At 65.3% G+C, this 57061-nt stretch carries 50 protein-coding genes (1 of these 50 cut by a window edge); 15 read left to right on the plus strand and 35 right to left on the minus strand.

The features are described 5' to 3' along the window. Positions 1-170 precede the first annotated feature (170 nt). Complete coding sequence (locus PKKP23_RS13435) at positions 171-476, plus strand: hypothetical protein (protein ID WP_176048984.1); 306 nt, start codon at positions 171-173, stop codon at positions 474-476. A gap of 399 nt (positions 477-875) precedes the next feature. Further along, complete coding sequence (locus tag PKKP23_RS13440) at positions 876-1523, plus strand: HD-GYP domain-containing protein (protein ID WP_240658990.1); 648 nt, start codon at positions 876-878, stop codon at positions 1521-1523. Between the two features lie 141 nt (positions 1524-1664). Here PKKP23_RS13440 and PKKP23_RS13445 read toward each other — a convergent pair whose 3' ends face one another. The 6 genes from PKKP23_RS13445 to PKKP23_RS13470 all read right to left on the minus strand — a co-directional run bounded on the left by PKKP23_RS13445 (position 1665) and on the right by PKKP23_RS13470 (position 7463). Next, a complete protein-coding gene (locus PKKP23_RS13445) occupies positions 1665-3230 on the minus strand; it encodes a methyl-accepting chemotaxis protein (RefSeq protein WP_126877269.1) in 1566 nt (521 codons plus the stop codon). A gap of 227 nt (positions 3231-3457) precedes the next feature. Continuing rightward, entirely contained in the window at positions 3458-3997 is a 540-nt protein-coding gene (locus PKKP23_RS13450) for an outer membrane protein assembly factor BamE (RefSeq protein WP_126877270.1), read from the minus strand. A 92-nt stretch (positions 3998-4089) separates the two neighbouring features. Next, positions 4090-4230: a hypothetical protein gene (locus PKKP23_RS34110; protein WP_017773949.1), complete on the minus strand. Its 141-nt coding sequence runs from the start codon at positions 4228-4230 to the stop codon at positions 4090-4092. A gap of 4 nt (positions 4231-4234) precedes the next feature. Next, positions 4235-4507: a hypothetical protein gene (locus PKKP23_RS13460; protein WP_042298775.1), complete on the minus strand. Its 273-nt coding sequence runs from the start codon at positions 4505-4507 to the stop codon at positions 4235-4237. A gap of 172 nt (positions 4508-4679) precedes the next feature. Beyond that, positions 4680-5777 (minus strand): NAD(P)H-dependent flavin oxidoreductase, encoded by a 1098-nt coding sequence (locus PKKP23_RS13465; RefSeq protein ID WP_126877272.1) that lies wholly within the window; start codon positions 5775-5777, stop codon positions 4680-4682. 174 nt (positions 5778-5951) lie between these two features. Continuing rightward, positions 5952-7463 (minus strand): CoA-acylating methylmalonate-semialdehyde dehydrogenase, encoded by a 1512-nt coding sequence (locus PKKP23_RS13470; RefSeq protein WP_017773946.1) that lies wholly within the window; start codon positions 7461-7463, stop codon positions 5952-5954. A 111-nt stretch (positions 7464-7574) separates the two neighbouring features. On the opposite strand from PKKP23_RS13470, the gene PKKP23_RS13475 reads away from it, so the two are divergent. The 4 genes from PKKP23_RS13475 to PKKP23_RS13490 all read left to right on the plus strand — a co-directional run bounded on the left by PKKP23_RS13475 (position 7575) and on the right by PKKP23_RS13490 (position 11727). Then, positions 7575-8567: a LysR family transcriptional regulator gene (locus PKKP23_RS13475; protein WP_126877273.1), complete on the plus strand. Its 993-nt coding sequence runs from the start codon at positions 7575-7577 to the stop codon at positions 8565-8567. A gap of 328 nt (positions 8568-8895) precedes the next feature. Then, entirely contained in the window at positions 8896-9510 is a 615-nt protein-coding gene (locus tag PKKP23_RS13480) for a TadE/TadG family type IV pilus assembly protein (RefSeq protein WP_126877274.1), read from the plus strand. Beyond that, on the plus strand, positions 9510-10130 hold the full coding sequence (locus PKKP23_RS13485) for a TadE/TadG family type IV pilus assembly protein (RefSeq protein WP_126877275.1): 621 nt from the start codon (positions 9510-9512) through the stop codon (positions 10128-10130). Before PKKP23_RS13480 ends, PKKP23_RS13485 begins: the two co-directional genes overlap by 1 nt. 91 nt (positions 10131-10221) lie before the next feature. After that, complete coding sequence (locus PKKP23_RS13490) at positions 10222-11727, plus strand: TadE/TadG family type IV pilus assembly protein (protein WP_161978106.1); 1506 nt, start codon at positions 10222-10224, stop codon at positions 11725-11727. A gap of 23 nt (positions 11728-11750) precedes the next feature. Here PKKP23_RS13490 and PKKP23_RS13495 read toward each other — a convergent pair whose 3' ends face one another. From PKKP23_RS13495 to galU, 12 genes are all read right to left on the minus strand, one after another. Next, on the minus strand, positions 11751-12518 hold the full coding sequence (locus PKKP23_RS13495; RefSeq protein ID WP_240658992.1) for a methyltransferase family protein: 768 nt from the start codon (positions 12516-12518) through the stop codon (positions 11751-11753). A 39-nt stretch (positions 12519-12557) separates the two neighbouring features. Next, positions 12558-13475, minus strand: coding sequence for a tetratricopeptide repeat protein (locus PKKP23_RS13500; RefSeq protein WP_126877277.1), 918 nt, complete (start codon positions 13473-13475; stop codon positions 12558-12560). Next, positions 13472-14434: a type II secretion system F family protein gene (locus PKKP23_RS13505; RefSeq protein ID WP_017773940.1), complete on the minus strand. Its 963-nt coding sequence runs from the start codon at positions 14432-14434 to the stop codon at positions 13472-13474. Before PKKP23_RS13505 ends, PKKP23_RS13500 begins: the two co-directional genes overlap by 4 nt. After that, entirely contained in the window at positions 14431-15414 is a 984-nt protein-coding gene (locus PKKP23_RS13510; protein WP_126877278.1) for a type II secretion system F family protein, read from the minus strand. The genes PKKP23_RS13505 and PKKP23_RS13510 overlap by 4 nt, the downstream gene beginning before the upstream one ends. Continuing rightward, a complete protein-coding gene (locus PKKP23_RS13515; protein WP_017773938.1) occupies positions 15411-16817 on the minus strand; it encodes a TadA family conjugal transfer-associated ATPase in 1407 nt (468 codons plus the stop codon). Before PKKP23_RS13515 ends, PKKP23_RS13510 begins: the two co-directional genes overlap by 4 nt. After that, positions 16817-18040: a CpaE/TadZ family protein gene (locus PKKP23_RS13520; protein WP_126877279.1), complete on the minus strand. Its 1224-nt coding sequence runs from the start codon at positions 18038-18040 to the stop codon at positions 16817-16819. The genes PKKP23_RS13515 and PKKP23_RS13520 overlap by 1 nt, the downstream gene beginning before the upstream one ends. A 23-nt stretch (positions 18041-18063) precedes the next feature. Then, a complete protein-coding gene (locus PKKP23_RS13525) occupies positions 18064-18450 on the minus strand; it encodes a CpaD family pilus assembly lipoprotein (protein WP_017773936.1) in 387 nt (128 codons plus the stop codon). A gap of 10 nt (positions 18451-18460) precedes the next feature. Further along, complete coding sequence (locus PKKP23_RS13530; RefSeq protein ID WP_420873226.1) at positions 18461-20029, minus strand: type II and III secretion system protein family protein; 1569 nt, start codon at positions 20027-20029, stop codon at positions 18461-18463. Positions 20030-20082: 53 nt separating this feature from the next. Then, positions 20083-21111 carry a Flp pilus assembly protein CpaB gene (gene cpaB / locus PKKP23_RS13535; RefSeq protein ID WP_126877281.1) on the minus strand — a complete coding sequence of 343 codons (1029 nt, stop codon included), beginning with the start codon at positions 21109-21111 and terminating at the stop codon, positions 20083-20085. Between the two features lie 12 nt (positions 21112-21123). After that, positions 21124-21633, minus strand: coding sequence for an A24 family peptidase (locus PKKP23_RS13540; protein WP_168724568.1), 510 nt, complete (start codon positions 21631-21633; stop codon positions 21124-21126). A 49-nt stretch (positions 21634-21682) separates the two neighbouring features. After that, the gene (locus PKKP23_RS13545; RefSeq protein WP_017773933.1) at positions 21683-21862 is read right to left on the minus strand and encodes a Flp family type IVb pilin; all 180 of its coding nucleotides are present in this window, start codon (positions 21860-21862) and stop codon (positions 21683-21685) included. A 631-nt stretch (positions 21863-22493) separates the two neighbouring features. Then, positions 22494-23387: a UTP--glucose-1-phosphate uridylyltransferase GalU gene (galU, locus tag PKKP23_RS13550; protein ID WP_026121272.1), complete on the minus strand. Its 894-nt coding sequence runs from the start codon at positions 23385-23387 to the stop codon at positions 22494-22496. A gap of 75 nt (positions 23388-23462) precedes the next feature. Here galU and PKKP23_RS33755 point away from each other — a divergent pair, with 75 nt between their 5' ends. Further along, entirely contained in the window at positions 23463-23621 is a 159-nt protein-coding gene (locus PKKP23_RS33755) for a hypothetical protein (RefSeq protein ID WP_161978107.1), read from the plus strand. Positions 23622-23679: 58 nt separating this feature from the next. Here the strand turns inward: PKKP23_RS33755 and PKKP23_RS34115 are convergent, their stop codons facing one another. Next, entirely contained in the window at positions 23680-23823 is a 144-nt protein-coding gene (locus PKKP23_RS34115; RefSeq protein WP_017773931.1) for a hypothetical protein, read from the minus strand. A gap of 262 nt (positions 23824-24085) precedes the next feature. Here PKKP23_RS34115 and PKKP23_RS13555 point away from each other — a divergent pair, with 262 nt between their 5' ends. Beyond that, positions 24086-25393, plus strand: coding sequence for an acyltransferase family protein (locus tag PKKP23_RS13555; protein WP_126877282.1), 1308 nt, complete (start codon positions 24086-24088; stop codon positions 25391-25393). Here the strand turns inward: PKKP23_RS13555 and PKKP23_RS13560 are convergent. The 4 genes from PKKP23_RS13560 to PKKP23_RS13575 form a co-directional block, all read right to left on the minus strand. Further along, positions 25375-27249: an SMP-30/gluconolactonase/LRE family protein gene (locus PKKP23_RS13560; RefSeq protein WP_240658994.1), complete on the minus strand. Its 1875-nt coding sequence runs from the start codon at positions 27247-27249 to the stop codon at positions 25375-25377. The two genes, PKKP23_RS13555 and PKKP23_RS13560, sit on opposite strands and share 19 nt — an antisense overlap. 190 nt (positions 27250-27439) lie before the next feature. After that, positions 27440-29929, minus strand: a complete 2490-nt coding sequence (locus tag PKKP23_RS13565) for a glycosyltransferase family 4 protein (RefSeq protein ID WP_126877284.1) — start codon at positions 29927-29929, stop codon at positions 27440-27442. Next, positions 29926-31392 (minus strand): flippase, encoded by a 1467-nt coding sequence (locus tag PKKP23_RS13570; protein WP_126877285.1) that lies wholly within the window; start codon positions 31390-31392, stop codon positions 29926-29928. Before PKKP23_RS13570 ends, PKKP23_RS13565 begins: the two co-directional genes overlap by 4 nt. 216 nt (positions 31393-31608) lie before the next feature. Further along, positions 31609-33882 carry an NHL repeat-containing protein gene (locus PKKP23_RS13575; protein ID WP_126877402.1) on the minus strand — a complete coding sequence of 758 codons (2274 nt, stop codon included), beginning with the start codon at positions 33880-33882 and terminating at the stop codon, positions 31609-31611. A gap of 570 nt (positions 33883-34452) precedes the next feature. On the opposite strand from PKKP23_RS13575, the gene PKKP23_RS13580 reads away from it, so the two are divergent. From PKKP23_RS13580 to gmd, 3 genes are all read left to right on the plus strand, one after another. After that, positions 34453-35565, plus strand: coding sequence for an acyltransferase family protein (locus tag PKKP23_RS13580; RefSeq protein WP_126877286.1), 1113 nt, complete (start codon positions 34453-34455; stop codon positions 35563-35565). 101 nt (positions 35566-35666) lie between these two features. After that, positions 35667-36476, plus strand: coding sequence for an SGNH/GDSL hydrolase family protein (locus tag PKKP23_RS13585; protein ID WP_126877403.1), 810 nt, complete (start codon positions 35667-35669; stop codon positions 36474-36476). A gap of 67 nt (positions 36477-36543) precedes the next feature. Beyond that, the gene (gene gmd / locus PKKP23_RS13590) at positions 36544-37587 is read left to right on the plus strand and encodes a GDP-mannose 4,6-dehydratase (protein WP_017773923.1); all 1044 of its coding nucleotides are present in this window, start codon (positions 36544-36546) and stop codon (positions 37585-37587) included. A 178-nt stretch (positions 37588-37765) separates the two neighbouring features. On the opposite strand, the gene PKKP23_RS13595 is transcribed toward gmd, so the two are convergent. The 10 genes from PKKP23_RS13595 to PKKP23_RS13640 all read right to left on the minus strand — a co-directional run bounded on the left by PKKP23_RS13595 (position 37766) and on the right by PKKP23_RS13640 (position 50887). Continuing rightward, positions 37766-38929: a glycosyltransferase family 4 protein gene (locus PKKP23_RS13595; protein WP_126877287.1), complete on the minus strand. Its 1164-nt coding sequence runs from the start codon at positions 38927-38929 to the stop codon at positions 37766-37768. An 87-nt stretch (positions 38930-39016) separates the two neighbouring features. Continuing rightward, positions 39017-40195, minus strand: coding sequence for a glycosyltransferase family 4 protein (locus PKKP23_RS13600; RefSeq protein ID WP_176048979.1), 1179 nt, complete (start codon positions 40193-40195; stop codon positions 39017-39019). Next, on the minus strand, positions 40196-41662 hold the full coding sequence (locus PKKP23_RS13605) for an O-antigen ligase family protein (protein ID WP_240659007.1): 1467 nt from the start codon (positions 41660-41662) through the stop codon (positions 40196-40198). It abuts the gene before it with no gap. Positions 41663-41722: 60 nt separating this feature from the next. Then, positions 41723-42919, minus strand: a complete 1197-nt coding sequence (locus tag PKKP23_RS13610) for a glycosyltransferase (RefSeq protein ID WP_126877289.1) — start codon at positions 42917-42919, stop codon at positions 41723-41725. 62 nt (positions 42920-42981) lie between these two features. Beyond that, positions 42982-43905: a glycosyltransferase family 2 protein gene (locus PKKP23_RS13615; protein ID WP_017773918.1), complete on the minus strand. Its 924-nt coding sequence runs from the start codon at positions 43903-43905 to the stop codon at positions 42982-42984. Between the two features lie 55 nt (positions 43906-43960). Continuing rightward, a complete protein-coding gene (locus tag PKKP23_RS13620) occupies positions 43961-46183 on the minus strand; it encodes a polysaccharide biosynthesis tyrosine autokinase (protein ID WP_240658998.1) in 2223 nt (740 codons plus the stop codon). Positions 46184-46232: 49 nt separating this feature from the next. After that, a complete protein-coding gene (locus PKKP23_RS13625; RefSeq protein WP_126877290.1) occupies positions 46233-47417 on the minus strand; it encodes a polysaccharide biosynthesis/export family protein in 1185 nt (394 codons plus the stop codon). Beyond that, on the minus strand, positions 47396-47854 hold the full coding sequence (locus tag PKKP23_RS13630; protein WP_017773915.1) for an arsenate reductase/protein-tyrosine-phosphatase family protein: 459 nt from the start codon (positions 47852-47854) through the stop codon (positions 47396-47398). The genes PKKP23_RS13625 and PKKP23_RS13630 overlap by 22 nt, the downstream gene beginning before the upstream one ends. A gap of 61 nt (positions 47855-47915) precedes the next feature. Next, a complete protein-coding gene (locus PKKP23_RS13635; protein ID WP_126877291.1) occupies positions 47916-49352 on the minus strand; it encodes a UDP-glucose dehydrogenase family protein in 1437 nt (478 codons plus the stop codon). Positions 49353-49486: 134 nt separating this feature from the next. After that, on the minus strand, positions 49487-50887 hold the full coding sequence (locus PKKP23_RS13640; RefSeq protein WP_126877292.1) for an undecaprenyl-phosphate glucose phosphotransferase: 1401 nt from the start codon (positions 50885-50887) through the stop codon (positions 49487-49489). A gap of 556 nt (positions 50888-51443) precedes the next feature. Between PKKP23_RS13640 and PKKP23_RS13645 the strand changes: the two genes are divergently transcribed. Then, the gene (locus PKKP23_RS13645) at positions 51444-52973 is read left to right on the plus strand and encodes a mannose-1-phosphate guanylyltransferase/mannose-6-phosphate isomerase (RefSeq protein WP_126877406.1); all 1530 of its coding nucleotides are present in this window, start codon (positions 51444-51446) and stop codon (positions 52971-52973) included. A gap of 213 nt (positions 52974-53186) precedes the next feature. Here the strand turns inward: PKKP23_RS13645 and PKKP23_RS13650 are convergent, their stop codons facing one another. Together PKKP23_RS13650 and PKKP23_RS13655 are read right to left on the minus strand one after the other, a co-directional pair. Beyond that, on the minus strand, positions 53187-54464 hold the full coding sequence (locus tag PKKP23_RS13650) for a transposase (RefSeq protein WP_126877293.1): 1278 nt from the start codon (positions 54462-54464) through the stop codon (positions 53187-53189). Positions 54465-55022: 558 nt separating this feature from the next. After that, entirely contained in the window at positions 55023-55325 is a 303-nt protein-coding gene (locus PKKP23_RS13655) for a YciI-like protein (RefSeq protein ID WP_126877294.1), read from the minus strand. 292 nt (positions 55326-55617) lie between these two features. Between PKKP23_RS13655 and PKKP23_RS13660 the strand changes: the two genes are divergently transcribed. The 3 genes from PKKP23_RS13660 to PKKP23_RS13670 all read left to right on the plus strand — a co-directional run. After that, positions 55618-55944 carry a PsiF family protein gene (locus PKKP23_RS13660; protein WP_126877295.1) on the plus strand — a complete coding sequence of 109 codons (327 nt, stop codon included), beginning with the start codon at positions 55618-55620 and terminating at the stop codon, positions 55942-55944. A gap of 223 nt (positions 55945-56167) precedes the next feature. After that, positions 56168-56623 (plus strand): membrane protein, encoded by a 456-nt coding sequence (locus PKKP23_RS13665; RefSeq protein ID WP_017773908.1) that lies wholly within the window; start codon positions 56168-56170, stop codon positions 56621-56623. A 413-nt stretch (positions 56624-57036) separates the two neighbouring features. Then, positions 57037-57061 carry the beginning of a BPSL1445 family SYLF domain-containing lipoprotein gene (locus tag PKKP23_RS13670; RefSeq protein WP_042298810.1) on the plus strand. It continues 563 nt past the right edge of the window, so only the first 25 of its 588 coding nucleotides appear in the window; it begins with the start codon at positions 57037-57039; its stop codon lies beyond the right edge, outside the window.

The following is a 57061-nucleotide window of genomic DNA, read 5'->3' on the forward strand; positions in this document are numbered from 1 at the left end:
ATGTTTCGCCATGGTGGTGGAGTTCGATTGTGGAAGTGTTACCGTGAGAAGCAACATTCTCCTTCAATCGCCACCGCCTTCTCCTGCCTCTTCCCTACGCCGCGTACACCACTTTCAACGATAGCTCCGAGTATCCAGACGGAAGGATCGAGATTCAGGCTGACGGCATCGTGTTGCCGTACACGGAATACGACCGCATTGCGCGGATCGACCAGGGCGCCGAGATCGACAACAAGCGCCTCTCGCATGCGCTTGCCGTGGCCCGCTCGATACAGGAGATACGTGACGATCGACGCGCGGCGGGCTCGCCGTCACGAACGCATATTGGCGAAGCAGTCCGGGCGAAGAAAGCACTGCTTGGGCTGAAGAAACAGCGTGCAATCGAGGTTGCTGACCTGAACCAGGCCATTCTCGGAGTCAGCGTGAAAGAAAAGGGGGACGGGGGGCGGCTGCGCCGCCCCAACCCCGAAACATAAAAAGAAACAGGACCAACACCACGCTCAAACCGGACATTTCTATCTAGCCAGAGTCCCGACATTTGAATCTGGCCTCGACATCAATGTTAGTCCAAAGTTCAGATGTCGTGTTTTGACCTCGGTATGCTTACCGATTCCCCATGGAGCCTCGAAGCCGGCAATGCATCCAGCGACACTGGCGACAGTTTGGGCGTCCGCTATTCGGCCCATCGTACGCGGCCCGTCCGCCGGCTAACGGCCACCGAAATCTGCTTTCGTGCCGCGCCGATGTTTCCGTCGCGCAACCTGTGATATATGACCTATCCGTCTTCCCGTACGCAGCCGCAACCGGCTGCAAAGCCCACCGGCCCAGGGGCAGTTGTTCAGTGACGGCCGTCCGGGCCGCGGCGACGCGACAGCTTGAACCGCGACAGGTCGAACAATCATGATGAACTGAAGTGTAGGACTGCAATGTCGAATACCATGCCTCTTGCCGCTAATCTGGAATGTTCCCATGTGAACCGGGCACTGCTCGTCGCGCTAGACGAACGGGACGGCGACACATCCGGGCATTGCCTGCGGGTGGGTTTGCTCGCCGAATCGCTGGGGCACGCATTGGGCGTGCGCGATGCCGATCTCGTCATGCTGCGCGAAGCGGGATTCGCACACGACATCGGGAAAATCGCCATTCCGGACAAGGTGCTGTTCAAGCCCGGCGCGCTCGACGACACGGAATTCCAGGTGATTCAGGCCCATAGCGCCATCGGCGAGCGGATTCTGTGCTCGCAGAATCCGCAAGGCGCCGCCAACGCGCTGATTGCCGACGCAGTGCTTCATCATCATGAGCGGTACGACGGAACCGGCTATCCGTCCGGATTGAAGGCAGCCGATATTCCGTTCTGGTCGAGAATCATTGCCGTCGCCGATTGCTTCGATGCGTTGACCATGACGCGCCCATACCACGACGCCATGTCGGCCGGCAGCGCGGTCGACCTGATTGTGGCCAGTTCCGGAACGCATTTCGATCCCGACGTCGTAAGTGCATTCGTCGCGCTGCAGCCCGGCTAAAAGCTGCGTTTCGCCTTTGAAGACCCGCCGCGCGTCTTGCCGCGGCCGATCAGGCACTCGCGCGCCCTTCCCCCGCACCCCGTTTGACTGAATCAGCCACTCCGGCACGGGGAAGCAGCAAGCCGACGCGGGCAACTACCCTCACTGCCCGTCCCCTACATTGAACGCCGCCACCGCATCCTTCAGCGACGTCGCCTGTTCTTCGAGCGACTGCGCGGCAGCCGCGGCCTCTTCCACGAGCGCGGCATTGCGTTGCGTGACCTCGTCCATCTGCGTGACGGCGAGGCTCACCTGCTCGATGCCGCGGCTCTGTTCTTCGGATGCCGAAGCAATCTCGCCCACGATGTCCGACACCTGCTTGATGGCAAGCTTGATCTGATCCATGGTCGTGCCCACTTCAGTGGCCTGGGTCGCACCGTCGCGAATCATGGCTACGGAGGAACCGATCAGTTCCTTGATCTCCTTGGCCGCCGATGCCGAGCGCTGCGCGAGGTTGCGCACCTCGCCCGCCACCACGGCGAAGCCGCGCCCGTCTTCGCCGGCGCGCGCCGCTTCCACGGCTGCGTTGAGCGCAAGAATGTTGGTCTGAAACGCGATGCCTTCGATCACACCCGTGATCTCGGAAATCTTCGCGGAGCTGCTGTTGATCCGCTCGATCGTGTCCACCATGTGGTGCACCGCGGTGTTGCCGGCGCCCGTGATGTCCGTGGCGCGCGCGGCCAACGCGTTCGCCTCGCGCGCGTTGTCGGCGTTGTGCTTCACGGTCTGCGTCAGTTGCGTGAGGCTCGCGGCGGTCTCCTGGAGCGATGCCGCCTGTTCTTCGGTGCGCGCCGAGAGGTCCAGGTTGCCGCTCGCAATTTCGCCGGTGGCCACGGTGATCGTTTCCGCCGCGCGCCGGATGTGCTTTACGGTGCCGCCCAGCGCCTCGCGCATGGCGCGAATGCCCTGCATGAGGCTCGACGTATCGCCGCTGCGTGTTTCGACGGCCACCGTCAGGTTGCCGGACGCAATCTCGTGCGTGACCTGCATCGCGTGAACCGGGTCACCGCCTATCGTGCGTTCGATGCTGCGATTGATGAGCGCAACCAGCAGTCCGAGCACTGCGGATACGGCGAGGAACAGGCCGACCGTCACATAGAGCGAGGTGTAGAAACTGTCCTTGATGTCGTCCAGGTACGCGCCCGTGGAGAGAATCCAGTTCCAGGGTTCGTAGCGCAGCACGTAGCCGAGCTTCGGCACGGCCTTCGCCGGCTTCACGCCCGGGCGGGGAAACACGTAATCGGCGAAGCCCGCGCCTTGCGGCCCCGTTGCGACCTGCACGAACGTGACGTAGTGATGCCGGCCGTCGGCGTCTGTCACTTTGGAAAGATCGGAGCCTTCGGTTTTCGGCTTCATGGGGTGCATGACCATCCGCGCGTTCCCATCGAGCACGAGGAAGTAGCCGTCGCTGCCGTAGCGGACGCCGCGCAGTCGCTCGAGCGCCTGTTTGCGCGCATCGTCTTCGCTCAACTTGCCGTCGTGCGCGAGCGCGGCGTACTCCTTCACGATGGAGAGGCCGATTTGCGCACTGTTGACGAGATCGACCTTGCGCTCTCCAAGGCGCGTCTCGTACGAGAGATAGGCCGCGGACACTGAAATGACGAGCAGTGCCGCGAGACTTGCGATGAGGGGCAGCCAGAGTTTCTGCTTGAAGCCGAGTGTGCGCATGGTGGTTTCACGTGAGGTTGCATCACCGACGGATGGACCGTCACTTGCGCCTGCTTCTGCGTCAGAAAACGACCATCGACAGACGCTGCACTGTATTACGGTCTTTCGCTGCGCGGACTGAAGAGAAATCCTGGCTGGATCGTGCCCTTTACGACTGGGGTTTTCCCTGCAATTGAGGGTTTATATGGGGATAACTTCGACTTTGCCTTACTGGCTATCTCGATGCCTTACGGTTTTTCATGCCCCGGCGCCTCGGAGCGCGAGGTCTTCACGACTACGCCGTCGGGCGAGAAATGCGCGTTGAACATGGCATCCGGCGACACGCCGCCCTCGTCCCAATGCCAGCTCCACACCTCTTCCTGGCTCAGCGCGTACTGCGCCACCTGGGCGGGCTTGCCGAGCAGGCGCCGCACGTCGTCCTTCGTCATGCCCGGCACCACGCGCGCGATGTTGGCGGCGCTCAGCGCCTGGGTGATCGCGACGAGCCGGCCGTTGGCATCGAAGTCGAGCATGTACGTGTGCGTGCCGTTGGGTCCGCGCGGATATTCGAGCCGCATCGAGCCGTCGTCGTTTTGCCAGACGATTTCGGGTTTGCCGGCGTCGCGGCGCACGTCGTCGACGGTGGACACGCCGGGCTGGAGATGGCCGAATGCCATCGGGTCGGGCTTGATGGCGTTGACCACGTCGGCCACCTTCCGCTCGTCGCAGCCGGCGACGAGACTCATGGCGGCACAGGCCGAGAACAGGCAAATGAAGCGTTTGGGCATGGAGGTCCTGTCAGGCGCGCCCGAATCGGCGCGAAATGGATGCCAATCGATGCAAATCGATGCGCCGCTCCAGACATGAAGGAGACCGGCCGCTAGAAGCGCGTGCCGGCGTGGCAGCCGCCAAACGCGGCGCCGTTGGTCGCTGCGCCGCCGCAGCCGAAAATGCCGCAGCCGCCCTGCGCAAGCAAGGCGGCTGCTAGCAGCACCGCGGCGATGGCCTTGCGCACCGGCATGGGCTCAGCACTCGCCCTTCTTCGCGTGGCCGGGCGGGCAATGGCGATGGTCCTTGCCATGGCGCTGATGCGCATTCCAGTCGTCGCGGCTCCAGTAGCGGCTGCCGTCGTAATAGCGATCGCCGTACCAGCCCGGCGAGACGACCGCGACTGGCGCGGGCGCCGTCACCACCGCGCCGGGCAAGCCGACGTTGACGCCGATTTCCACGGCATGAGCCGCGAGCGAAAAACCGGCTGCGGCGGCGCTGGCGAGCATCAGCAGGTGCGATTTCTTCATGACGTTTCCCTGAGACGAGATGTTTTCACGGAGGCGAATCCCCTCGCCGCCTGCCGACTGAAAACGTTCTGCAATCCTTCGGGTTGACGCTGCCCGCCCGTGACTCGCCTGACTTGACCATCTTTGACGATTGCGTGCGCTGCCACGCGGCGGACCGCCCTTGCCACTCGTCCTACGCAAGCCCCTGCAAGCGCCCGATCGTCTCCTTGAGTTCCACTTCGAGCTGCGCCATGAGTTCGGCGGCCGGCATCTCGCGCGCGAGCGCCGCGGCCTGGCCCGCCCATTGCGCGCCATAACCGAATTCGCCCTTTGTTTTCGCCGCCGCGTGCAGCGCTTTGCCGGCGTCGTAGGCGATCGGGTAATCGGGCGTGGCGGGTGCCGCAGGAGCACTGCCGAGTTCCGTGAAGCGGTTCAGCATGGCGCGCGCCGCGCGGCCCGAGATAGCCTGCGTGAGCGTGGTGTGCCGCGCGGCGTCGCCCAGAATCGCGCGACGGTAGCCTTCGTCGATCGACGTTTCGGGACACGCAACGAACGCCGTGCCCAGTTGTGCCGCCTGCGCGCCGAGCGCCAAGGCCGCGGCGATGCCGGCGCCATCCATGATGCCGCCCGCCGCGATCACAGGCAGATCGAATTCGCGCGTAAGCAACCGGGTCAGCGCGAACGTGCCCAACTGGTCGTCGCGTGCGGCCGGATCGAACACACCGCGATGGCCGCCGGCCTCGATGCCCTGTGCCACGATTGCGTCCACGCCGGCATTCGCGACCTGGGCGGCTTCATCGAGATTGGTCGCGCTCGCGAGCAGCCGGATGCCGGCCGCGCGCAGCTTCGCGATGACGTCGGCGGGCGGCAGGCCAAAGTGGAAGCTCACCACCGCGGGCTTTTCGTCGAGGAACACGGCAAGCATCGCGGGGTCCGCGACGAAGCTCGTATAGATCTCACTGAGGTTCGCTGGCGGCTCTGCGCCGTAGCGCTGGAACACGGGCGCGAGCCACTCGAGCCATTGCCGCTCCACAGCGGCGTTGGCAATGGCCGGCCGATGGCAGAACACGTTGACGTTGAACGGCCTCGCGGTGAGTTCGCGTGTGTCGCGAATCGCCTTGCGTGCGGCCTGCGCGTTCATCGCGCCTACGCCGATGGAGCCGAGGCCGCCCGCGTTCGATACCGCCGCCGCAAGCGCCGGCGTACCGACGCCGGCCATGGGCGCGAGCACGATGGGTTTGTCGATGCCGAGCCGACGCAGCAATGCGCGCGCCTCTCCTTGCTGGGTCATGTCGCCCTCCTTTTGACCAAACGTGATGGGTACAGCGGGCAAGCATACTGCGGCAAGCGCATGCATGCCTTGCCCGTCGCCATCGGGGCGGGCAAGGCATCGACGGCGACGGCACCCCCCGGCAAGACAGGGGTTCCTGTCGGCAATGTCGGAAAGGACCCCGCGAGAGCGGCCTTACTTCGCCGTGGGCATGGCGAATTCCGCGCCCTTTGCGATGCTCTCGGGCCAGCGCTGCATGATCGACTTCTGCTTCGTGTAGAAGCGCACCCCCTCTTCGCCGTATGCGTGCATGTCGCCGAACAGGCTGCGCTTCCAGCCGCCGAAGCCGTGCCATGCCATGGGCACCGGAATCGGCACGTTGATGCCCACCATGCCCACTTCGATACGGCGGCCGAACTCGCGGGCCACGTTGCCGTCGCGCGTGAAGCACGCCACGCCGTTGCCGAACTCGTGCGCATTGATGAGATCGACCGCTTCACCGAAGTCCTTCACGCGCACGCATGCGAGCACCGGCCCGAAGATTTCTTCCTTGTAGATGCGCATCTGCGGCGTGACGTGGTCGAACAGCGTGCCGCCCGTGAAGAAGCCATCTTCGTGACCCGGCACCTTGAGGCCGCGGCCGTCCACCACGAGTTTTGCCCCCTCTTCCACGCCGAGCCCGATGTAGCCTTCAATGCGCTGCAGCGCCTCACGCGTGACGACAGGCCCCATCTCCGCATCGGCCTCCATGCCGTTGCCGATGCGCAGCGTGCGCGCGCGTTCGGCGAGTGCCGGCACGATCTTGTCAGCCACGTCGCCCACCAGCACCGCCACCGAGATCGCCATGCAGCGTTCGCCCGCAGAACCGTAGGCGGCGCCGATCAGCGCATCCACCGCCTGGTCGATGTCGGCGTCCGGCATCACCACGAGATGGTTCTTCGCCCCGCCGAGCGCCTGCACACGCTTGCCGAGCCGCGCGCCGGTCTCGTAGATGTAGCTCGCAATCGGCGTCGAACCGACAAAGCTCACCGCCTTCACGTCGCGGTGCGTGAGCAGCGCGTCGACCACCACCTTGTCGCCCTGCACGACGTTGAACACGCCGTCGGGCAGGCCGGCCTCCTTCAGCAGGCCGGCCATGAAGAGCGACGCCGAAGGGTCGCGCTCGCTCGGCTTCAGCACGAACGTGTTGCCCGACGCGATCGCGACCGGGAACATCCAGCACGGCACCATGCACGGGAAGTTGAACGGCGTGATGCCGGCCACCACGCCGAGCGGCTGGCGCACGGTCCAGTTGTCGATGCCGGTGGAAACCTGCTCCGTGTAGTCGCCCTTGAGCAGTTGCGGAATGCCGCATGCGAATTCGATGACGTCGATGCCGCGCGACACTTCGCCCTGCGCATCCGAGAACACCTTGCCGTGCTCGGCCGTGATGATGGCGGCAAGCTCGTCGCGATGCTGGTTCATGAGTTCGAGAAAGCGCAGCATGACGCGCGCGCGGCGAATGGGCGGCGTATCGCTCCACTTCGGAAAGGCCGCCCTGGCGCTCGCGACGGCGGCTTCCACGTCCGCGGCTTCACCCAGCAGCAGCTTGCGGGCCCGCGCGCCCGTGGCCGGGTTGAAGACGGGCTGCGTGCGGCTGCCGGTGCCGGCAACACGCTCGCCATGAATGAAGTGACCGACGTCTGCGCTGTCGTTGTAGGCCTGCATGAGGAGCTCCTGTGCATACGGAATGGGATGCCTGTCAGTTTAGGAAGAGCCGGGCCGTCTGCAAAGGTGCTATCGTTGAACGCGTTGTTTGCCATTGTGAACAATGAGCGTATGGATATCGAAAAAATCGAAGGTCTGTGGACCCATCTGCACTGGCTCGCCATGCTGGCCGAACAGGGCAGCTATACGGCGGCCGCGGCGCGCCTCGGCGTCAGCAAGGCGGCCATGAGCCAGCGCATTTCCGAACTGGAGCGGGCCGCGGGCATTTCGCTCGTGCAGCGCACCACGCGCAGCGTGCGGCTCACTGAGGCCGGGCAGCGACTCGTCGAGAACACGCGGCATCACTACGAGCAGATCGCGGCCAGCTTTGCGAGCGTGCGCGAACTGGCTGGCGTCGCGCGCGGATTGTTGCGCGTGACGGCACCCGTGGCGTTTGCGCGGCAGCAACTCGTGCCGCGTTTGCCCACATTTCTAAGGGCAAACCCTGAGGTGCGGGTTCAACTCGAAGTGTCGGACCGGCTCGTTTCGCTCGCCGCCGAAGGGTTCGATCTCGCCATCCGTCACAGCACCGACGCGCCCGACACATGCGTCGCGTGGAAGCTGTGCGAAACGCGTTCGGTGATCGTGGCGACCCGCGCGTATCTGCGCCGCCGCGGCACGCCGACGGTGCCGGCCGACCTCGCCGGCCACGATTGCCTGTTCTACCCTCGCTCCACCGGTCCGGCGATGTGGTCGTTCGAGCACAAGGCAACGCGTCGGGCCGCCGCGAAGACGCCGGCGAAAGGGACGTCCAGACCCGCTGCGCCGCAGGTTGCCGAAACGATCGCGTTGCCCGTGAGCGGGCCGTTTTGCGCGAACAACAGCGAGACGCTGCGCGATGCCGCGCTGGACAACCTGGGTATCGCGCTTTTGCCCGACTTCACCGCCCAGGCGGCCGTGCGAGCGGGCAAGCTCGTGGAAGTGCTGCCCGAGTGGCGTATTACGGGCACGTTCGCCGACCAGCTTTATGTGCTGCGCCCCTACACCTCACACGTGCCGCGCGCGGTGAGCCTTTTCGTGAACTATCTGCGCGAGAGTTTTGCCGAAGGCTTCCCGCTCGCGTAGCCGGCCTTGCGCCTGTTCACATTGGAAACAGGCCGTAGTGCAATTCGACGCCGATCAAATTCACGGTGTGGCCAGGCTCAAGTCACTCTCAAGTCTCTGCTCTTGCGTGCCGATATTCGTAACGTAGCCGCCGTATTCGCCGAAGCGGCAAACCGTCAAAGCAGCGAAGTGGCAAATACGGCGTGCGGCATTCGTCCGACTTTTAGCTTTTCTAAATAAAACCCGGAAAAGCCCGCATCGCCTCCGCGCGAAGCATCCGCGGCGCCCGCGGTGCTTCCCGGTAGAGACTTACCGATTCACCGACTCACCGACACGAGGCTTGTCGCTCATGAGGAGACCCGATCCCCAACCGCTCGCGCGCAGACGTGCTGCCGCGCCGGCTGTTGGCTCGCCGCGCATCGATGCCCGGCCGGTGCGGCTGCTCGCAAGCGTCGCGCGTGCCGCCGCGCCTTCGGAGGACCGCGGCGACTTCGCCATCGAGTACGCCATCGTGCTCCCGCTCTTTCTCGCAGTCGTGATCGGCATGTTCCAGTTCGGCGTGATCTTCACGACGCAGTCGCTAATGGACAACGCCGCGCGCGACGCCGCCCGGCTGATCCGCATCGGCACGTTCACCGGCAGTTCCGGCGGTTATTCGAGCGCGCTGACCACCGCCGTCTGCAACGACCTCACCGTGAGCGGCTTCAATCTTGTACCGTCGTGCTCGTCGAATATCCAGATCTATGTGGCCTCCGCCGCCTCGAGCACACCGGCGGGCAGCGGCTTCAAGACACTCGTGCCCGCCACCATCACCAACGGCGTGATGACGCAGACCAAGGCGGCGCTCTCGCCGAAGTACGACGTGATTCTCGAAGTCGGTTATCAGATGCCGTGGGTCGCTGCGTTCTTTTCGGGCAACGCGATGCTCACCTCCACCCTCGCCTTCCAGACGGAGCCCTACTGATGCGCACGGTTCTGCGCCGCGCAGGCGGCTTCGTGCAGGGTCTGCTTCACAACACGCGCGGGGTGGCGGCGCTCGAGTTCGTCTTCATCCTGCCGCTCATGACAGGCGTGCTGTTCGGCATCTACGAAATCGGGCAATACGCGCGCGTGAACATGCAGCTTGCGAATGCAGCGACGTCGATGGCCGATCTCGTCTCACAGCAGGCCGCAGGTGTTTCAGGCGGCACCACGGGCAGCCTCGGCAACTTCTGCGCAGCGGGCCGCCTGATGATGAACCCGTTCCCCGCCAGTGCGACATCGGGCGCAGGCTCGTTTTCAGCGGCCATTGCGAGCGTGACGAACTATACCGCCACGGGTGTCACGGTGGACTGGGAAAGCGACCACGCCTGCATCGTGACGGCCACGGCGCTCGGTGCCACCGCGAAAACACTGGTCGCATCGCCCACGAATCTGGTGCCTAACGCGGGTACGCCCGGCGACAGCGTGATCGTCGTGCAGGTGACGTATCAGTACAGCTCGCCGATCCAATACCTGATTCCGTCTGCGTTCACGCTCACGCAAACCGCCTTCGCCCGGCCGCGCATCACGGGCACGATCGCGTGCGCGGCGCCCTGCTCCTGAGGACTCCCGCATGCCGTCCGCCACGTTGACCACGTTAGCCGCATCAGTCACGTCAGCCCCTTCGGGCCGACTGTGGGCCGCCAGAAACCCCGTGCGCACTCGCTTGCCGCGCACGGCGCGCAACCCCTTCGGCGCCGCCGCGGACGACTCGGGCTCCATCGCCGTCACATTCGCGCTGCTGCTGATCCCCATGATGCTGATCTTCGGCCTCGTGGTGGATTACGCGCGCATGGTGCAGTGCCGCGCGGTTCTGCAGAACGCCGTGGACGAAGCGGCGCTCGCGGGCGCGAGCGTCTTCACGACCTCGGACCAGGGCGCGAATGCCGCGACGGTTGCCGCCAACTACTTCAATCGCGCGATTCTGCCCGCCACCATGAAGGCCGGCGCGCCCACCGTCACCACCAACGCAAACGGCACCATCAACCCGGCGCTCGGCACGGCCGTCGCCTACACCGTCACGGTTTCGGCCAACGCGACCGTCTCCACCACGCTGCTTTCGATGCTGCTGCCCTCGGTCTCGATGACGGCCACCGGCACCGCGAGCGATCCGGTGGTCTCCGCAAAGCTCGGTTTCACCAACGTCAATTCCGTGGCCTGCGACGGCAACGCCGTCTACCTGTACCAGGTGCCGAAGAACGCGAGCGGCTCCGGCTATGACTTCGGCTCCGTGCCCACGTGGTCCACGGGTTCCAGCGGCAATTACTACGAGATCGGCAACAGCACCGGCGGCTCCCTGCCCTCGGGTCAGGCACTGCCCACCATCAGCGCGAACCAGCCGCTCGGCGTGGCGATGGTGAACCAGACCAACGGCAACACGGGCAACTCGGGCTGCGGCGTGACGGTGACGGGTGCGAATTCCTACGGCGCGCCGCACAAGAGCACGCAGACGTTCTATTCGTCGCTGCTGCTGAACGGGCAGCCGCCCACGCAGAACTCCAACTACAACTACACCGTCACGGTCACGCAGAACTCGGGCGGAGCCATCACGGGCGTCACGGCGACGGTGGGCAGCCAGACGTGGTCGGTGCCGGTCGCCTCGTCGTCGTACAACAACCTCTCCACCTATCTCGGCATCAATGCGCCCAGCACCGGCAAGTCGAACTGCACGTCGTCGTCCACGACGTCGGGCTCCGGCTGGAGCGCCACCACCACGACGGCCTACAACTGCCGCACCCAATATTTCACGTCGAGTTCATCGTCCACCCCCAACTGCGTGCTCTACGTGCAGACGGGTGTCACGCCGAGCTACCTCGGCGGGCTCTCGAATTCGAGTTCAGCGCCCGCCGCGGCGCTCACCAAATGCTTCGCGCCGACCACGGGCGGCGGCAGCTACTCGGCGCCCACCTGCGCGCAACTCTCGGCCCTTCAGAGCGGCGGCTCGAACATCGCGCCTGCGGCGGTGTACTGGTGGGACGATGCAGGCGGCGTGGGCCCGGGCGAACAGTATTACGGCCCCTCCAGCCACTGCTCCGCGACCAGTTCGAACGGGCCGGGTTATGGCGAAGACTGCCAGTACAAGAACAACTTCTTCGCCATGCAGTGCCAGACGACCGGCGGCAGCGGAAGCGGCTTTACCGAGGTGGTGCTGAGTCAGTAGGCGTTCGGGCAGACTGCTGTGTCTCAGAACAGGCCCGGCATCACGCGATACCGCACGCGCCGCGCGTAGTCGCGATAGGCCGGGTCCTTGAGCAGCATCTTTTCCTCGCGCAGTACGCGATACCCCTGCAACGCCCACAGCGAAACGAGGATGAGCAGGTTGCGCACGCCGAAGTTCGCCGCAAGAAAACCCACGTTGGTGATGAAGTACCCCACATAAATGGGGTGACGCAGCACGCGGTACGGCCCGCGCACCACGACGCCGCGGTTGGCGGGCAGGATGCCGTACGAGCGGCGCAGCGTGAGCTTCGCGCTGATCTGCAGGGCCATGCCGGCGATCTGCAGGCCCGCCGCGACGGTTTCAGGCAGCACGCGCGAGCCCGGTGCCAACTGGAACGCCACGAAGTAGAAGCTCGCGCAGGTCGAGATCACCACGGTGAGCGGATGCCAGTCGCGCTCGCGCGGCACGCGCGTGCAGACGGCGAGCGCGAGCGTGATCGCCTCAGACACGACGAGCAGCATCAGCGTGAGCCGCGTGGGGTCGCGATAGAACTGGTGCAGCGCCGAGGAAACGAACATCGAGAACATCAGCACGGCGCCGAGCCGCACCGCGATTTCGGTAGCGAACCGGCCCGGTGTGAGGGGCGGCTTGAGATCCGCTGCCGTCGCTGCAATGGCCTCGCCCGCGTGCTCCGGGTTCAGGAAGTCCAGGCCCGTTGCCGGCGCCTCTGGCGCGCCACCCTGCCCGGCCTCGGCTACCGTCGGCAGCGGTATTGACGTCGTCGTTTTCATGATCGCTTCACCCTGCCCTGTGACTCGTCGCGTGTGGCGTCATTGCGCAAGCGGGCCGTTGGCCGCCTGCGTCACGGCCGCCGGAAGCGCACTCACCGCCGATTCCTTTCCCGTCCCTACCTTCGTGGCCGTTGGCGCAGACATGGGTGCAGACATGGACGATGGCGCCGAAGCCCCCATGAGCCGCGCCCGCTGCAGCGCGTAATAGCGCAGATTATCGTCCACGGAGGCCTTGGGCAGGTCCTGGCCGAGCAGTTCGGCGGCGGCCTCGGTGTTGCCGAGCAGGCCGTAGGCCAGCGCGAGGTCTTCGCGGGCCTGCGGCGGCGCCGAAGGAAACCGCGTCACGTCGAGCAGCACGTTGGCACCTTCGCGCGGGTGCCCGCTCAGCACGAGCGAGAGCCCCAGATTCACGGCCAGCATCGGGTCGCCCGGGTTCGCCTTGAGCGCGGCGCGCAGCACGTCTTGCGCGCCCGCGTGATCGCCGGCCAGGTCGAGCGCGGCCCCGAGTCCCGCACTCGCGAGCGCATCGTTCGGCTTGAGCGCGAGCACGCGATGGTAAGTCGCCGCGGCATCGGCAAGACGCCGCTGATGCATCGCCACGCGCGCCATGCCGATGAGCGGCGCCGTATTGTCCGGCTCGATCTGGCTCGCCTTCTGAAAATACACGCCCGCGCGCGTGAAATCGCCCACGGCATAGAGCGTGTTGCCAAGACCCGTGAGGCCCGGCACCGAATTCTCGTCGGCCTTCACGATGCGGCTGTAGATCGTCGTGGCCATATCGAGGTTGCCCGATTCGAGCGCCGTCTCGGCAATGCGCAACTCGCTCGCCGTGGAAGGCGTGCCGCGCGGTTCGAGCGGACGGATGTCGGTGGCGTGCTGCGTCACGGTGGTCGTGCAGGCTGCGGTGGTCAGCACGCAGACGAGCACCGTCACGCGGAAAAAGAGATCGGTTTTCATTGCGATGCCATGAGCGCGATGAGTTGAATGACGGACGGCCCCGCTGCAATCACCACGACGGCCGGCAGAATGAAGATCATCATCGGCACCACCATCTTCGGCGCGAGTTTGGCGGCCTTTTCTTCGAGCGTGACGAGATGCGTGAGCCGCTCGGCGCGCGACAGCGTGCGCAGCGCGTGCGTAATGGGCGTGCCGTAGCGCATGGCCTGGATCAGCGTGGAGATCAGCGCGCGAATGGAGGGCAGATCGATGCGGTCGGCAAGCCCCTGCAATGCGCGGGTGTTGTCGCCGGAGAGTTGCAGTTCGTCCGCCGTGAGCGAGAACTCGTCGGAAAGCGGCGCGCAGATGTCGGCGAGTTCGTCCGCCACGCGCCGGATGCTCACGGCCAGACTGTTGCCCGCGTTCGTGCAGATCACGAGCAGATCGAGCGCGTCGGGCAGGTAGGTCGCCATGAGCCGGCGGCGCCGCGAGGTGGTGAACGCGAGCACGTATTCGGGCAACACCTGTCCGACCACGAACGCGATCAGCATCATCGACCCACGCACCGCGGGATAGTGGCCCACGTTCGGCACATGCGAGCCGAGCATCACGGCAAGCGTCGCGCACGAAAGCGCCATGACGAACTTCAGTGCAAGCAGCACGGACACCGCGTGACGGCTGCGATACCCGCCGCGCAGCATTTCCTTCTGCAGTTTCGCGCGGTACGCCACGTCGAAGAACGGCAGACGGTCGCCGATGCGGGCCAGCCGGTGCGCGAGCCGCGTGCGCCAGCTGGCTTCGTCGTCGGTCTCGTCGGTGTGCACGCGCTGCGCGCGCTGCGAGAGCGCGGCCTGACGTACGCGCTCCGCGATACGTCCGCGCAGCCCGCCATGCTTGCGCACCCACCACAGCGCGAGCGCGCCGAAGAGCGCCAGCAGCATGAGCAGGTTGACGAGCGTTTCGGTGTGGTTCGGGCTCATCGCATCGTGTTCAGCTTCGACATCTTCGTGATCAGTGCGACGCCCACCACCACCGACACCACGGCATAGGTGAGGATGTTCGTCCCGGTCGGCGTTTCGAACAGCACCATCACATAGCTGCGGTTGATGAGGAACATCGAGAGCAGGATGAGCGGCGGAATCACCGTGAGAATGCGCGTCGTGATACGCGCCTCGCCCGTGAGCGCACGCGTCTTCTGGCGAATCTCGCGACGGCTGCGCACGATGCCCGCGAGGTTCTCCAGCGTTTCGCCCAGTTGCCCGCCCGTTTCGCGTTGCAGCTTCAGGCACACGCAGAAGAACGAGAAATCCGCGACCGCGATGCGCCTCGCCGCCGTGGTCAGCACTTCGTCGAGGTCGAGGCCCACCTGCAGCGCGTCGCCCATCAGCCTGAACTCCTGGCGCAGCGGCTCTTCCACTTCGTCGGCCGCCGTGCTGATAACGTGCGTGACGGGCACGCCCGCGCGCACCGCCCGCACGAGCAGGTCGATCACGTCGGGAAAGCCGTCCAGAAAGCGCTGGCGGAAACGGTTCACGAGCCAGCTGTAAGTCTTCATTGCGGCGAACACGGGCAGCGCGACAGGCAGGATTGTCGCGACGAAGCCCGGCAGCGGCATGAATGCGAGCATCACCACGGCCACCATCTCGGCCGCGAACGCCACACCCACCACGATCTTGAGACCGCGCTTGCCCGCCACGGTGCGCAGACGCGCCAGCTTCGGCGCCGTCCAGCGCGCCCATGCGCTCTCGTAGCGTTCCACCTTGAAGAGATCCGCATGCTGCCGGCGCGCCTTGCCGTCGGCCTTCTTCGCGCGCTGCGCGAGGTCGAAGGCCGTTTCCATGCGGGCGTGAATGCGCGCGGCGGGCAGCTTGCGGCGCATGTCCTGCACGATCAGCCACATCACCCCGCTCACGGTGGCGATGCCGAACGTCGCAACGGTGACGAGGTCGATGGTATTCATGGCTTCATGGCTTCCAGCAACTGCTCTTCGAGCCCGTAGTACGCGGCGCGCGGCGCAAAGGCCGGGCGTACGGGCGCGCACTCGAACTCGCCTTTCACTTCCTCGCTGTAGGCGCTTGCGTCGTAGCGGAACGTGAACAGGTCCTGCGTGATGATGACGTCGCCTTCCATGCCGACCAGTTCCGTGATGCGCGTGACGCGCCGCATGCCGTCGCGCATGCGCTCGATCTGCACGATCATGTGCACCGCGCTCGCAATCTGGCGGCGAATGGAGAAGAGCGGCAGGTTGCCGTTGGCCATCATCACCATGCTTTCAAGACGCGTTACGCCGTCGCGCGGCGAGTTCGCGTGGATCGTCGTCATGGAGCCGTCGTGGCCCGTGTTCATGGCCTGCAGCACGTCGAACGCTTCGGGGCCGCGCGTTTCGCCAAGGATGATGCGGTCCGGGCGCATCCGCAGCGCGTTGCGCACGAGATCGCGCTGCGCCACGGCGCCGAGACCCTCGGTATTTTCGGGCCGCGTTTCGAGACTCACCACGTGCGGCTGCACGAGCTGGAGTTCGGCGGCGTCTTCGATGGTGACCACGCGCTCGCCCGCATCGATGAAGTGCGAGAGCGCATTGAGCAGCGTCGTCTTGCCCGAGCCCGTGCCGCCCGACACGAGCACGTTGAGGCGGCACGTGCTCGCGATCTTGAGCACCGTCGCCATGGCGGCGGAAAGATTGCCCTGCTGCGTCATGCGATGCAGCGTGATGTTGCGCTTCGAAAATTTGCGGATGGAGATGGAGGCGCCACGAATGGCCAGCGGCGGGAGCACCACGTTCACGCGGCTGCCGTCGGCGAGGCGCGCATCCACCATCGGGCTGCTCTCGTCCACACGGCGGCCCACGCCCGCGGCAATGCGCTGTGCCACGTTGATCACGTGCGCGTTGTCGCGGAACTTGCATGTCGTGAGTTCGAGCCGCCCATGCCGCTCCACGTAGACCTGGTCGGGGCCGTTCACGAGTATGTCGGTCACGCTTTCGTCGGCAAGCAGCGGCTCGATGGGGCCAAGGCCGAACATGTCGTTGAGCAGTTCGTCGACGATCTGCGTCTGCTCGGCCATCGTCATGTTCAGATGCTCGCGCTCCGCAATTTCGAGCACCAGTTGCTCGACGCCGGGCTTCATCTGCTCGCGCGTCTTGCCGACGGCGGCCGATGCGTTCATCGACGAGAACACGCCGTTGCGAATCACGCGAAAGAGATCGGAACGCACCAGCGATTCGGCGTTTTCGGCCTGCGCCGAACGCACCGGCTGCATCTCGCGAACGGCGAGCAGTTCCGCGAGCGGCGGCGCGGACGCGGCGCTCGCGCCGCCCGCCCCGCTCTCTTCGAACTCCGGTACGCGCTTCTTCTGGCCGAACATCAGCGTTTCCTCAAGAGGCGAAAGCGCGGCACGCGCTTCGGTGCTTCGGCGGGACGCTGGCCCGTGAGGTCGCTTGCGATGCGCCGCACCGTCTGGTTGAAGCCGTTGGGCGCGCGCTCGCGCGGCGACTCGCCCAGATTTTCGGCCACGGCCACCGCCTTCGCCTCATACGGAATCTCGTGCAGCACCGAACGGCCCACGGCGGCCGTGAAGTCAGCGAGTTCCACCTTGCCGGCGCCCGCCGGCGAAACGTTGTTGACGAGCAGCGATGTGATGGGATTGTTGTCGCGGTCTTCCACGAAGCGCAGCAGGCGCACGGCCTCGCGCGTGGAGTGCACCGAGCGGTCGGCGACCAGATACACGCGCGAGGCGTGATCGAAGGCCTCGTTGCCGAGCGCATCCGCCGGGGCCGCCACGTCGAGAATCACGTAGTGGAAGCTGTCGCACAGCAATGCGAGCAGACGCGCGAGCGCGCCGGGCTCGTAAGGATGCGGCGCGCCGTAGTCGAGTTCGGCCGACAGCATGAAGAGCCGTGTGCCGTGCGGGACCAGCGTGCGTTCCACATATTGCGGATCGATGCGGTGCACGTTCTGGAGTACGTCGAAGAGACCGTTGTTGCTCTGCGCGCCCAGCATGCAGTTCGCCGCGCCGCTGTAGAGGTCGAGATCGACATAGGCAATGCGCCGGTGCGTCTCTTCGGCAAGATGCCGCGCCACGTTGAGCGCAACGGTGGTGACGCCGACGCCGCCGCGGGTGCCCGCGAACGCGATGGCCTTGCCGGCACGCGCCAGCATGACCTGATTCACCACGCCGTCGGTCACGTTCACCGTGCGCTTGATGAGCTCCACCGTGAGCGGCTTGACCAGATAGTCCCGCACGCCGATCTTGAGCAGGCTGCGGAAAAGGCCTACGTCGTTGCGCTCGCCGAGCGTTATCACCTGCACCGAGGGCTCGCACACTTCGGCAAGCCGCCCCAGATCCGAGAGCGGCATCACGCAGCCTTGCAGATCGACCAGCAGGAACTGCGGCGAGCGGTCGAGCTTCGCCAGATGGGCGATCGCGTCGTCGATCGTGCCTACCGCGATGTACGTGTGCGGCATCGCCTGTTCGAGCACGTAGTTCTTCAGCACCTGCTCCGTGGCCTTGTCGGCGACGAACGCCACGAAGTCGGCCGCGCGCGCGGCGCTGCGGGGCTTCGGGAGAATGGACGGCATCGTGCTCATGGTCGGCTCTGGTTTGGCGTGCGTTATTTCGCGTCGCGCGACGTGGTCGGGTCGAGCGGCGTCAGCTTGCCCGTTTCGTAGCGGCGCACAGCGGAGGCCGCCATCGCCGCATCCGCGGGGCCGAGCGGCTGCGGCGCCACGAGGTCGCGCGGATTGGCGATCTGCGCGGCGAGATTCGTGTACGTGGCGCAGCCCCATTCCATGCGCGGCCGCACGTGCCCCGCATCGATCGCCACCGAGGCGCGCGAGAGGCGCTCGCAGTCGGGCGGCATCACGGTGTTGCCGCGCAGCGTGAGCACCGAGGTGTCGGGCATGTCGCGCGGCGGATGAAAGCACCCCGCGAGGCTCGCGGCGCAGGCGCACATGACGAGCCAGCGAACGGGTTCGAACGGAAACGATGCGCGTGTCATGGCGGGCCTCTCAGTAGACGTAGCCGGCCGCGCCCACGAGGCGGGGTTCGGCGCTGCTCGCCGTGCCGTCGCCCGGGGTATGCCCGAAGCGCCGGCCGAAGCTGTATTCGATGTCGTTGGCCGGCGACTGCAGCGATTCGAGCGGCGAGCGCAGGCGCGCGGCCTGGGTGGGCTGCACGATGTACGGCGTCACCATGATGACGAGTTCGGTCTTGTTGTTCAGGTAGTTCGTGGAGGAGAACAGCTTGCCGAGAATCGGAATCGAGCCGAGGCCAGGCAACTGCGACACCGTGTCTTTCGTCACGCTTTGCAGCAGGCCCGCAATCGCGAAGCTCTGGCCGCTGCCCAGTTCCACCGTGGTATCCGCGCGGCGCACCGAGAGACCCGGCACCGTGATGCCGCCCGTGGTCACGCTGACCGAGGTGTCGATCTGGCTCACTTCCGGGCGCACCTTGAGGCTGATGCGGTTGTCGGCGAGCACGGTGGGCGTGAAGTCGAGCTTCACGCCGAACTGCTTGAAATCCACGGTGATGGCGCCGTTCACCTGCGAGACCGGAATCGGAAATTCGCCCCCCGCGATGAAACTCGCCGTCTGCCCCGAGAGCGCGACCAGGTTCGGTTCGGCGAGCACGGTGAGGAGACCTTCCTCGTTGAGCGCGTCGATCAGCACCTGGAGGCTGCTGTGGGCGGTCGAAAACGCGCCGAACAGCGAGAATGCGTTGTTCGTCGGCAGGTTGGCCGCGGTCACGCCATTGGTCGTCGTGAAGATCGGGCGGCCGCTGAAAACGCCGCCGAACCAGTTGCCCGTAGCATTGCCGATAGACTGCCAGTTGATGCCCAGTTGCTGCGTGACGTTGCGGTCCACTTCCGTGATGCGCACGAGCAACTGCACCTGGAGCGGCCGGGCCACCGTCATGCGGTTGATCAGCACCTCCTTGTCGTCGAGCCAGGGCGTGACGGCCTGGACGACGGCGTCGGCATCGGCGGCGTTGGCGGCGTCCCCCGCAATCTGCAACGAGCCCACCCCTTCCGTCACGGAGAGCTTCAGGTTCGGAAAGCGCGCGGCGAGTGCGGCACGCAGCGCGTCGGTGTCGCGCGAAACCGTGATCGCGCGTTGCAGCAGCGTGCGGTTGTTGGGGCCGAGCACATAGAGCGTCGTGGTGCCGCTCTTCTTGCCGAGCACGAACACGGCGCGCGGCGACGGCACATGGACGTCGGCCACATTGGGGTCGGCTACGAAAACCGAGGTGGCGTCCTCATTGAGCCGCAGCAAGGTGCCCTTGCCCGCGGTGACGGCGAGCGGTCCGCTTCCGTATGCGGGGAGTTCGGCGCGCGCCGCGTTGGTTTCGTGCGTGTCGTGTGAACTGCGCGATGCGGCAGCTTCCTTCCTGTTTGCGCCGATCGCCTGACGACCGGCCACCGTTGCCTCGCCCTGCGGCGCAGCCGCCTGCGCGGGCACGATCCACGTGAGCGCGGCCCACGCGAGCCCGGCCGCCCGGATGAACGCCCAGACGCGTGCCCAGACGCGCGCCCGGCACGCCGCGCGTCGAGTTCCGGCGTACGGCGCGGCGCTGCGAATCGGACTATAGGGCTGGCTCATGCTTCGGGTTCCTGAAAAAGGCACCATGCGCGTCAACGCGTGGGTTGCTCGGGTGCGCCCGGCGCCGGCGGCGGGCCGCCCGCCGGCATGCCGGCGTTGCCCGACAGGGCCGCCGCAGCAGCCGCCATGGTCGAGGGCAGCGGCGGCGTGCCGGCACTGCCGCCACCCAGGTTGTCCGAGCGTTCCGAACCGCGATAGATGACAACGGACTTCGGCGTGGGCGCGACGGCAACAGGCGCGCCTTGCGGGGCGCGCGCCATGTGCGGGGCCGGCAATTCGCGTACCGCGCTCGAGATGTCGCCCGCCCAGACGGGGCGTGCCTGCAGCGGTCCCGAGGCCGGTACGGCGGAGGCCGCGTCGGCCTCGCGGCTCGCCTTCGCGAAGCTGCGCAGCGCGAACGACAGGCTGCCGAGGCGCGCTGCGACCGACACCACTTCGGCCATGTGCGGTGTAACTTCCAGCGTCACGGTGCGCGCGCGGTTGTTGGCGTCGGGGGCGTCGCTCGTTTTCGGGCGGCTCAGTTCCGAGCCCACCGCCAGCACGCGCACGCGCTCCACGACGGTTTCGCTCGATACGGCGAGGTCCGGAGAATCCGTGCGGTGGTCCATCTGCTGGGTGAGCAGCAGGTCCACGTAATCACCCGGCTGGATCAGACCGGCGTTGCCGGACACATCGTCGATCGCGACCGAGACAGCGCGCATGTCGGGCTTGAGTGTCGCGGCGAGGAAACCCGGCGCGCTCGGCAGAATCACCTCGTCGGGGCCGAGCACGGTGCCCGCCGCGGCTGCGTGACGCAGCAGCGCGCCCTTCAATTCGATGGCGTTCGGCGCGTTGGCGATGATGGCAGCGGCCGGCACGTTGCCTGCTGGCACGTCTTTCCAGGCGAGGTCGTCGTCGCGCAGCAGCAGACCTTGCGGCAAATCTGCCGCGCTCACGCGGATCTTCACGGTGGACACGGCCTGAGCCGCGGGATGCGAAATGCTCGCCACGACCGTTCGCACGATCAACGCGATCAGTACGGCGCCCACGAGCAGCAGCAGAATCTTGATGATGTTCGACATGGCGGGCCCCTTCTATCGCACAGCCAGCAGCGAGAACCACGCGGGCAGACCGATCACGGCCGTGCCACCCGCAGCGAGCGCAACGCCATAGGGCACGCCGCGCGTGCCCGAAAACATCGCCAGCGCCCGCACCGCTCGCGCCCGATGCTGCGGGTCAAGACGCTGCGTCGCGAGGCTGACGAGCGCGACTACCGTGCCGCTCACCGATATCAGCACGAGTGCGGGCCACGAGAGCGGCAGGCCCGCCCACAGAAAGATCGCCGCGGCCAGCTTGGCGTCGCCGCCGCCCATCCAGCCGAGCGCGAACAATACGGCACAGACCGCGAAGACCACGCCGGCCAGCGCCACGTGAGACAGCACATCGGACGCGCTGCGGTGAACCACGAGCGCATCCGCGAAGAAAAGCAGCCCGAGTGCGAGCACGGATCGCGTAGGCAAGCGTCGCGCGCGCACGTCGATGACGGCGAGCGAGAACAGCACGGCCAGCGCCACAGCCCGAAGGGCGAGAGAAAGTAACGGCATGATGCAAGCAGGGGAACCGGCACGCGGCAGACTCCCCTCGCCAGACGAATCAGCTTCCTGAAGCGGTGGTGATCTTCGTAAAGAGACCCGTGAACAGGTTTCCGATGCTCGTGTTGAATGCCGTTCCGACAGCGGTCAGTGCAACAGCAACGATGCCGGCCATGATGGCGTACTCCATGGCGCTTACGCCACGTTCGTCGCGGACAAATGCCTTCAGAAGTTTGCGCATTTGAGATTCCTTTTCCCAAGGAGTTGAACAAGGGCGGCCTTCCGGACATCCGTAAAACGATTGCGATATACGGACCCAGGATGGCTAGGCAAGTTAACGGCGAGCCGTTTTTTATCTTTAGGAATACGAGATTCCTGCGCGCTTTCCCTGGTGCCGATGCGAGACGAAACGCAGGGTCGTTCATTTGATTTGGCTCAATGTCCGCCTCGCGCAATTGTCGTTGCGTGCAAGGTCGTGCGTGCGCGCCTGTGCCGTCAGGCGTTAGGTACGGTGAGCGTCAGACGTTCTGAACCTCTTTAGATTGTTCTTTTAGTTCAAGCGCGAAGCGCTATGATCTGATGAATGTGTGCGCGCTGGACGGCACGATTTTCCGACCCATTGTTCTGGACTTCGAAAGATGCGAACCGTGCATGAAACACGAATTTCGCGCGATGCCTGGTGCTTTCCCTGGCCACACCTTCATGACGCGGAAAAACTGCCGTGCTACGAAGCGCCGCACCGCCCGGGCAGGTGTTCGTGTCGATCGGGAAGACGAAATGACAACGGGCGACCGGTTGCTGACCGGTCGCCCGTTTGAACTCGAGAATGACTTGTGCTGTGGCGGCCCCGGTAGCCGGAGCCGGCCCCGGAATCAGGCGGCCGCCGCCGTGATCAGGGTGGGCAGATACGCCTGCAGATATTCCTCGAACTCGTCCTTGACTTCGGGGTGGCGCAGCGCGAACTCCACCGTCGCCTTGAGGTAGCCGATCTTGCTGCCGCAGTCGAAGCGCGTGCCGTGATAGCGGTACGCCAGTACCTGTTCCTCGGCGAGCAGCGATTGCAGCGCGTCGGTCAGCTGCAGCTCACCGCCGGTGCCTGGATTCAGTGCGCGAATGTGCTTGAAGATGGTCGGCATCAACACGTAGCGCCCCACCACGCCGAGGTTCGACGGCGCCACTTCCGGAGCCGGCTTTTCGACGATGCCCGAAAGCTTGATGACATCCTCTTCCCATTCACGGCCGTCCACCACGCCGTACGAGCGGCTGTGCTCGCGCGCGATCGTCTCCACGCCCACCACGGAGCTGTGATAGTGGTTGAAGACGTTGACGAGCTGCTTCATGACCGGCGTCGTGCTGTGCAGCAGGTCGTCCGCGAGAATCACGGCGAACGGGCTGTCACCCACGAGCTTTTCGGCGCACAGCACCGCGTGCCCCAGGCCCAGCGCTTCGGGCTGGCGCACGTAGAAACAATCCACGTGACTCGGCTTGATGCTGCGCACGAGTTCGAGCAGCTTGTCCTTGCGGCGTGCTTCGAGTTCCGCCTCGATCTCGTACGACTTGTCGAAATGGTCTTCAATGGCGCGTTTGCTGCGGCCCGTTACGAAGATCATCTCCGTGATGCCCGCCGCGATCGCCTCTTCTACCGCGTACTGGATCAGCGGTTTGTCCACGATGGGCAGCATTTCCTTCGGGCTTGCCTTGGTAGCGGGCAAAAAGCGTGTCCCGAGACCAGCCACAGGAAAGACAGCTTTGGTAACTTTTAGCATTGCAGGTATTCCCCCATCGATTGCCGATATATGGCACGCCAGTGCAGCGGCGAGCCGGCATCCCCGAAAAGTCTGGTGGAAATTATTTTTGTGACATGGCGTATTCATTGCCTCTTTGAATACGCTAGCAGGAAAAAAATAGGTGGTATGCGCGGAACCGAACTCATGTGGATACCGCCGCCGGAAAGATTTGCAGCCGGCAAAATTGCGGTGCAGCATGATTTTCCGGCCTGAATGGCCTCGCCGACATAACGCACACGACATGCCACGCATACCCGAGCAGAGCGCCAGTCTACTCGGTTTCGTCGGCGTCCGGCAACTTGCCGGAAGACGTCGTAAAGCGCCGGATCGGCTCGTTGCGCAAGGCTTCCCGGTAGGCCGAAGCGGCCACGAGAATCAGGATGACGGCAATGCCCGCCAGTAGATGCAGATTCATGGCTCTACCCTTGAACAGAAGAATGCGAGATTCACCAAGATTCAAGTTATCACGAAAAAAACGGCAAATAATTCAGGACGAAATCCCGCCGAGAGCCCGCTTCCTGTGAATGGCTTTATTTCCGGGCGATATCTTTGTGTCAGGTTACAACGCGATTTTTTATCCATTTTTTCGCTGCATTTTTGGCCATCCCGCTGCACTACGATTGGGGCAGGCGCATCGACGCGCCTGTCATCACCCGTTATCCGTCACGAGGACCCGAATGAGCGATCCCGCACTCGATGCCGCCGGTTCGTCCCTGCGCGTCGCCGCCGTCCGCGAAACGCTTCGCGACACGCTCCATGTCGATGCGGCAGCCGGCAAGGAACACCTCATCGACGCCATGCGCGGCTTCGCAGCGCTGCTCGTCGCCTACTTCCACTGCCGCCAGGTGGTGTGGGTCGGGATGCAGAGCTTCCATCAGGCAATGGGACACGCGCTCACGCCGGGCGCAATTGCCGCGTGGCTTACGCTGCCGGTTGCCTGGGGTTCTGCCGGCGTGCCGATCTTTTTCGTGATCAGCGGTTATTGCATTCACCGCGGCGGCGCCCAGCGGCTCGCGGCACAACCAGGCTACCGCCTCCCTACCCTCAATTTCTGGGCGCGCCGCTTCGCGCGCATCTATCCGGTGCTGCTGGCCGCCCTGATTCTCACGTTCGTACTCGACTCCATCAGCCTGCAACTGCCGCCCGTGAGCCACAAGATTCGCGACATCGGGCTGCAGGCGTTCCTCGTCAATCTGTTCTCGCTGCAAGGCGTGGCCGGCAAGACCTATGGTTCGAACGGCGCGCTCTGGACGCTCTCGCTCGAAATCCAGTTCTACGCGGTCTATCCGCTCGTGTTCGCGCTCAGAAAGCGGATTGGCATGCCTGCGCTCGTGGCGCTCGTCGCACTCGTCAACGTGGCCTCGGCCTGGCTGCTCGAGCGGCACGATCTGCAGTTCTTCACGTCGTACTGGCTCTCGTGGATGCTGGGCGCGTGGATTGCCGACGCGGGTGCCATGCGGCCTGCAGCGGCCTTTGTACCGGTCGCATCGGGCGCCGCTATGCCGCGTCGGCAGCCGTCGCGCCTCTGGTATGCCGCTGCGGCCGCGCTCATCGTGCTGGGCTGCGGCGCATTTCACTTCGGCCAGTACGGTGCATTCCAGCTTTGGGCCACGGGCTTCGCGTGCTGGCTCTACGCGGCGCTTGGCCGGCAAGCGGCACAAGCGGCACAAGCGGCCTCGCGCGGCGCGGCGGCACGCACAGGCAACGGTGCGCCGGGGCTCGCGCTCAGCGTGCTGTCACGCTTCGGCGACTTCAGCTACTCGCTCTATCTGATCCATCTGCCCATCTTCGTGCTGCTCGGCTCGCTGTTCTTCCGCTCCGAACTGCAGCTTGCGATCTGGCCGTCGTTCGCTTTCATGCTCGCCGTGCTGCCCGTGGCCTGGCTCTTCTATCGCATCGTCGAACTGCCTGCCATGCGCTGGTCCGCGAGGCTCAAGCCGCGCGCGGCCAAACCGCTGGCAACGCCTCAAGGCGTCCAGCGATAAACCACGAGGCTCGACCCGTTGTAGTTGTCCTTCGTAATCACGTATTGACCGGTCGAGCTCAGGTAGGCGCGCACGCCATACATCGAGTCCACGTCGTTACCCACATCCATCGCGCTCGTGTTGTTATTCACGAGCGTAGTGGTGAGCGCGCCGGTGTTGAGGTCGAACACGTCGATGTTCGGCACGGTATGCACGTAGCCGAGGAAGAGATAATGGCCCGCCGCTGCCATCGACTTCGCATTGGCGCTCGTAAGCGTGATGACGGGATTCGGCGTGGTCGTGTTGCCCGCGTTCCACCCGTGATACACCTCGATGCGCGTGCTCATCGCCGTCCAGTCCCAACTGCCCGCAATGCCCTGCGCGAGGATCATCGTGTCGCTCTCGGGCAGGTAGATGATGCGTGTGAGCGGGCGGACGCTCGTCGGAATACGGATCGTAACGGGCGTGCCCCATGTGGGCCTGCCGCTCGCATCGAAACCGGTAAGCGGATAGTGATAGATGTGGTTCGTGCGGTCGAGTCCCGCCCAGATATCGCCACGGCTGTCGATACAGAAGCCGCCTGTGACCTGTCGCGTCGTATTGAACGCGGTGCCCGGCAGCGACCCGTCCGGTATCGCAACGTAACCGCTTGCCGGGTTGAAGTGATAGAAGTTGAAGGCGCCCGGGTTCTGGCCCGACGCGACCAGAATGCGGTTGCCGTTCACGGCGACGAGCTGGCCGAAGTGCTGGCCGCGCTGCGTGTCGTTCATGTCGAGCCGCGGATCAGTCGGATAGGTGAACGGATCGATGGTGTTCGCCACATAGGTGCCGCCCGCCGTTCCCGTGTAGACCTCGTTGCCGCTGTAGAAGAACGCGCCGTCAGTGACCGGATCGGGCGCAGCGGCGGCCTCGAAATTGAGCGCCTGCAGCTTCCAGCGCAGATTGCCCGCCGGATCGTACGAGTGAATGTCGGTGGCGCCGTTGCGGCCCAGGTCCCAACCGCCGCCCCAGGGATTGTTGAGCACGTAGAGATTGCCCGCGGCGTCCTTGCTGATGCCCACCACGCGGGTGAAGCGTTTGGGGCCCACCTGCCCTTTCACGCCGGTCGTGCTGTCCAGGTAGCCGCCCGTCACGCCGAAGATGCCCACGAGCGTCGGCGTAGCGGCGACGTTGTAAAGCTTGATGTTCATGTCCGGTCCTTCGTCGCCCACCATCAGTTGACCTGACGATGCGTCGAAGTACAGCGCAGACGGGCGTGCGTTCGTCGCCATCTGGATCGTGTTGAGCAACTGGCCGGTCGGGCTGAATTCGGTCACGGTGCCCGCGCTCTGCTGCGCGACCCAGAGGTTGCCGGTGCTGTCCACGGCGAGTGCGCCGGGGCCCGTGATGTTGATGTCGCGCTGCCAGGTGCCGTCGGTGGTGTACACGCGCACGCGGTTGCCTGGGAAATCGCTGGCGTACAGCAGCGAGCCCGCCGTGGCGAGCCCTGTGATGACGTCGCCGCGCGTCACCGCGTTCCACGCGCTCACCTGGATCAGCAGATCGCGCGTGCCTGTGGTGCGGTTATAGCGGCCCACTGCGCCGCTGCCGTAGGTCGTGCTGTATTGGAGCGCCGCGAAGATCGACGTGACGTTGCCCGTGATCGCGCTGCCCTGAAACTCGCTGTGAATGCCGATCGAGCCTGCGCTCTGACCGTTCTGGTAGATCGCGACGCCGCCTTCGTTCTCGTCCCACAACGACGAGGTGTAGATCACGCCTTCGGGCGAGACCCACATGGAACGCGCGCCGTTGCCCACGTGCGCGGCGATTGTGCCGTAGGTGTTCGCGAGCCAGTCGGTGGTGTATTGCGCGTGAGCATCGGGTGCCATGGTTGCCATGGTGCCGACCGTGGCCGCCATCGCCACAACCATCACAGCGCGAGCAATACGCGTGAGACCCGCTGTACGAACCCGTTCATGAACGTCTTTCGCGACCCGCTGTTCGGCAGATTCGCCGGCGCGCTGGCGCGTCCCTGTTTTGTTCTGTTTCTTCTGTTCCGCCACCATGACCGATGCTCCGTGATTGAAGCTACCCCTTCGCCTGCGGGGCAGCGACCTTTCGCAAAATGCGTTCTACGCCGTCCACATAAGTCTTCGTGCCGAAGCGCCGCCGCGCGGTCTGCAAGCCGTTGGCGACCAGCCTCTCGCGCAACCCGGTGTCCGCGCGCAGTTCGGCGAGCGTATCGGCCAGCGCGTGCGCATCGCCGGGCGCACACAAGAGGCCGTTCACACCGTCTTCCACGATCTCCAGCACGCCGCCGTCGCGCGCGGCTACGACCGGGCGCGCGGCGAGCATGCCTTCCACCACCACACGCCCGAAAGGCTCGGGCGTGATCGAGGTATGCACGACGACATCCACGGCGCACATGCAGGCCGCGACGTCGCGTTGAAAGCCGAGAAAATGCACACGCTCGCCGAGGCCCTTCGCGAGCACATAGGCACGTAGTTCTGCTTCGTAAGCGTCTTCGCCGAACAGCGGCGCGCCCACCAGCACCGCATGCATCTGCGGGTTGAGCACCATCGCTTCGAGCAGCACGTGCTGCCCTTTCCAGCGCGCAAGGCGGCTGAACGAGCCGACCAGATAAGCGTCCTGCGGCAACCCCAGGCGTGCCCGCAAGCGCGCCGGCGGCACCTCGCGCAGGGCCTCGAACGGCGCTTCGTCGATGCCGTTGAACACCACGTCGATGCGCGATTCGTCGAACTGCGTGAGCGCGGCGAACGCCTTCGCCGATGCATGCGAATTCGCGATGACGTGAGCAATGCCGAACTTCGCGCACCACTTGATGATGGTGCGCTGCACCGCGCCGAAATGCGCGGGGCTCACGATGTCGCGCAGATGCCAGACCACGGGCCGCTTCGCGAGTCGGCCCGCCAGCGCGCCGATCACCATGGCGCGCTGCGTGTTGGCATAGATCACATCGGCGCTCTGCGCGCGTCGCGCGGTCTTGCGCACAAGGCTCACGACGCTCGCCAGCACCTTGCCCTTCGGCAACGCACGGCCCTGCTTTCGCACGGCACGCAATGCGCCCGCCTCGAGCACGTTGACCGTAACGCCTGCGGCATCGAGCGCCGTGCGAAACGGTCCGTCTTCGAACAGCACCACTTCGATACGCTCGCGCAGCGCCTTCACGATTTCGAGCAGCGAAAGTTCGGCGCCGCCCAGCACGCCGCTCTGGTCCACCGCGAGCACACGCAGCGCGCGAGCCGCGGCCGAAGGCTTCGATTCATCGAGGCCGGGCGGCTGCCCCAGCGCGGGCAGCGTCGCGCCTTCGAGTGCAGGCACGGCGGAGCGCACGAGCGAAAAGAAGCGTTCGCGAAAATGCGTGATGGAAAAGCGCTCGGCATTCGCCCGGCAGTCCATCGGCGAGAACGCACGTGCGTTGGACTCGAATGCCTCGACGGCGGCCACGATCGAATCGGCGCGTTGCTCGTCGAAGAAGAGGCCCGTGGGTTTCGGCTCCGAAAGATCGCGCACAGTCTCCAGCGCCCCGCCCTTGCCGAACGCGATCACGGGCGTGCCGCAGGCCTGCGCTTCGACCACTGAAATGCCGAAGTCCTCTTCGGCCGCGAACACGAATGCCTTCGCGCGACGCATGCGATCCTGCAGAACAGCGAACGGCTGATAGCCCATGATCTCGACGTTGGGCGCGGCCTTCGCGCGAATCTTCTGCATGTCGGGGCCGTCGCCGATCACCACGAGCTTGCGCTCGGGCATCTGCGCGAAGGCCTCCACGATGAGGTCGATCTTCTTGTACGGCACCATGCGCGAGGCGGTGAGATAGAAGTCGTCCTTCTGCGTGTTGAGCGTGAATGCCTCGACGTCCACGGGCGGAAACACGACCTGCGCGTCGCGCTGGTAGACCTTGTGAATGCGCCGCGCAATGAACTCCGAGTTGGCGACGAAGTGGTCCACGGCGTTCGCCGTGCGGATGTCCCACGTGCGGATGTAATGCAGGATCAAACGCGCGGCGGCGGACTTGGGCCCGTTCGTGAGCTTCGATTCCTGCAGGTATTGATGCTGCAGGTCCCACGCATAGCGGATCGGCGAATGCACGTAGCTAATGTGGATCTGGTCCGGTCCCGTCAGCACCCCCTTGGCGACCGCGTGGCTGCTCGAGATGACGACGTCGTAGCCTGAAACGTCGAGTTGCTCGATGGCAAGCGGCATGAGCGGCAGGTACGAGCGGTACTTCGCGCGCGCGAACGGCAGGTTCTGGATGAACGAGGTCGTCACGGGCTTGCCGCGCAGGAACGTGCGGTCGTCGAGAAAATCGACCAGCGCGAAGAGATCCGCCTCGGGAAAGCACGCCACGATCTGTTCGAGCACGCGCTCGGCGCCCGCATAGGTGACGAGCCAATCGTGCACGATCGCGATGCGCACGGGCCGGTTGCCCGCACGCGCGCGGCGTGCCGGTATGGACCGGCGCGCCACCGCCGGTGTCACGGCGGCATCGGAAACCTCGGTGCGCGCGAGCGGCACCGGTTGCAGAGCGGTGGGTTCGAGCAGTTCGGGATTCATGCGCTTTTCCTCGGATTCAGCCGCACCAGAAGCGAACGGGCCAGTTCGCGCAGCGCGGGTGTCGTCGTGACCGACCACACAACGTTGGCGGCCACCACCGCCGCGCAGGCGGCAATGGCCATGGCAAGCGTAGGCACGAGGCTCGCGAGATACAGGCTGCCCGCGAGAAACGCGAGATGCGGCAGCATGTCGAGCAGAATGGGCCGCATGTGAATGCGGCTCAGGTACAGCAGCACCACGTAGTCAAACAGCGCACGCGTCACGACCGCGACCGCCGCGCCCGCGAGCCCGAAATGCGCGATGCCGAACCACAACAGCCCCGCGAAGATGGGCAGTTCGATGAGCCCCACGCGCGCGGCCGCAGCGGGGTTGTTCTGCGACTGGATGAGAATGCGCGTAACGCTGGCCTGCCCCACGAGCCACACGCCGATGATGAGAATGCGGCCCACGGGTGCCGCTTCGTTTGCGATGACGTTGCCCACCCACAGCCGCAGAAACGGCTCCAGCACGATGGTGGCTACGAGCGCGACCGGCGTGAACACACCATTCAGGAATTCCAGGGACTGGCGCGCGATCTCGTCGGCATGGTCGCGGCGCACGGCGGACAGGCGCGGAAACAAGGTGCGCACGAGCGCGTTGGGCACGATGTTGAGCCGCGTCACGAGGTTCTGCGGCACCGTGTAATACGTAACGAAGCGCGCGCCCAGACCGGTGCCCAGCAGCACGCGGTCCAGCGATTCGGCCACCATGTTGGTCACGCTCGCCACGAGCATCCATCCGCCGAAGCTGAAGAGTGCCTTCGACGTACCGAGCCGTGGCCCGCGCATGCGCGTGAGACCCAGCACGCGCAGCGCCGAACGTCCGAGCAGCCAGGCCGCAATGAGACGCGCCACGACGGCCGCCGCAATCACGTTCTGCAGGTTCGGCGCGATGAGCCAGGCGGCGCCGAGCGGCAGCAGCTGGAACAGAAAGGTGCCGATGGTCTGGTTCGTGTTGTAGATGCCGAAGCGTTCCGCGCCATTGATGGCGCCCGCGAACACCCACGACACGTTCGCTACCGGAATGGCCACGGCGAGCCACGGCAGCGCCATGTAGACCTCGTGTTGAAGCGCGGGCGGCACCTTCGTGAAGTACGCGGTATAGATGAACGCGCCGAAGTAGATGAGGAGCCCGCCAATCACGCCGGTGCCCAGATTGAGCCAGAAGGCGCTCCAGAACACGTCGGCGCATTCGTCTTCATCGCTGGAGGCACGCGCCTTCGAAATATGGTTTTGCGCCGCCATGCTCATGCCGAGGTCGAGCACGCTGAAGTAACCAATCAGCGTCCACACGAGCGCGATCACGCCATAGCGTTCCACGCCGAGCAGATGGATGTACGACGGCACCGTGACGAGCGACACGAAGGTCGGCAGCACGAGCCCGAAGAAATTGATTGCGACGTTCTTGAGGATGCCTTTGTCCATCAGATGAAGCCTTTGCGTGGAAAGTGCATGCGCCCAGGGCGGGCTTCGCCCGAAACGGGCGGCCTGCCGTGCAGGCCGCGCTGCAGTAAAGCACGTAAAAAATCGGCGCAGCCGGGTTTTCCCGTACAGAAAAATATTCGCGCTGGGTCGCGGCGGGTCGTGACTGTTGTTGGCGAACGTGCGGGCCTGCATGCCCGCATCGGCTTCAACGACCCATCAAGCCGGTTTCCAGCGATACATCATCACCTTGCCTCGCGCGTCTTCCTCCACGAAGACGAGGTACTCGCCGTTGCTGCGCCGGTAGGCGCTCACGCCGAACGGCACATCCACCCAGCCCGATGCGTGCCCCACCTCGGGGCCCGGCCGGATCATGCCCACTTCCTTGCCGCTCGCCTTGTCGTAGACGTGCACCACGCCCACGGGCTCGACCACGAACAGGTACTGCCCTTCCACCGTCACGCCGATGGCCGTGGCAATGGGCTTCGACTGCGTGTTCCACGGCAGCGTGACGGTGTAGCGCGCCTCGGGCTTGCCGCTCGACCAGTGGTCGTAGCGCACCAGCACGCGGCCCGCTTCTTTCCAGAACGCACGGTCTGGCGGCGCCTCCGGCGTGTAGCCGGTGGCGTAAAGCGCGTCCGTCTCGGGCTCGTAGATCGCGCGGCGCAATTCAGTGAACGGCGCGGGCACCGCATACGCGGTGAGGTCCGTGTACGAATACTTAGGATTCCCCTTCGCATCGAGCCCGCCGAAGCGAAAGCGAAAGATCCCCTTCGCGTCGCGTGTGCGCCAGATGTCGCCGGCCGTGTCGATCCACCAGCCCCAGCCGCCCGCGAGCTTCGTGCCGCTCGTGTTGAGGCCGAATTCGTCGGCGTCGAAGCGGCCGTTGCCGTTCCCGTCACGCCAGATCCAGTCGCCGCCGGGCGGCGCATTCGGCACGCGCGCCACGGCCTTCGCGCGGCCCGCGATGAAGCCCGAGGGAATCGCGGTCTCGCCTTCACGTTGCGGGTCGAAGCGATAGATCTTCAGGTGGTCCGCATACATGTCGGTGAGGTAGAGGAACGTGTGGCCGTTGAGCCTGCGCACCGTGGGCAGCCCTGGCCATTGGTCCGTGTTGAAGACCGGGTCTTCGGGATAGCGGAAGCGGTTCGAGAGGAAGCCCGCGTAGCTCCACTCCTCGCCCACCGGCTTCGAGAAGTCGAGCACGAAGCGCTTGTTGCCCGTGTAGACGCTGTCCGGCCGCGACGGATCCACCCACGCGCCATCCACGAACAGCAGCCCTTGCAATTGCCACAACCGCTGACCGTCGGGCGCATAGCTTTCGAGCGTGGCGCCCAGACCCGCGCCGATTGGGCCGTTGTGACCGCTCGCGCTATCGGGCGGCCCGATGCCGTTGGTGGACACGTAGATGTTGCCGCGCGCATCCACGCCCACGCCCGTGAGCCCGTTGAAGCGCTGCGGCCCCGGGCGGCCTGCTATGCCCGCGAAGATGCCGCCGCGCTCGCCGAGCGTCGCCGTTTGCGTATAACGTCCAGCGCTGCGGCTGTAGATCAATACCTGCTGGCGCGGACCGTTGTCGGCAATCAGCACGCGGCCTTGCGAATCCGCGGCGATATCGACGGGCACGGTGTCGGCGGGCAGGGCGAACGTGTCGTCGATGGCCCGGCCCGAGGCCGCATAGTGCGCCACGCGCGGCGCGCGCCCGCTGTGTGTACCGGTAAGCACCCAGAGCGTGCCGTCGGCCGCGAGCGCCATGCGGCCCGGCTCGGGTACGTCCCACTTCGTCTTCAGCATCATCGACTCGGCGTCGTAGACCTCGATGCGATTGCGCGCCGTGTTGGCCGCGTAAAGTGTCGTGTCGTTCGCAGCGAGCCCGCCTATTTCGCTGGTCGTGCCGGTGCGGTTCGCGCTGTCGTCGCTCGCTGCGTTTGCCGGGCTCGTGCCCGGCGTGGGCACGTCGTTCACCATCAGGAAGCTCGCGGCGAGCCTTGCATGCGGATCAGCGGCTTTTGCCTGCTGCTGTGCTTGCTGTTGCGCCTGCGGCTGAAAAGGCGCCGCCTGCTTCGGGTCTGCAATCTCGCGGCGCGTAATGCCGTACCACTGGTGTCCTTTGTCCGGCCAGATGCCGGCGCCCTTCAGGCGCCCGCGTTCGTTGCCCACCGCCACGGCCGCAAAGACATAGCGCCGGTTCACCGCAATTGCGTTGCCGCCGCTGTTGCCCCAGCCGTGCGTGCCGCCCGCGAAGCCGAGCGCCTTGCCGTTCTGATACACGCTGATTTCGGCGCCGCTCTCGTCCCACGGCGCATTGGTGTACACCTTGCCCTCCGGCGCAACAGCGATCGCCGTGATGTTGATCTGCACCCACGTGCCATCGCCGTACCCGAATGTGTTGCCGATCCACGAGGTCTTCACGTCGAGCGCTTTCGCTTCGGCTTGTGCGTGGGCTGCTTGTGCGTGTGCAGAGTGCGGCGCGATGGCGGCGCATGCCGCCATGAACGCACAGACGAGCGTGGCCGCGAGCGGCCTGATCGACGCGTCGGGACGCGAACGCAACTGAAAACGAAGCGGCGAACGCAATGGCAAGACGAACGGCGGCAAGCACATCCTCCAGTCAGTAAAGCGTGCGATGAGGCGACGAGGACCGCCGAGGTCGTCGGGCCGGCTGGCGGTCCGCGTGGACAGGCATCACAGTAAGCGGAAAAATCTCCGCGACGAAAATCGAAAATAATTCAAAAATATTCGTTTCAGCGAAGAGGATTGAAAGGTCATTTCGTTAAAAACCGAAGATCATCAATGCACGATGAAATGACGTGGGCGTGACATATTCCCTTCCCGCGCCAGCCCTATCCCGGGCGGTTTTACATCTTTTCGGCTGAATGGGTAATGAATTACCGGAAAGGTTTTCGCCATTCATCGGATTCAATCGTTGTTTCACGCTGTTTCATTTCCGTTTTTTCGCCATTTTCTTTTCCCTAGAATCGAATTGCACGCAAAGACGGCTGCCGCCCTTTGAGGCTTTCCGCTGCTTCTGCGCGTGCTTCTTTCGACTTTCGTGGACGGTTCATGACAGCGAGTACTTTGCCTGCCCCGCCCTCCCACAGCCGGCGCATCGTGCAGCTCGACGGGCTGCGCGCCATCGCCGTGCTCGCCGTGTTTGCGCAGCATGCGCTGAAGGCGCCGCTCTGGATGGGCGTGGATCTCTTCTTCGTGCTGAGCGGCTTTCTGATCACCGGCATCCTGCTCGACCGCAAGGCGCGCCAGGTGTCCTATTTCGGCTACTTCTATGCGCGCCGCGCGCGACGCATCCTGCCGCCGTACGTGCTGCTCATGGTGGTGTCGTCGCTGCTGTTCGGGCTCGGCTGGGCCAGGTACTGGCCGTGGTACACGTTCTTTGCGACCAACATCGGCGACGCACTGGGCCAGAGCGGGCACGACAGCCTCAACGTGCTGTGGTCGCTCGCTGTGGAGGAGCAGTTCTACATCGTCTGGCCGTTCGTGGTCCTGCTCGTTTCCGAACGTGCGCTGGGTTTCGTTGCGGCGGCGCTGATCGTCGTGGTGCCGTTGCTGCGCGCGCTCGCTACGCCGTGGTTCGATACGTTCTGGCCCATCTATTACCTCACGCCGTTCCGCATGGATCTGCTTGCCGCGGGCGCGCTGCTCGCGGTGGTGTCGCGACGCGATTCGCAGGCGATTGGCCGCTTCAAGCCGCTCGCGGTGTTCGGCTTCGTTGCGGCGCTCGCGGTGCTCGCATGGCTGCATCTGCACTTTCCGCGCTTTCGGGCGGCCAATACGCCGCTCTCCAACGCGGCGCTCTACAGCATTTCGCTCGTGCTCTGCACGTCGATCGTCGTGATCGCGCTGGAATCGAAAGGCATCGTGAAGCGCGTGCTGTGCCATCCGGTACTGGTCTACATCGGTACGGTGAGCTACACGATTTACCTGATCCACCTCACCGTGCTCTACGCGGTGTGGCCGCTCGGTCACAGCCGCCTCGCGAGCGCGGGCATTGCGCTTGCCATCACGCTCGTCTATGCGAGCCTGAGCTGGTTCGCGTTCGAGCGTCGGCTCATCTTCGGCACAGGGCGTACGCCAGTGGCAACGTCAGCGCATGAGCGGTCTACCTCGGCGATGCAAGCCTCATCAACTGCACAAGCTGCGGCGAGAACGCGCGCATGAAGCGTCCCATGAAGCTCCTGACCCAGCGTCTGATGAAGCACGCCACCTCGTGCGTGCGGCGTGAAGCGGCAACGCGCGATCTTCGCCGCACCGCGATAGCCATGGCCGCATGTGTCTCGGCATTGAACGCAGGCGCCACCCCTTCGACTGTGCTCGCCGCTACAGCGAACGATTCGGCGAACGATTCAGCGAAGAGCAACGGCAACGTCGTGATAGAAGCCTACGGCGATTCCACCACGCTCGGCATTTCGTGCGCGGACGGCCGATGCGGCCCGCGTCCTCAAAACGCCGTGACTTACCTGCAGGACGACCTGCGCGCCGCGCACGGCGAGCGCGTGAGCGTCGCGAACTACGGCATTGGCGGCACGATGGCGAGCCAGCTGCTGGACGGCAGCAGCCGCAATCCGCCCTGGAAGGAACGCCTTGCGTCCTCCCCGGCTCAGATCGTGACCCTCAACTACGGCATCAACGAAGTGATGCGCAACCAGACGCCCGAGCAGTTCTATGCCGCCGAAACCGCGCTCGTGAAAGACGCGCTCGCCGCAGGCAAGCTGCCCGTGCTGCAAACGTCGAACCCGATGCCCGATGGCCGCCTCAACGCGAAGCTGGGCGCCATGGTCGCGATGACACGGCGCGTCGCCCAGGAGCAGCACGTGCCGCTCGTCGATCACTACGCGTCGATCCAGACGCTTGCCGACTGGAAACTCATGATGTCCGACGGCGCCCATCCGAAGCCCGAGCTGTACCGGCTGAAGGCCGGACACGACTTCGAAGTGATCGATCCGCTCGTGCAGAAACTTCTGGGTGACGGACGAACGGCGAGCAGCGCGGCACGCCACGCGCGAGACCTTGTCGAAACCAGCGGCGAACGCGCGGCCTCGCATGGGCACGTTCCCGGCGGCCGGTCCTGAGTCCTGACACGCACGGCCCGAGCATTCGGGCGCACACTTTTTCTCCGACATAGGGAAGGCACATTCCATGAGCAATCAACGCAAAGCGATCATCACCGGCGTGTCCGGGCAGGACGGCGCATATCTCACGAAGCTGCTGCTCAGCAAGGGCTATCACGTGACCGGCACCTACCGGCGCACGAGTTCCGTGAACTTCTGGCGCATGGAAGAATTGGGCGTGCTCGATCATCCGCATCTGGAACTCGTGGAGCACGACCTTACGGATCTCGGCTCCACGCTGCGGCTGCTTGAACGCGCCGAGGCGCATGAACTCTACAACCTCGCGGCGCAGAGCTTCGTGGGCGTGTCGTTCGACCAGCCCGTCACGACGGCGGAAGTCACGGGCGTGGGTGCGCTGAATCTGCTGGAAGGCATTCGCATCGTGAATCCGGCCACGCGCTACTACCAGGCTTCGACCTCCGAAATGTTCGGCAAGGTGCAGGCCGTGCCGCAGCGCGAGGACACGCCGTTTTACCCGCGCAGCCCTTATGGCGTCGCGAAGCTGTTCGCGCACTGGAGCACGATCAATTACCGCGAGTCGTATGGCATCTTCGCGTCGAGCGGCATTCTGTTCAATCACGAGTCGCCGCTGCGCGGCCGCGAGTTCGTCACGCGCAAGATCACGGACACGGTGGCCAAGATCAAGCTCGGCAAGCGCGACGTGCTCGAACTGGGCAACCTCGACGCGAAGCGCGACTGGGGCTTCGCGCTCGAATACGTCGAAGGCATGTGGCGCATGTTGCAGGCCGCGGAGCCGGACACCTTCGTGCTGGCCACGAACCGCACGGAAACCGTGCGCGACTTCGTGCGCATGGCGTTCGCCGCGGCGGGCTATCAGCTCGAATGGTCGGGCAAGGACGAACGCGAAACGGGTATCGACGTGGCCACGGGCAAGGTGCTCGTGCGCGTGAACCCGCGCTTTTATCGGCCTGCGGAGGTGGACCTGCTGATCGGCTGCGCGGACAAGGCCAAGGCCGTGCTCGGCTGGGAACCGAAGACCTCGCTGGAGCAGTTGTGCCAGATGATGGTTCAGGCCGATCTCGCGCGTAATCAAATCCACGAAACGTTCTGATCGGAAGAGGCGGTTGGCAAGGGTGCTGGGTAGAGGTGCCCTCACCCACCCTTGCCTGCTGTCTCGATGTCTTCGCCCGATAGCGCAGCGAAAAAAACCACGTTGCCACGTCACCCCACGTCGCCACGTCGCATTGCAGACCGCAGGCCATGCCGCACGGCCCGCGTCCCGCTCCACCTCAATGCACGCGTTCGGCGATCGCCTCCTCGTACACCTGCGCCACGCGCCTCGCGATCACCGCGTTGTCGAAGTTGTCGCGCGCGTAGGCGTAGCAGGCCTCGGCGTCCGGCAAACGAAGCGCGCCACGCAGCGCGGCAGCGAGGCCATCGGCAATCGCGGATGCCCCCGTCGACGGCAACACCAGATCCTGCGACAGGCCCGCTACGGCTTCAGGCAGCCCGCCCACCGGCGTAACGAGCACCGGCGTGCCCGACGCGAGCGACTCCACCGTGATGAGCCCGAAGCCCTCCAGCGCCACCGTGGGCACCACGCTGATCGTAGCGGCGCGATAAAGCGCGGCGAGATGCGCATCGGGCACGAAGCCGAGCAGCTTCACGTTGTCGCTGAGCCCCGCTTCGTCGATGCGCCGTTGCAGCTCGCCTTCGAGACGCCCCTTGCCTGCGATCAGCAGCAGCACATCGGGCACGCGCTTCTTGAGCAGCGCGACGGCGTCGATCAGATCTTCGAGCCCCATGCGGCGCACCAGCCGCCGCACCGCGAGCACGATGGGCCGGCCTTGCGGCAGTTGCAGCTTGAGTCGCGCATCGGCTGGCGACATCGGCAGATTGAACTGCTCGACGTTGACGCAGCCCGGCACCACACGCACGCGTTCCGGCGGAATGCCGTAGCGCGACGTGAGGATCTGGCCGAACGCATTGGAAAGCACGATGAGCCGCGACGAACGTTCGTAGACCGACTGCTCCAGGTAGCGCTTCATGCGCTGGCCGAGCGAGTCGGCGCCTTCCACCTGGCTCTCGTCGGCCCACGGTCCCTGAAAGTGCGAGACCTGCGGAATGCCGCGCGTGACGTCGAGGCCGGGAAACGTATAGAGCGCGAAGTGCGACGAGATCACGTCGGGCCGATGCCGGCGAATTTCGCGGCGCAGCGCGCGGCGCGCGGCCATGAGGCGCAGCGGCAGCGACTGCGACGCGGAGCCGAAGCCGTTGATGGCGCCGCCCGTATCGGCCGCCACGCGCGGCGAGCCCGCCACGACGCCGCGCACTTCCACGCCCGCGCCGGGCAGCGCGCCGACGAGCGAGTAGTACATGCGGTCGAGCCCGCCGGCACGCTCGGGAAACCAGTGCATGCCGATCTGTAGCGACTTGATTGAACGGGTGGTCATGGCTGTTCCTTTGTCGTTTTGCATGGGTTGCTTGCTGATGTGTATCCGGGCGTGGGCGCCCGTTCGCCACGTCTTAAGTGCTTCACGCTATTGCGCGTACGCCGCGTCGGGCGCTTCGGCGCGGCGGCCCGCCTCGCCGTCTGCAAGTTGCCGGTAGAGCGCGAGATACTGCTGCGCCATGCGGGTCCAGCCGAACTGCGTGGCCAGTTCGCTCGCGGCACGCCCCATGGCCTCGCAGCGGTCCGATGAATCGGCAAGGCGCGCCACGGCTTCGGCGAGCGCGTGCGGATCGTCGGGGTCTTCCAGCACGATCCCGCATTCGGGCGTGATGATCTCGGCGCCGCCCGCGGTGCGCGCGGTCACGACAGGCAAGCCCGCTGCCATCGCTTCGAGCAGCGAAAGACTCATCGCCTCGTAGCGCGAAGGAAACACGAAGGCGTTCACGGAATGCATGAGCGCCGGCATGTCTTTCACGAGACCGAGAAAATGCACGCGGTCCGCAATGCCGAGCTTGCGGGCCATCTCGGGGTACGGGCTGCCCGGCAGGTAGCCGGCCACGGCAATCTGTACGCGCGGCGGTAACACACGCAGTGCCTCGAGCACGGTGCCCAGGTTCTTGCGCGGCGTGCGCAGGTCGCCCACGAAAAGCAGCAGAAACGCGTCGGCGGGTAAATCGAATTTCGCGCGGTCGCCGCTCGCCGCGGCGAAGCCCTGCGTATCCACGCCGTTGTAGATCACGTCGAGCCGGTTGGAAGGCGTGAGCCCGATGCTGCGAATCTCGTCAGCCACCTTCTTCGACACCGCCGTGATGACGCGCGAGCGCCGATAGGCCCAGCGTTCGAGCCACGCATTGCAGCGCGTATAGACGTACTGATACGACGACCACAGGCTGCGGCCGATACCGAACGGGTAGTACCGGCTGCGCGCCCAGCCGCTATGCACGAAGTGCGCGGTGTTCACGTCCGCGCGCGCCCACGTGATGAAGCCGTTCACGTGCAGCACGTCGTATTCGCTGCGATGCGCGCGCAGCCACAGCGCGCTTTTCGCGGCAAAAACCTGCTGGCGCAGCAGGTTGGTGGGCCACCATTTGCCGGGCTTCACGCAGACCCAGCGCACGCGCGGATGCGCGAGCAGTTCCGGTGCGACGTGCGAGGCCACCAGCGTGACCTCCATGCCCTCTTCGAGCGCGGCCCGCGCAATCTCGTGATTCACGCGCCCCTGGCCGTCGTTGTGGCGCACCACATGGGTGACGATGGCGACTCTCAATCAGGTGCCTCCGTTGAGCGTTGCGGCACGTCTGCGCATGGCTTTCTGAGATTTCTGCCAGTGTGCCGCGGAAAGAATGGAAAACACGCTTGAAAACAGCAGCAGGCCGCCGGTACCCACAAGCGAGTTGGTGAAGACGAGCATCGCGAAGATGGCGAGCGCAAGGCTCAGGCACGCGGAGGCATAACGGTCCTCGCGCAGCGCGAACGACGCCCGCACGGCCCGCGCGAGCAGCCACAGCGTGCCGGCGAGATAGAGCAGCGTGCCGGGCCAGCCGAGCACGAACGGAATGTTCATCACGCCGCTGTCGAAACTGCCGTACTTGCCCAGTTCGCCGCTGTCGCTCGAGAGCTTGGTCGAGGCGCCCGTGGCGCCCAGCCCTTCGCCCGTGACGTCGGTGAACGCGGTTTTGGCGAAGTTGGCGTAGAACTCGTTGCGCGCGGCGTAGCTCTGGTCGTCGCGCAGGTTCACGAGCGTGTCGAGCCGCGCCTGCATGCGCTCGGCGACGGGGCCTACGGCAAGCAGCGGCACGCTGAGGCCCGCGAGCAGCACACCGCTCGCCACGATGCGCACGCGCACGCGGTTGTTCGACTTCATGAGCTGGATGAGGAGCGCGATGACCCAGCCGCCCCATGTCGAGCGCACGAGCGAAAGCGCAAACGAGAGGAAGCCGAGCGCGCCGGCCACCCAGCGAAAGCGATGCTGCGCGGCCATCACGAGCACCATGGCGCCCATCATCGCGAACGCGAACGGGCCGGAGGAGTTCATCGTGCTGAACACGCGCACGCCGAACGGCACGGGGTCGCCCTGCGAGTTCATGTTCGAGCCGATCATCCACATGGCGTCCCACGGCGGCATGATGAAGAACTGCACCACGCCGTAGGCGCCCATCACGAGCATGCCCCAGATGAAGGTGTTGACGATGGTGTCGCGATACTGCGGATACTGGCGCGTATTGGCCATGATGTGAAAGCCGATCAGCACCGGGTAGATCCAGTTCGCGAGGTCGTAGGTGGCCGCGAGCGGCCCGCTTGCCACCACGCCCACGATGAAGGCATAACCGATGCCGCCCAGTATCAGCAGCACCGGCAGCCCGCGCCGCTGGGCGAGCACCGGGTAGTAGCGCAGCAGCGAGAGCGCGCTGATCATGGTCACCGCGAGCGGCGCGATCTGGATCAGGCTCGTGGGCGTGAAGCCGCCCTTGCCGTAGTCGGCAAGGCGCCGCACCTCCGGGCTCAGAAACCAGGTCCACCACATGAAGCCGACGTAGCGCGCGGGGCTGCGGAAATAGAGCCACACGCCCGTGACCGTGGCGAGCACGGGAAACGCGAGCGTGAGCACCGTGCCCTGGTGCGCGACGATCAACGCGGCGGTAATCACCCAGAGCGCAACCGGCGGCATCCATTCGAGCCAGTCGCCGCCGAAGAGGCGCGACGCGTGCGCAGCAGGCGCCTGCGCGCCCTGCATGCTCCCATTCGCCGCACCGCCGTTCGGATGAACGGGGCCTGTGACGGACATCGTCATCGGCTATCGCCCTCCCCTTGCTTCGCTCGGCGCGCGCCGCATGACGGCGGTTTCGTTCGCCTTCGCTTCATCGGCGGCCGTTGCGCGGGCACGAGGTGACACGGGCTGAGGTTGAGATTGCGGGCGCGCAAGGCGCAGCATCTCGCGCGTGATCTCGACATGCTGCTGCGCGAAGTGCTGCGTCGTGAGGTCGCGCGAGACGAGTTGCGCGGCCGCCGCGCGAGCCTGGGCAAGGGCCACCGCGGGCTGCGCCACGAGCCGGTTTGCGGCCTCGCGCAACGCTTGCGCGTCGAACGGCGGCACGTAGGACACGGCCTTGCCGTCGAAATAGTCCGCGAGCGCGCCCACGTTCGTCACGATCATCGGCTTGCCCACCGCCGCGGCTTCCAGCATCACCGTAATGCCCGAGGCGTGCGAGTTGGGGCGCAGCGGCACCACGATCACGTCGGCCCAGTCGTAGAGCGCGTGCTGCTTCTTGAGTCCCGAAGCCGACGCGATTTCCACGTTCGGTGCGTGCAGCGAAGCGGGAATGCGCCGGCGCGTAGCCAGCTTCACGGTGTAGCGCGCGTCGTGGCCGAACGCCTTGATGAGCGTTTCCCAGTCGCGATCGCGGTCGTTGCCGATGGCCGCGATGCGCAGCGGCGCGTGCGGTGCCCAGGCCTCGGGCTCGCGCACGGGGAAGTCCGTGGTGTTGAGTCCGTAGTAGACGTGGCGCGCCTCGCGCTTCAGATAGTCGCGACACAGCGCGGCATTTTCGCTGGCAAGCGTCGTGAGCATGTCGGCGCGTGCAATCAGCTTGCGATAGAACGCACGGCGCAACGCGCCGTATTGCGGCCACTTGTCGAAGAGCCACACGCTCTGGGCGAGCAGCATCGGCGGTGCGGCGCGCCGGCCCAGCAGGAGCAGCAGCAACGCCACGGAAAGATGCTCGTGCTCCGTATGCGTCCAGATCACGTCCGAATTCAGGATGGCTGAGCGATTGCGCCACGTGTGAATGAAGTCGAAACCGAGCACGGCCTTGAGCGCGCGACGCGCAAGCCGCACCGGCGCGCCTTCGCGTGCGTCCTCCGAATAGGACAGCGCGAATTCGGGCGACTCGGCGTGGTGATATCCATACAGGCAGCCGATGTTCTCGCCCTTGCGGTAGTAGCGCGGATCGGCGCCGTAAAAAAGATGCACGTGGACGTGGGTCACGCTCATGCGGTTCTCCGGAAGGGGTTCACGGGCCAGGGCAGGACCTCGGGGGCAGTCGGCAGCGCAGGTCACAGCGCGGCGCGCCGCGCTTCGTGCGCGCCGGTTCGCACCGCGCGCCAGCGGGCGATCGTGGTGCGTCCGCGCTTCGAGGCGAGCGCAAGCGCCGCATGTACGAAGCCGGGATAGACGCGCGTGCCCACCAGCGCGTACCACCACCAGGCTGTCTCGCGGCGCAGCGGCGGCAACTGGGCGCGCAGGATCAGGTGCAGGTTGTAGGCGGCGTTGCGCACGGCCTGCAGGGTTTGCGCGTCGCGACGGTCGTCGTCGAAGCGTTCGGCAGGGAAATGGTCCACGGCCACCTGTGGGTCGTAGACGAGCTTCCAGCCCGCGTTCTTCACGCTCATGCTGAAGGCCATGTCGTTGTGGACCTGGGCGCCCGCGCCGCGCAGCCGGTTGTCGAAGCGGATGTGGCGAATCGCCTCGCGCCGGTAGCTCATGTTGGCGCCCTTGAGCACGTCCACTTCGCGCGCGCTACCCACGCCGAGGTGATGGTTGCCCACGATCTTGCCCGAGAGCCGCAGCTTGCCGACGAGCGGGCGCGCACCGTCGAGCACGCGGCCCTTCTCGTGCACCCAGTCGCGACCGCCCAGCGCACCGAGACGCGGGTCGCTTTCGAAGCTCATCGCAATGCGCGCGACCCAGTCGGCGCGCGGTGCGGCGTCGTCGTCAGTGATGGCCACGACGTCGCACGTGGCGGCATCGAGGCCGCGGTTCAGTGCGGCCACCTGGCCCGGCTGCTCCACGGGCACCACGACGAGCGGCAGCACGCGGCTCGCAACGTGTTTGGCGAGGCATTCGTGCGTGGCGTCGTCGTCGGGGCGCGCCACGACGATCACTTCGTCCGGTTGCCGCTGCTGCCGCTGGAGCGCGGCGAGGCATCGCGAGAGATCCGCGGGGCGACGGAAGGTGGGAACGAGTACCGAGACTTTCATTCTGGCTCCTGGGTATCGTTTGACGTATGACTGAACAGGTACCTGGGCTGAGACGTCACGCACTCAGATATTCCTGCACGGCTGCATAGCCGCGCCCGTAGGCGCCGCGCGCCCGCTGCGGCATGGCGTTGAAGATGGCGCCCTGCACGTGTACGCCGCCTGCGCGCAGCCGCTTGAGCATGTCGCCGATCTCGCCTTCGCTATGCATGCCCGAGCGCACCACGACGAAGGTAGTGCCCACGTGCGCGCCGATCACGGCGGCGTCGGTCACGGCCAGCACGGGCGGCGTGTCGATCAGGATCACGTCGTAGCGCTTGGCGAGCGCGTCGAGGTATTGGGCGAGCCGCGGCGACATCAGCAGCTCGGACGGGTTCGGGGGCCGGCGTCCGCAGGAAATGAACTGGAGGTTGTCGACCTCGGTGGTGCGGATCGCTTCTTCGAGCGCGATTTGCCCCGAGAGCAGTTCCGAGAAGCCGTTGTCCTGCGGGCCGCCCAGGTAGCGTTCCAGTGCGCCGCGCCGCATGTCGCCGTCGATCATGAGCACGCGCTTGCCCGAGTGCGCGAGCAGCACGGCGAGGTTCACGGTGAGAAAGCTCTTGCCCACACCGGGCATGGAGCCCGTGAGCATGATGGCGTGGTTGCTCGCGTCCATCATCGTGAACTGCAGCGCGGTGCGCAGACTGCGCAGGCTTTCCACGGTGACGTCTTTGGGTCGCACGCTGGCAAGCACCGAGCGCAGGCGATTGCCGCCGCGCACCACGGCGCTTTCGAGCGCGGTCTGTTCCGTGGAAAGCGGGATCATGCCGTACACGGGCAGGTGGAAGGTGCGTTCGATGTGCTCCGGGTCCGCGATGCCCTTGAACATGTTGCGGCGAACGAACACGAAGCCCGTGCCCACGATGAGGCCGAGTATCGCGGCGGCCGATACGATGAGCGCCTTCTTCGGCTTCGACGGCATGCCAGGCCGCATGGCGGCGTCCACGATATGCACGTTGCCGCCCGTGCCCACGCGCTGCACGGAGAGTTCCTGGATGCGGTTGAGCAGCAGCACGTAGATGTCTTCGGCCACCTTCGCATCGCGTTGCAGCTGCACGGCCTTCACTTCCGTGGCGGGCAGATCGCGAAAACGCGTGTCGTACTTCGCGCGTTCGGTTTCGAGCTGCGCGAGTTGCTGGCGCGCCGCGATGAGCACCGGGTGGTCTTCGCCGAAGCGCTGGTCGAGCGAGGCGATCTGCAGCTTCATGGCCGAGATCTGCTGCTCGTATTGAACGCTGCCGTCCAGGTAAATCTTCGCTTCGTCGCTCGCGTTGATGGAGCCGGACTTGCTCTGGTAAGCCGTGAGCGCCGCCTCCGCACGCACGAGGTCGCCCTTCAGGCGCGGCTCTTCGGCCTTGAGGAAGTCGAGCATCTTGTTCGCGTCGGCCTGCTTGGTGGCCACGTGCTCGCGCACGTACGACTGCGCGAGCGCGTTGGCGATCTGCGCGGCACGGCCCGCGTCGGTGTCTTCGAGCGAGATCTGGATCACGCCCGTCTGCTTGCCCTGCTCCTGCACGTTGATGGCCGACTGGAACGCCGAGATGGCATCGAGGTTGTTGAGGCGCACTACCGTAAAGCGCGTGCCCGGCCGCGCCACAAGCCGGCTCACGAGCATCGTCACGCCGTTGCCCTGCGCCTCTTGCCCGGCTTCGCCGCGCAACAGCAGACGGCCTTCGCTGTCTTCCAGCGTGTAGCGGTCCGCGCCTTGAGCGACGAGCGTGAGCTTCCTGCCTTCCAGCGACGGGTCCACGTCGATCGAATCGACGTTCGCCACTTCCCCGCCCCACGCGTACGAATCGAGGCCGAGCCACGGCTTCGCGGGCTCGCCCGGCGTGGCGAGCCGCGCGGCAAGGCTGCCGAGCACGGGGAACGTCTTCGGCGCCACGAAGAAGTTGAGCTTGAACTGATCCACCACGGGCTCCACCACGCTGCGGCTCTTGATCATTTCGATCTCGGCGTCGGTGGGCAGCGCGGACGAACCCGTGGACACCGCGGCGCCCGTCTGCGTTTGCGTGAGCGGCTGCGAGGTGTAGTCCGCCGCCTCCACGCGCACGCGCGCATCGGCCGTGTAGACGGGCTTCGCGACGTAGCAGTAGAACACCGCGATGCCGACGACCATGGCGGCAATGGCGATCAACCACCAGATGTCGTCGAGCAATACCTGCAGCAGATCGCCGAGGACCACGTCCTCTTCTTCGGTTCGGGCCGTGATGCCCAGTGGAGTGTTTGCTTGCGTGCTCACAGTTCGGTCCCGATGGATAAGAGGCAGTTCGTGCGCGTCATGTCGTGCATCAGCGCGTGATCTGCTTCGTGTAGAAGATGGTCTGGATGGTCGGCAGCACCTGCTGAAGGACGCGGTTGAACGTCGTCGAGGCGGCCGTGCCGACGTAGACCACGTCGAGCGGCTGCAACTGGAACTTCGTGGAGAGCATGATCGAGTTCGGCTGCGTCATGTCGAGTCGGTACACGTCCGGCTTCGTGGGGTTGTCCATCATGCCGCGCATCACGTAGATCTGGCGCGGGTTCGCGTCGGTGTCCAGAATGCCGCCGGCCTGCGTGAGCGCGTCCGCAATGGTGAGCCGGCCCTTCAGCATGGGCATCTGCGTGGGCGTCTTCACTTCGCCCAGCACGAACACGCGGCTGTCGGAGCGGTCCGGAATGTTGACGATGTCGCCGCTTTGCAGCATCACGTTCTGCGTGACGTCGCCGCGATCGAGCAGACGGTTCGCGTCCAGCACATAGAGCTTGTTGTTGCGCGTGAGGCGCACGCGCTGGATGTCGGCGTCCGCCGTCGTGCCGCCCGAGCGCGTGATGGCATCCACGAGCGTGAGCGGCACGTCGCTGATGGCAAGCGGTCCGGGCTGCTTCACTTCGCCCGTCACCTGCACTTTCTGGCTGCGGTACGCGAGCACGCGCACGTCCACCTGCGGATTGCGGATGTAGCGCACGAGCCCCTTCGAGAGTTCGTCGCGCAGTTCGTTGACGGTCTTGCCCGCGGCGCGGATACGGCCCACGAACGGGAAATAGATGGTGCCGTCGGCGGCAACGGTCTGGCCATACGGGTCGGCCTGGCCCGAGAGCGCGTTCGTGTAGGGCTGCGTGAGCGCCTGCGCGACGGTCTGCGTGGTATTGCCGCCCGTGGAAAACGTGCTGCCCTGGGGCGTGGAAAGTTCGGGATGGTCGTAGACCGTCACGCCGAGAATGTCTTGCGGCGCGAGGTGGTACACGTAGTCCGCGGGGCTCGCGTAGCGCGATGCCGGCAGATCCACGGGCACCGCAGCGGCCTGCATCTGCGTGGCCACGAGCTGCGAGTCGATCAGGTGCACCGGATACGTTTCCTGCTGCTTCTGCTCGTTGGAGTCTTTCAGACTCGACGTATCGAGGTAGTTACCGGGCGCGGTTGCGCAGGCCGACAGGAACGCGGTCAGCGTCAAGACGATTCCGATGTTTCTCTTCAGCATATTTTGTCCAGCCATCCCTTCACCAGATGTTCGATCAGCGCGAAGCTGTCGCGGTATGCCGCTTCGTCGCGGCCATGCGGGTCGATCACGTCCGAGTCTTCCCACTGCCCGAGCGCGTAGACCTTGCCGCGCGAGGTGGGCTCGAGCGCTTCCACGTCTTTCACCTGACGGCGCTCGGTCACGAGCACGAGGTCCGCGTCGCGAACGAGCCGGCGCGTGAGCCGACGCGCGTGATGGGCGCCGGCCGCGATGCCGCGCTCCGCGAGCAGGCGCTCCATCACGGGGTCCATGCCGCCGCCTTCCATGGCGCGAATGCCGGCCGAGTGAAAGGCCGGCGTGCGCGGCGAGCGGGCCGCCCTTGCGGCGTGCCCCGCCTGCGCGCGGAAGAGCCGCTCCGCGGCCGGCGAGCGGCACACGTTTGCATGGCAAACGATCAGGACGTTGTTGAACATCGCGGGTTCTCCGTCGCCTGTTGCGATCTCATTGCGATCTCACAGCGGTCTCATTGCGGTCTCATGCCCTGGCGGCTTCGCCCGCCGGCACGTTGCCTGCCGCGCGCGGCTGCACGTTGGCGCGTGCGCCTGCAATCGCGCCTTGCCGCCCAATGGCGTGATACTCGATGCCGAGTTCGGCCATCGCTTCGGGCTCGTAGAGATTGCGGCCATCGAAGACGAGCGGTATCGTCAGCTGCGCCTTCAGCGCTTCGAAGTCCGGCATCTTGAAGACCTTCCATTCGGTGAGGATCACGAGCGCGTCCGCGCCTTCGGCCGCTTCCATCTCGTCGTCGACGAACACGAGACGGGCCTGCTGCTGCGGCGCGCCTTCGAGGTCGAGCGCGAACACGCGGCGCGCTTCATCGGTCGCGACCGGGTCGTAGGCCTTCACCGTGGCGCCGCGCGCGAGCAGCGCCGCGATCAGCGCGCGGCTGGGCGCTTCGCGCATGTCGTCGGTATTCGGCTTGAACGCGAGACCCCACACACCGAACGTGCGCCCTGTCAGGTCTTCGCCCAGACGCGCGACGATCTTGTGCGCAAGAATCTTCTTCTGCGTTTCATTGACCGCCTCGACCGCCTGCAGGATGCGAAGGCTCTGGCCTTGCTCGTCGGCGGTGCGCACGAGCGCCTGGACGTCTTTCGGAAAGCACGAGCCGCCATAGCCGCACCCCGCATACAGGAAGTCGTAGCCAATGCGCGGGTCGGAGCCGATGCCGCGACGCACGGCTTCGATGTCGGCGCCCACACGGTCGGCCAGATTGGCAAGCTCGTTCATGAACGAGATGCGCGTGGCAAGCATCGCGTTCGCGGCGTACTTCGTGAACTCCGCGGAGCGCACGTCCATGTATAGCGTGCGCTCGCGGTTGCGATTGAACGGCGCGTACAGGCGTTTCATGAGTTCGCGGGCCTTTTCGCCGGGCACGTCGTCGTCGCAGCCCAGTACGATGCGGTCGGGCCGCGTGAAGTCTTCCACCGCCGCGCCTTCCTTCAGGAACTCGGGGTTCGAGACCACGGAGAACATGTGCTGCACGCCGCGCGCGCGCAGTTCGCCCGCAATGGCCTCGCGCACGCGCGCCGCGGTGCCCACCGGGACCGTCGATTTGTCGACGACCACCTTGAAGCCGTTCATGTAGCGGCCGATATTGCGCGCCGCGGCGAGCACGTATTGCAGGTCCGCCGAGCCGTCTTCGTCGGGCGGCGTGCCCACGGCGATGAAGAGCACGTCGCCGTGGGCGACCGCGGCTTCCACGTCGGTTGAAAACGTGAGACGGCGCGCCTTGCGGTTGCGCGCGATGAGTTCCTGCAGACCCGGTTCATGGATCGGCACGCCGCCGCTGTTGAGCACATCGATCTTGCGTGCATCCACGTCGAGGCAGAACACGTCGTTGCCGATGTCGGCAAGACACGCGCCGGTAACGAGGCCAACGTAGCCGCTTCCAATGATCGTCAGGTTCATGAATCACACCTCGAGGACAAAACATCCGGTTTCAGAAAACGGAGCGGAACGGGCCGCGCCGTGTCGAATCGTGTGGCGTGCGCCTCGTGCGCCTCGCGCGCCGCAGCGCCGCGCCGCCCTGTTGCGCTATTCCACTAATACGCGTTGCGGCCCGCGAAGCCCTTCCACATGGTCAGCGCGACAATCTTGAGGTCGAGCCAGAAGGTCCAGTGCTGCATGTAGTAGAGGTCGAGCTTCACGCGCCCCATCATCTTTTCGATGCGGTCCGTCTCGCCGCGATAGCCGTTGATCTGCGCCCAGCCCGTAATGCCGGGCTTGATGCGGTAGCGGTGCATGTAACCCTTCACGAGGTCCTTGTAGATGTCGTCGTGTTCCAGCGCATGCGGGCGCGGACCTACCACCGACATCTCGCCCTTCAGTACGTTGATGAACTGCGGCAACTCGTCGAGACTCGTGCGGCGCAGGAAGGCGCCAACCGCCGTGATGCGCGGATCGCCGCGACGCGCCTGGGTCACCTTGCCCGCTTCCTCGCGATGCACCTTCATCGAGCGGAACTTGTAGATCTCGAACTCGTTGCCGTCGATGCCCTTGCGCTTCTGGCGAAAGAACACCGGGCCCGGCGACGAGAGCTTCACGAGCACGGCGATCACGAGCATCAGCGGCGAGAGCGCCGTGAGCGCCGCGAGCGCGAAGAGCCGGTCGAACACGAGCTTCGGCAGCACGCGCAGATCCGTGATGGGCGACGCCGCCAGGTTGATCGCGGGCACGCCCAGCAGATCGACCACGGGCTGGCTGAAGAGCGAGAGACTCTGCACGTCCGGAATGAACCGGATGTTGACGAAGTCGTGGCGCAATTCCTTCACGAAGCGATGGATCGTGCGCTCCTGCGAAATGGGCAGCGCGAGCCACAGTTCGCGGATACCGCGATGGCGGATCAACTGGATCATCGCGGCGAACCCGTGCTCGACGGGCACGCCTTCGATCGCGCCCGTGTCAGGCGTCGCCGCCTCGCCTGTCGCGCTGAGACTGCCGTCGTCGAACACGGCGACAGGCTTGAAGCCGGCCTCGGGGCGCCCGCGCATCTGCTCGATCAGAAAGCGCGCGTAGCGTGGGCTGCCCACGATCGCCACGGCCTTCTGGTTGTAGCCCTCGCGGCGCAGCCCCTTGAGCACCGTATGCACTACAGTCTTCGTCACGATCAGGAGCGCGACGGTTGCAATTGCCCAGTAGCCGAGCCACAGCCGCGACAGCATGTCCGCGCGGTGCAGGCTGAAGCTCATGAGAATGCCCATGCCTTCCACCGCGAGCCACGCGAGCGCCACGCGGCCCAGCAGGTCGTAGAGCGGCTTGCCGCGCCACGACTGATAGATGCCGAAGGCCGGGAATATCCAGATCATCAGCAGGCAGTTGAACGCCAGCGCGACGTTCTGCATGTCCGTGAGCCAGACGAGCGACCCGCCATGCAAGGCAGCGGCAATCAGCGCGCCCGCGGCAACCATCGCAATATCGATGACTCTGGATAGAACGCTCAGCATGAACCGCACCTCGGATTGTCGATCAAGTTCGTGTTCCGTCCGGGAATATGAGTGAATACCCTCGTACAGGTATCAATAAAGCGGTATTAAAATTCGGCCCGCAAGCACGCAAAATATCTCGAAATGTATCGGTAGACATTACCGAATTTTGTCTATTTTTGTTCGGTAATTGCTGCTTTTTTTGCGGCGTTTACGGGGCCAACGGGGCGCCGCAGAGGCCCTCCAGCGGGACACGGGCGCATCTTGTCAGACATTTCGCGCCGCCCCGCTCCGCAGTTCGTCCAATGTGCACCTTTCCCGGGTCGAGCCGTGGCGGCTTTTCTTTCCTTTTATTTTTTTAATTTCATCCGCCAGCGAAATAAAAACGCCACAAATCGTTATGCGATTTATCGAATATCGAATTCGTTTCAATAAAGCGCTTTTGCAGAAGTTTCGTAATGCGTTTTATTGACTATTTACGTCGTGCTACAACTGCTCGCACTGATCTTCGATCCTGTGTGAGGAGAACGATATGTCTCATCCGGTAATTGCGGCGGCGGCTGGCGCCGGCGCTCGTATGGCCGCTCCGGCCGGCGTGAAGCTGAAGGTCCATCCGGTGATACTCGCGGGCGGCTCCGGCACGCGCCTGTGGCCCATGTCGCGCGAGCAGTATCCGAAGCAATTGATCGGACTGCTTGGCGATGATTCTCTGCTGCAATCCACGGCATGCCGGCTCGATGCGCTCGACGCGGGCTATCCGCTCGCCGAGCGGATCGTCGTGGTGGGTAACGAGGAGCACCGCTTCACGACAGCGGAGCAATTGCGCGTGAGCGGCAAGGTGGCCCGCCTGATTCTCGAACCCGCGGGGCGCGACACGGCGCCGGCACTCACCGTTGCAGCACTCTCGATTACGGCCGCCGATGAAGACGGCATCATGGTCATCATGCCCGCAGACCACGCCGTAACCGACCTCGCCGCATTCCAGGCCGCGGTGGCGGCCGGCGTGCAGCATGCCGCGGCGGGTCGCGTGGTGACGATGGGCATCGTGCCGACGCGTGCGGAGACCGGCTACGGCTATATCCGCGTGGGCGAGCCGTTCGCGCAGGGCGACGGGTCGAACGACGAGTCAAGCGCCGGGTCAAGCGATGAAGCGAGCAACGAGGCAAGCGATGAAGCGCGGCGTCTCGAACGCTTCGTCGAAAAGCCGCATCTCGAACTCGCGCAGCAGTACGTGGCCTCCAATGCGTATTGGTGGAACAGCGGCATCTTCATCATGCGTGCGTCCACGTGGCTCAAGGCGATTCGCCACTTCGAGCCGGCCATTCACGAAGCGTGCGTCACGGCCTGCGAACGCGGCCGCGACGACGGCGACTTCTTTCGCGTGGACCGCGAAGCGTTCGCCTCGTCGCCGTCCAATTCGATCGACTATGCCGTGATGGAACAACTGGGCAGCGACACTTCCGTGGTCACGGGCGTCGTGGTGCCGCTCGCGGCGGGCTGGTCCGACGTGGGATCGTGGGACGCGATCTGGGAGATTTCGCCGAAGGACGAGGCCCATAACGTGGGCCGCGGTCGCGTGCTGTTCGAAGGCGCGCAAACCACCTTCGCTCATTCGGAAGGACGCCTGATTGCCTGCGTCGGCACGCACGATCTCGTCGTGGTGGAAACGCCCGATGCCATTCTCGTGGCCGACAAGGCGCACGTGCAGGACGTGAAGAAAGTGGTGGGCCGCATTCGCAGCAGCCGCGGCACCGAGGCGGCGAACCATCGCAAGGTCCACCGCCCCTGGGGCCACTACGATTCCGTGGATATGGGCGAGCGCTTCCAGGTGAAACGCATTGTCGTGAAACCGGGCGCCCGCCTTTCGCTGCAGATGCATCACCATCGCGCGGAGCACTGGATCGTCGTGCGCGGCACGGCACTCGTCACGCGCGGCGAGGAGCGCTTCATCGTCTCCGAAAACGAATCGGCCTATATCCCGCTGGGTGTCACGCACCGGCTTGAGAACCCGGGCAAGATGCCGCTCGAAATCATCGAGGTGCAGTCGGGTTCCTATCTGGGCGAAGACGACATCGTGCGCTTCGACGATACCTACGGGCGACAGTGACGCGTGGAGGTGGACCGGCGGGGTGAGCCTGTTTAGCCGGCTCCTGCGGCGGCGAAGCGACTTTCGCTCGCCTGCCGCCCATGGGCCGGTCGCGATTGCGATGAGGTTGTGCCCTTGCCTCGGATCACTGCGTTAGATCACTGCATTAGTTCAGACGCGGGTCGCGTGCAGTGGCCTGCGATGCTTCAGTTCGCATGTCTCAGTTCGCATGCCTCAGTTCGCATGCGTCAGGAACTGCGAGACTCTCGGTGCGCGTTCGGGCCCGTGATCGGGTGCGCGTTCCGGCATGCGTTCGGCCGTGCGTTGCTGCGCGGGCTGCGAAAGACTCGTCGAAAGACTCGTGCCTTGCGCTTCGCTGTTGCCGATCCCATCCAGCCCAGCATCTTCGCTTCTTGATACAACGTCGGTCGGGTAGCGACGCAGCGCCACCCATCGCGCGTTCACGTTGAGCGCGTCCGCCGCACTGCGCGTTACAGGGCCTGCGTTCGGCACGGTGGGCAACGCCCGCTGCACCTGATTGGCAAGCGGCGGCCGGCTGGCCACAGGCGCGCTCACGGCGCCGCCTTCGCGTTGTTGCGCGAGCTGCTGCGCCGCTGCACGCGTGCGGCAATCGCGGTCGATCCACTGCTGCGCCCACTCCAGCGCATAGCGTTGCGCAGCGTCGGCATCGTCGAAACGCGGACCGACGAGACCCGAGCGCTCGACACGGCGTCCATCGCGCATGATTTCGGCGGCGGCCCGATACAGACGATTGGGAATCGGCTGCGCCATCGCGTAAATCACATAGCCGCGGCGATCCACCAGTTGCTCGCCCTGTACAGGCAGACTCGACCACATCGGGTCGCGTGTAACGACCTCCTGGCCGTCGGACGTCTGAAGCGGGCGAGTCGACTGGGGCGACGAAGGCAAATTTGTAACGTTCTGCCCGGCCGCCGCCGCTGCGCCCGACGCGTTCGCATCCGCCGCATCGCTTTCAGGTGCACCGGTAAGCTGACGCGTGATGTTCGCGATGGGATCGAGACGGCCGAGCGAATCGAGCGAACGGCCGAACGCGCGCCAGCCCGGCGTGGCATCCGGCGTCTGCCACGATTCGGGGCTCTTCCAGAACACGCCGCGCATGCCGTCCGCGCGCCCGCTTTCTTCGCGCGCGGGCGGGGGGCTGGCGGGCGCAGTCTGGCGTACGACCGGCGCCGACGGTTCAGGCACGTAGGCGAACTTGCGGCCGCCTTGCGAGAGAATGCGGACCACCTCGGCCAGCGTGCCGTTCAGTTGCCACTCTTCGAAGCGGCGCCGGCAGGTTGGCCCGGACGGATAACGGCCCGGCAGTTTCGACCACGGCTCGCCCGTGGTCAGTATCCAGAGGACAGCGTTGGCCACGACGCGAGGCTCGGCACGGGGCCGGCCGCGCCGGTTCAGGCGCACGACTGGCTCGTCGGAAACGAGCGCGGCCACCTGCGCCCATTCTTCATTGCTTAGCTCATCGAAAAACATGTGTTTCTCCACGCAGCCAGGCCGGGCTGCGGCTTTGAACACGCACGAATTTCATGAAACGGTGATTCGTGTCGTGCCCTCGGTTGCACAATAGGCTTATGCGTTTTGTGCCACTTTCGAACGGTCGCACTGAGGTAGTGCGAACATTCCCCGGCGCGACGCACAAAACGGGGTCTCACTCGTGCATGGGAGAATTTGTGCACGAAGCATACCATCACCAGGGTTTGCATGAATATGACAGAGACAGTTGTTACGCATGGAAACAAACTTGTCCTTTTCGCGGCGTAGATGCGGCTGGCTTGAAAACGTAAATGATGGCAGCGGCAGCACGCCGGACGCAGGTCCGGCGGCCTCAACCGGCTTTGTGACAGCTAATGTCACATATCAGCGGAGCACTCGCGGCTTATCGATTTTTTTATGAATTTCTTATCACGTCGATATAGCTTGCGCTGAATACCGTCATTCCATGCCAATTGCGTAATGCGCAATACGCCTGCGATGCTTCGCGCATAGTCTGCACAGCGCTTCAATCTGCGATACGGCCTGGATAAACGCGCTTCACTGGGCGCGCACGGGCGTGGCGGCCTGCTCGCCGACCACGGTCTGCCAGCCCCGCACGTGCCAGCGCGTGACGAGCCCTTCACGCACGTAGGGATCGGCGCGTGCGAAGTCTTCGGCGACGGCGGGCGTTTCACCCGTGAAGAGCAGCACTGCGCCGTCGACGGGGTCGGTCAATGCGCCCGCCAGCAGCAATTCGCCGCGCTCGGCTGCGGCCCACGCGAGCGCCAGATGCGCGGCGCGATATTCGCCGCGGCGCTGAAGATAGTCGGGTGCAACGTCGTACATGAGCAGATAGTGCATTGACGTCTCCGTGACGAAGCTTGAGGTAAAACCGGGCGGCCGCAATCTGTGCCGGCCACGGCGCATTGCATGTGAATCATATCGCCGCAGGCCAAACGTGAAAGCGTGCGCGCCAGGCCGTGTGTCCTCGCCTGCCCAGGGTATAACCTGCCTGCCCCGTGTCAACCAAAGCCGCCGCCGCTTCGTTTTCAGAGCGGCTTTGCCACGCGCGGGACGGTGCCGATAAACTGGCGCCGTCCATGCCGCCCTGACATGACAACGAGAAAGTCCAATCTCTGATGGGAGTGTGTCCATGAAAATCCAATCTGCTATCGCCGCAGTCGTGCTGGGTGGCGTATTCGCTGCGCCGGTGTTTGCTCAAACCGCCGCGCCTGCTGCACCTGCCGCTGCCAATACGCAGCAGCAAAAAATGAAGGCCTGCAACACGCAAGCCAGCGGCAAGAAGGGTGACGAGCGCAAGGCGTTCATGAAGCAATGTCTTTCGGCCGATGCCCCCGCCGCCGCGTCCGGCCCGATGAGCCAGCAAGACCGCATGAAGATGTGCAACCAGCAGGCCACCGGCAAGAAGGGCGACGAGCGCAAGGCGTTCATGAAGTCGTGCCTCTCGACCAAGAACTGACACCGGCCGGTCGTACACGCTCTATCCGGCCCGGGCGCCCGCCTGGGCCGAGCGCAGTCCTTCTGTTCAGCCCCCTTCCCCTTGCCGCAGCGCGCCCGTACACCACGTCGGCCGTTTTCTTCTATGATGGCGGCCAAGGCGGCGCTTCCATCACATGCAAACACAATGAGCCATCGGGCGCCGACCGGTCGTTGATGCCGCAGTGCATTGAACGGAGGCAGGGATGGCATGGAGACAAAACCGCTGGGTGCGGCGCTGGCTGATCGTGATCGTCTTCTGGGCAGTGCCCGTGGCGATCGTGGCTGTGCGCGAGATCCAGGAAGAAATGGCTTACAACCGGGCGGACCTGCAACAGGCGCTGACGTCCTGGACATTCACCGATGCCCAGCGTGCCGCCGGCGCTCCGCAACGCTGCCACGGCACCCCCGATGAAGCGGCCGGCGCCGGGTGTCCGCAAGACGTGCTCGCCGCGAACGCCACGCGCCAGCAGGAGGCGCGCGACGAATACGCCGTGCGGCGCGCCACCCTCGCCAGCTATCTGTGGCACGCCTTCGTGGGTTACTGGATCGTGCCGGCTGCCACCCTCTTCGCCGTGGGGCTCCTGATCGCGGGCATCCGCCGCGCGCTCAGACGGCCGCCCGTCGAGCGCCCTCCCGTCAAGCGGCCGGCTCCCCATTGAGTGTGTGTCGCACACCCGATTCCTTTCGATTGGCATTCCAGTCGGTCACAACTTCCCCCGCACGCCGTCCATTCGCCCGCGGGCCCTGATGCCACCGGGGCACACCGCTTGCTACTCCAGCCATGACTGAGCCACGCGCGGCATGCGAACCCGCCGCGCAGTGACACAGTGGCTAACCTCGAGTAGCCGACGTCACCCTCCGCTTGCCGCGGGCCTCCCCGTACGGCAAGCGAGACCCGCCGCGCATGGCTAAACGCCCTCGAGCACACAGCCACACGCGTGACGGGTGCGATGTAGCACGATGTCGCGTCCAGGGCGGCCGTCATGGTCCCCGTGTTATAACGGGCCAGGCAGTTCCCGGCCGCCGCCGAGGGTCGGCGGCCGCTTCCGGAAACCACAACGGAGAAAAAACGATGCAAAAACGCAACCTGATTCTGA

The sequence above is a fragment of the Paraburkholderia kururiensis JCM 10599 = LMG 19447 genome, assembly GCF_003986935.1.
Taxonomy (GTDB): domain Bacteria; phylum Pseudomonadota; class Gammaproteobacteria; order Burkholderiales; family Burkholderiaceae; genus Paraburkholderia; species Paraburkholderia kururiensis.

Excerpts from the sequence above, each read along its gene's own strand:
- PKKP23_RS13445 (WP_126877269.1), bottom strand. The coding sequence starts at position 3,230 with ATGCGCACACTCGGCTTCAAGCAGAAACTCTGGCTGCCCCTCATCGCA.
- PKKP23_RS13450 (WP_126877270.1), bottom strand. The coding sequence starts at position 3,997 with ATGCCCAAACGCTTCATTTGCCTGTTCTCGGCCTGTGCCGCCATGAGT.
- PKKP23_RS34110 (WP_017773949.1), bottom strand. The coding sequence starts at position 4,230 with ATGCCGGTGCGCAAGGCCATCGCCGCGGTGCTGCTAGCAGCCGCCTTG.
- PKKP23_RS13460 (WP_042298775.1), bottom strand. The coding sequence starts at position 4,507 with ATGAAGAAATCGCACCTGCTGATGCTCGCCAGCGCCGCCGCAGCCGGT.
- PKKP23_RS13465 (WP_126877272.1), bottom strand. The coding sequence starts at position 5,777 with ATGACCCAGCAAGGAGAGGCGCGCGCATTGCTGCGTCGGCTCGGCATC.
- PKKP23_RS13470 (WP_017773946.1), bottom strand. The coding sequence starts at position 7,463 with ATGCAGGCCTACAACGACAGCGCAGACGTCGGTCACTTCATTCATGGC.
- PKKP23_RS13475 (WP_126877273.1), top strand. The coding sequence starts at position 7,575 with ATGGATATCGAAAAAATCGAAGGTCTGTGGACCCATCTGCACTGGCTC.
- PKKP23_RS13480 (WP_126877274.1), top strand. The coding sequence starts at position 8,896 with ATGAGGAGACCCGATCCCCAACCGCTCGCGCGCAGACGTGCTGCCGCG.
- PKKP23_RS13485 (WP_126877275.1), top strand. The coding sequence starts at position 9,510 with ATGCGCACGGTTCTGCGCCGCGCAGGCGGCTTCGTGCAGGGTCTGCTT.
- PKKP23_RS13495 (WP_240658992.1), bottom strand. The coding sequence starts at position 12,518 with ATGAAAACGACGACGTCAATACCGCTGCCGACGGTAGCCGAGGCCGGG.
- PKKP23_RS13500 (WP_126877277.1), bottom strand. The coding sequence starts at position 13,475 with ATGAAAACCGATCTCTTTTTCCGCGTGACGGTGCTCGTCTGCGTGCTG.
- PKKP23_RS13505 (WP_017773940.1), bottom strand. The coding sequence starts at position 14,434 with ATGAGCCCGAACCACACCGAAACGCTCGTCAACCTGCTCATGCTGCTG.
- PKKP23_RS13510 (WP_126877278.1), bottom strand. The coding sequence starts at position 15,414 with ATGAATACCATCGACCTCGTCACCGTTGCGACGTTCGGCATCGCCACC.
- PKKP23_RS13515 (WP_017773938.1), bottom strand. The coding sequence starts at position 16,817 with ATGTTCGGCCAGAAGAAGCGCGTACCGGAGTTCGAAGAGAGCGGGGCG.
- PKKP23_RS13520 (WP_126877279.1), bottom strand. The coding sequence starts at position 18,040 with ATGAGCACGATGCCGTCCATTCTCCCGAAGCCCCGCAGCGCCGCGCGC.
- PKKP23_RS13525 (WP_017773936.1), bottom strand. The coding sequence starts at position 18,450 with ATGACACGCGCATCGTTTCCGTTCGAACCCGTTCGCTGGCTCGTCATG.
- cpaB (WP_126877281.1), bottom strand. The coding sequence starts at position 21,111 with ATGTCGAACATCATCAAGATTCTGCTGCTGCTCGTGGGCGCCGTACTG.
- PKKP23_RS13540 (WP_168724568.1), bottom strand. The coding sequence starts at position 21,633 with ATGCCGTTACTTTCTCTCGCCCTTCGGGCTGTGGCGCTGGCCGTGCTG.
- PKKP23_RS13545 (WP_017773933.1), bottom strand. The coding sequence starts at position 21,862 with ATGCGCAAACTTCTGAAGGCATTTGTCCGCGACGAACGTGGCGTAAGC.
- galU (WP_026121272.1), bottom strand. The coding sequence starts at position 23,387 with ATGCTAAAAGTTACCAAAGCTGTCTTTCCTGTGGCTGGTCTCGGGACA.
- PKKP23_RS34115 (WP_017773931.1), bottom strand. The coding sequence starts at position 23,823 with ATGAATCTGCATCTACTGGCGGGCATTGCCGTCATCCTGATTCTCGTG.
- PKKP23_RS13555 (WP_126877282.1), top strand. The coding sequence starts at position 24,086 with ATGAGCGATCCCGCACTCGATGCCGCCGGTTCGTCCCTGCGCGTCGCC.
- PKKP23_RS13560 (WP_240658994.1), bottom strand. The coding sequence starts at position 27,249 with ATGGCAACCATGGCACCCGATGCTCACGCGCAATACACCACCGACTGG.
- PKKP23_RS13565 (WP_126877284.1), bottom strand. The coding sequence starts at position 29,929 with ATGAATCCCGAACTGCTCGAACCCACCGCTCTGCAACCGGTGCCGCTC.
- PKKP23_RS13570 (WP_126877285.1), bottom strand. The coding sequence starts at position 31,392 with ATGGACAAAGGCATCCTCAAGAACGTCGCAATCAATTTCTTCGGGCTC.
- PKKP23_RS13575 (WP_126877402.1), bottom strand. The coding sequence starts at position 33,882 with ATGGCGGCATGCGCCGCCATCGCGCCGCACTCTGCACACGCACAAGCA.
- PKKP23_RS13580 (WP_126877286.1), top strand. The coding sequence starts at position 34,453 with ATGACAGCGAGTACTTTGCCTGCCCCGCCCTCCCACAGCCGGCGCATC.
- PKKP23_RS13585 (WP_126877403.1), top strand. The coding sequence starts at position 35,667 with ATGGCCGCATGTGTCTCGGCATTGAACGCAGGCGCCACCCCTTCGACT.
- gmd (WP_017773923.1), top strand. The coding sequence starts at position 36,544 with ATGAGCAATCAACGCAAAGCGATCATCACCGGCGTGTCCGGGCAGGAC.
- PKKP23_RS13595 (WP_126877287.1), bottom strand. The coding sequence starts at position 38,929 with ATGACCACCCGTTCAATCAAGTCGCTACAGATCGGCATGCACTGGTTT.
- PKKP23_RS13605 (WP_240659007.1), bottom strand. The coding sequence starts at position 41,662 with ATGCAGGGCGCGCAGGCGCCTGCTGCGCACGCGTCGCGCCTCTTCGGC.
- PKKP23_RS13610 (WP_126877289.1), bottom strand. The coding sequence starts at position 42,919 with ATGAGCGTGACCCACGTCCACGTGCATCTTTTTTACGGCGCCGATCCG.
- PKKP23_RS13615 (WP_017773918.1), bottom strand. The coding sequence starts at position 43,905 with ATGAAAGTCTCGGTACTCGTTCCCACCTTCCGTCGCCCCGCGGATCTC.
- PKKP23_RS13625 (WP_126877290.1), bottom strand. The coding sequence starts at position 47,417 with ATGGCTGGACAAAATATGCTGAAGAGAAACATCGGAATCGTCTTGACG.
- PKKP23_RS13630 (WP_017773915.1), bottom strand. The coding sequence starts at position 47,854 with ATGTTCAACAACGTCCTGATCGTTTGCCATGCAAACGTGTGCCGCTCG.
- PKKP23_RS13635 (WP_126877291.1), bottom strand. The coding sequence starts at position 49,352 with ATGAACCTGACGATCATTGGAAGCGGCTACGTTGGCCTCGTTACCGGC.
- PKKP23_RS13640 (WP_126877292.1), bottom strand. The coding sequence starts at position 50,887 with ATGCTGAGCGTTCTATCCAGAGTCATCGATATTGCGATGGTTGCCGCG.
- PKKP23_RS13645 (WP_126877406.1), top strand. The coding sequence starts at position 51,444 with ATGGCCGCTCCGGCCGGCGTGAAGCTGAAGGTCCATCCGGTGATACTC.
- PKKP23_RS13650 (WP_126877293.1), bottom strand. The coding sequence starts at position 54,464 with ATGTTTTTCGATGAGCTAAGCAATGAAGAATGGGCGCAGGTGGCCGCG.
- PKKP23_RS13655 (WP_126877294.1), bottom strand. The coding sequence starts at position 55,325 with ATGCACTATCTGCTCATGTACGACGTTGCACCCGACTATCTTCAGCGC.
- PKKP23_RS13660 (WP_126877295.1), top strand. The coding sequence starts at position 55,618 with ATGAAAATCCAATCTGCTATCGCCGCAGTCGTGCTGGGTGGCGTATTC.
- PKKP23_RS13665 (WP_017773908.1), top strand. The coding sequence starts at position 56,168 with ATGGCATGGAGACAAAACCGCTGGGTGCGGCGCTGGCTGATCGTGATC.